General features: G+C 44.5%; 48 protein-coding genes (1 of these 48 running past the window's edge). 31 read left to right on the forward strand and 17 right to left on the reverse strand.

The window, feature by feature from the left end; translation table 11 throughout:
- The first annotated feature begins 465 nt into the window (after positions 1 to 465).
- The 13 genes from G496_RS0105570 to G496_RS20460 all read left to right on the forward strand — a co-directional run bounded on the left by G496_RS0105570 (position 466) and on the right by G496_RS20460 (position 17233).
- Positions 466 to 1614, forward strand: a complete 1149-nt coding sequence (locus G496_RS0105570) for an iron-containing alcohol dehydrogenase (protein WP_027178413.1) — start codon at positions 466 to 468, stop codon at positions 1612 to 1614.
- Positions 1614 to 2816 (forward strand): two-component system sensor histidine kinase NtrB, encoded by a 1203-nt coding sequence (locus tag G496_RS0105575; RefSeq protein WP_027178414.1) that lies wholly within the window; start codon positions 1614 to 1616, stop codon positions 2814 to 2816. The genes G496_RS0105570 and G496_RS0105575 overlap by 1 nt, the downstream gene beginning before the upstream one ends.
- Positions 2806 to 4146 carry a sigma-54-dependent transcriptional regulator gene (locus G496_RS0105580; RefSeq protein ID WP_027178415.1) on the forward strand — a complete coding sequence of 447 codons (1341 nt, stop codon included), beginning with the start codon at positions 2806 to 2808 and terminating at the stop codon, positions 4144 to 4146. Before G496_RS0105575 ends, G496_RS0105580 begins: the two co-directional genes overlap by 11 nt.
- A 1174-nt stretch (positions 4147 to 5320) precedes the next feature.
- Positions 5321 to 6502: an iron-containing alcohol dehydrogenase gene (locus G496_RS0105585; protein WP_027178416.1), complete on the forward strand. Its 1182-nt coding sequence runs from the start codon at positions 5321 to 5323 to the stop codon at positions 6500 to 6502.
- A gap of 263 nt (positions 6503 to 6765) precedes the next feature.
- Complete coding sequence (locus G496_RS0105590) at positions 6766 to 7326, forward strand: 4Fe-4S dicluster domain-containing protein (protein WP_027178417.1); 561 nt, start codon at positions 6766 to 6768, stop codon at positions 7324 to 7326.
- On the forward strand, positions 7323 to 8222 hold the full coding sequence (locus G496_RS0105595) for a CoB--CoM heterodisulfide reductase iron-sulfur subunit B family protein (protein WP_027178418.1): 900 nt from the start codon (positions 7323 to 7325) through the stop codon (positions 8220 to 8222). Before G496_RS0105590 ends, G496_RS0105595 begins: the two co-directional genes overlap by 4 nt.
- A gap of 18 nt (positions 8223 to 8240) precedes the next feature.
- Positions 8241 to 10199, forward strand: coding sequence for a CoB--CoM heterodisulfide reductase iron-sulfur subunit A family protein (locus tag G496_RS0105600; RefSeq protein ID WP_027178419.1), 1959 nt, complete (start codon positions 8241 to 8243; stop codon positions 10197 to 10199).
- Positions 10187 to 10651, forward strand: coding sequence for a hydrogenase iron-sulfur subunit (locus G496_RS0105605; protein ID WP_027178420.1), 465 nt, complete (start codon positions 10187 to 10189; stop codon positions 10649 to 10651). The genes G496_RS0105600 and G496_RS0105605 overlap by 13 nt, the downstream gene beginning before the upstream one ends.
- 28 nt (positions 10652 to 10679) lie before the next feature.
- Positions 10680 to 11639, forward strand: coding sequence for a 4Fe-4S dicluster domain-containing protein (locus G496_RS0105610; protein WP_027178421.1), 960 nt, complete (start codon positions 10680 to 10682; stop codon positions 11637 to 11639).
- 1 nt (position 11640) lies between these two features.
- Entirely contained in the window at positions 11641 to 12717 is a 1077-nt protein-coding gene (locus G496_RS0105615) for a 4Fe-4S dicluster domain-containing protein (RefSeq protein WP_027178422.1), read from the forward strand.
- Entirely contained in the window at positions 12707 to 13537 is an 831-nt protein-coding gene (locus G496_RS0105620) for an FAD/NAD(P)-binding protein (protein WP_027178423.1), read from the forward strand. Before G496_RS0105615 ends, G496_RS0105620 begins: the two co-directional genes overlap by 11 nt.
- A 224-nt stretch (positions 13538 to 13761) precedes the next feature.
- The gene (locus G496_RS0105625; RefSeq protein ID WP_156900599.1) at positions 13762 to 14655 is read left to right on the forward strand and encodes a hypothetical protein; all 894 of its coding nucleotides are present in this window, start codon (positions 13762 to 13764) and stop codon (positions 14653 to 14655) included.
- A 232-nt stretch (positions 14656 to 14887) separates the two neighbouring features.
- Positions 14888 to 17233, forward strand: coding sequence for a PAS domain-containing hybrid sensor histidine kinase/response regulator (locus G496_RS20460; RefSeq protein WP_051294853.1), 2346 nt, complete (start codon positions 14888 to 14890; stop codon positions 17231 to 17233).
- 4 nt (positions 17234 to 17237) lie between these two features.
- Here the strand turns inward: G496_RS20460 and G496_RS0105635 are convergent, their stop codons facing one another.
- A complete protein-coding gene (locus G496_RS0105635) occupies positions 17238 to 18422 on the reverse strand; it encodes a BaiN/RdsA family NAD(P)/FAD-dependent oxidoreductase (protein WP_027178425.1) in 1185 nt (394 codons plus the stop codon).
- Positions 18423 to 18658: 236 nt separating this feature from the next.
- On the opposite strand from G496_RS0105635, the gene ychF reads away from it, so the two are divergent.
- Entirely contained in the window at positions 18659 to 19759 is a 1101-nt protein-coding gene (ychF, locus tag G496_RS0105645; RefSeq protein WP_027178426.1) for a redox-regulated ATPase YchF, read from the forward strand.
- A 200-nt stretch (positions 19760 to 19959) separates the two neighbouring features.
- A complete protein-coding gene (locus tag G496_RS0105650) occupies positions 19960 to 20469 on the forward strand; it encodes a hypothetical protein (protein ID WP_027178427.1) in 510 nt (169 codons plus the stop codon).
- Positions 20470 to 20561: 92 nt separating this feature from the next.
- On the opposite strand, the gene G496_RS0105655 is transcribed toward G496_RS0105650, so the two are convergent.
- On the reverse strand, positions 20562 to 22124 hold the full coding sequence (locus G496_RS0105655; RefSeq protein ID WP_027178428.1) for a sigma 54-interacting transcriptional regulator: 1563 nt from the start codon (positions 22122 to 22124) through the stop codon (positions 20562 to 20564).
- A gap of 526 nt (positions 22125 to 22650) precedes the next feature.
- Between G496_RS0105655 and G496_RS18945 the strand changes: the two genes are divergently transcribed.
- Positions 22651 to 23787 (forward strand): DUF697 domain-containing protein, encoded by a 1137-nt coding sequence (locus G496_RS18945; RefSeq protein WP_051294855.1) that lies wholly within the window; start codon positions 22651 to 22653, stop codon positions 23785 to 23787.
- A 74-nt stretch (positions 23788 to 23861) separates the two neighbouring features.
- Here G496_RS18945 and G496_RS0105665 read toward each other — a convergent pair whose 3' ends face one another.
- Positions 23862 to 25226 (reverse strand): deoxyribodipyrimidine photo-lyase, encoded by a 1365-nt coding sequence (locus tag G496_RS0105665; protein WP_034632519.1) that lies wholly within the window; start codon positions 25224 to 25226, stop codon positions 23862 to 23864.
- 97 nt (positions 25227 to 25323) lie between these two features.
- On the reverse strand, positions 25324 to 25629 hold the full coding sequence (locus G496_RS0105670; RefSeq protein WP_027178430.1) for a c-type cytochrome: 306 nt from the start codon (positions 25627 to 25629) through the stop codon (positions 25324 to 25326).
- Positions 25630 to 26035: 406 nt separating this feature from the next.
- Here G496_RS0105670 and G496_RS0105675 point away from each other — a divergent pair, with 406 nt between their 5' ends.
- The 7 genes from G496_RS0105675 to G496_RS20465 are packed head-to-tail and all read left to right on the forward strand — an operon-like array spanning position 26036 to position 32899.
- A complete protein-coding gene (locus G496_RS0105675) occupies positions 26036 to 27214 on the forward strand; it encodes a radical SAM protein (RefSeq protein ID WP_027178431.1) in 1179 nt (392 codons plus the stop codon).
- Positions 27215 to 27233: 19 nt separating this feature from the next.
- Positions 27234 to 28061 carry a glycosyltransferase gene (locus G496_RS0105680; protein WP_027178432.1) on the forward strand — a complete coding sequence of 276 codons (828 nt, stop codon included), beginning with the start codon at positions 27234 to 27236 and terminating at the stop codon, positions 28059 to 28061.
- Between the two features lie 2 nt (positions 28062 to 28063).
- Positions 28064 to 29296 carry a nucleotide sugar dehydrogenase gene (locus G496_RS18950; protein ID WP_051294856.1) on the forward strand — a complete coding sequence of 411 codons (1233 nt, stop codon included), beginning with the start codon at positions 28064 to 28066 and terminating at the stop codon, positions 29294 to 29296.
- Between the two features lie 12 nt (positions 29297 to 29308).
- On the forward strand, positions 29309 to 30094 hold the full coding sequence (locus G496_RS18955) for a class I SAM-dependent methyltransferase (RefSeq protein ID WP_051294857.1): 786 nt from the start codon (positions 29309 to 29311) through the stop codon (positions 30092 to 30094).
- 13 nt (positions 30095 to 30107) lie between these two features.
- Positions 30108 to 31019: a hypothetical protein gene (locus G496_RS0105695; protein WP_027178433.1), complete on the forward strand. Its 912-nt coding sequence runs from the start codon at positions 30108 to 30110 to the stop codon at positions 31017 to 31019.
- On the forward strand, positions 31012 to 31725 hold the full coding sequence (locus G496_RS0105700; RefSeq protein ID WP_027178434.1) for a class I SAM-dependent methyltransferase: 714 nt from the start codon (positions 31012 to 31014) through the stop codon (positions 31723 to 31725). Before G496_RS0105695 ends, G496_RS0105700 begins: the two co-directional genes overlap by 8 nt.
- 10 nt (positions 31726 to 31735) lie before the next feature.
- Positions 31736 to 32899 carry a cytidylyltransferase domain-containing protein gene (locus G496_RS20465; RefSeq protein WP_051294858.1) on the forward strand — a complete coding sequence of 388 codons (1164 nt, stop codon included), beginning with the start codon at positions 31736 to 31738 and terminating at the stop codon, positions 32897 to 32899.
- A 115-nt stretch (positions 32900 to 33014) separates the two neighbouring features.
- Here G496_RS20465 and G496_RS21075 read toward each other — a convergent pair whose 3' ends face one another.
- From G496_RS21075 to G496_RS0105720, 3 genes are all read right to left on the reverse strand, one after another.
- Positions 33015 to 33170, reverse strand: a complete 156-nt coding sequence (locus G496_RS21075) for a hypothetical protein (RefSeq protein ID WP_156900601.1) — start codon at positions 33168 to 33170, stop codon at positions 33015 to 33017.
- Positions 33171 to 33254: 84 nt separating this feature from the next.
- On the reverse strand, positions 33255 to 33569 hold the full coding sequence (locus G496_RS0105715; RefSeq protein WP_051294859.1) for an SHOCT domain-containing protein: 315 nt from the start codon (positions 33567 to 33569) through the stop codon (positions 33255 to 33257).
- A gap of 73 nt (positions 33570 to 33642) precedes the next feature.
- A complete protein-coding gene (locus tag G496_RS0105720) occupies positions 33643 to 34098 on the reverse strand; it encodes a Spy/CpxP family protein refolding chaperone (RefSeq protein WP_027178436.1) in 456 nt (151 codons plus the stop codon).
- A 240-nt stretch (positions 34099 to 34338) separates the two neighbouring features.
- On the opposite strand from G496_RS0105720, the gene G496_RS0105725 reads away from it, so the two are divergent.
- Together G496_RS0105725 and G496_RS0105730 are read left to right on the forward strand one after the other, a co-directional pair.
- Positions 34339 to 36150, forward strand: a complete 1812-nt coding sequence (locus G496_RS0105725) for an ATP-binding protein (RefSeq protein ID WP_027178437.1) — start codon at positions 34339 to 34341, stop codon at positions 36148 to 36150.
- Between the two features lies 1 nt (position 36151).
- Positions 36152 to 37534 carry a sigma-54-dependent transcriptional regulator gene (locus G496_RS0105730; protein WP_027178438.1) on the forward strand — a complete coding sequence of 461 codons (1383 nt, stop codon included), beginning with the start codon at positions 36152 to 36154 and terminating at the stop codon, positions 37532 to 37534.
- A gap of 119 nt (positions 37535 to 37653) precedes the next feature.
- On the opposite strand, the gene G496_RS0105735 is transcribed toward G496_RS0105730, so the two are convergent.
- From G496_RS0105735 to G496_RS0105750, 4 genes are all read right to left on the reverse strand, one after another.
- Positions 37654 to 38229 carry a tetratricopeptide repeat protein gene (locus G496_RS0105735; protein WP_034632523.1) on the reverse strand — a complete coding sequence of 192 codons (576 nt, stop codon included), beginning with the start codon at positions 38227 to 38229 and terminating at the stop codon, positions 37654 to 37656.
- Positions 38230 to 38583: 354 nt separating this feature from the next.
- A complete protein-coding gene (locus tag G496_RS0105740) occupies positions 38584 to 40191 on the reverse strand; it encodes an efflux transporter outer membrane subunit (RefSeq protein ID WP_211233830.1) in 1608 nt (535 codons plus the stop codon).
- A gap of 28 nt (positions 40192 to 40219) precedes the next feature.
- The gene (locus G496_RS18965; RefSeq protein ID WP_034632525.1) at positions 40220 to 43336 is read right to left on the reverse strand and encodes an efflux RND transporter permease subunit; all 3117 of its coding nucleotides are present in this window, start codon (positions 43334 to 43336) and stop codon (positions 40220 to 40222) included.
- 6 nt (positions 43337 to 43342) lie between these two features.
- Positions 43343 to 44617, reverse strand: a complete 1275-nt coding sequence (locus G496_RS0105750; RefSeq protein WP_027178441.1) for an efflux RND transporter periplasmic adaptor subunit — start codon at positions 44615 to 44617, stop codon at positions 43343 to 43345.
- A gap of 117 nt (positions 44618 to 44734) precedes the next feature.
- Between G496_RS0105750 and G496_RS0105755 the strand changes: the two genes are divergently transcribed.
- Positions 44735 to 45382, forward strand: a complete 648-nt coding sequence (locus G496_RS0105755; protein WP_027178442.1) for a TetR/AcrR family transcriptional regulator — start codon at positions 44735 to 44737, stop codon at positions 45380 to 45382.
- Between the two features lie 554 nt (positions 45383 to 45936).
- Here the strand turns inward: G496_RS0105755 and G496_RS0105760 are convergent.
- The gene (locus G496_RS0105760; protein WP_027178443.1) at positions 45937 to 47361 is read right to left on the reverse strand and encodes a sigma-54-dependent transcriptional regulator; all 1425 of its coding nucleotides are present in this window, start codon (positions 47359 to 47361) and stop codon (positions 45937 to 45939) included.
- Positions 47354 to 49249: a PocR ligand-binding domain-containing protein gene (locus G496_RS0105765; RefSeq protein WP_027178444.1), complete on the reverse strand. Its 1896-nt coding sequence runs from the start codon at positions 49247 to 49249 to the stop codon at positions 47354 to 47356. Before G496_RS0105765 ends, G496_RS0105760 begins: the two co-directional genes overlap by 8 nt.
- 577 nt (positions 49250 to 49826) lie before the next feature.
- Between G496_RS0105765 and G496_RS0105775 the strand changes: the two genes are divergently transcribed.
- The 3 genes from G496_RS0105775 to G496_RS0105785 are packed head-to-tail and all read left to right on the forward strand — an operon-like array spanning position 49827 to position 53684.
- Positions 49827 to 50231, forward strand: coding sequence for a GlcG/HbpS family heme-binding protein (locus G496_RS0105775; RefSeq protein WP_027178445.1), 405 nt, complete (start codon positions 49827 to 49829; stop codon positions 50229 to 50231).
- Positions 50232 to 50275: 44 nt separating this feature from the next.
- A complete protein-coding gene (locus G496_RS0105780) occupies positions 50276 to 52666 on the forward strand; it encodes a glycyl radical protein (RefSeq protein WP_034632528.1) in 2391 nt (796 codons plus the stop codon).
- 52 nt (positions 52667 to 52718) lie between these two features.
- Entirely contained in the window at positions 52719 to 53684 is a 966-nt protein-coding gene (locus G496_RS0105785) for a glycyl-radical enzyme activating protein (RefSeq protein ID WP_027178447.1), read from the forward strand.
- Positions 53685 to 53825: 141 nt separating this feature from the next.
- Here G496_RS0105785 and G496_RS0105790 read toward each other — a convergent pair whose 3' ends face one another.
- From G496_RS0105790 to G496_RS21555, 3 genes are all read right to left on the reverse strand, one after another.
- Complete coding sequence (locus G496_RS0105790; protein WP_027178448.1) at positions 53826 to 55013, reverse strand: Bcr/CflA family efflux MFS transporter; 1188 nt, start codon at positions 55011 to 55013, stop codon at positions 53826 to 53828.
- Positions 55003 to 55521 carry a MarR family transcriptional regulator gene (locus G496_RS0105795; RefSeq protein ID WP_027178449.1) on the reverse strand — a complete coding sequence of 173 codons (519 nt, stop codon included), beginning with the start codon at positions 55519 to 55521 and terminating at the stop codon, positions 55003 to 55005. Before G496_RS0105795 ends, G496_RS0105790 begins: the two co-directional genes overlap by 11 nt.
- A gap of 118 nt (positions 55522 to 55639) precedes the next feature.
- On the reverse strand, positions 55640 to 55768 hold the full coding sequence (locus G496_RS21555) for a hypothetical protein (protein WP_281171256.1): 129 nt from the start codon (positions 55766 to 55768) through the stop codon (positions 55640 to 55642).
- 138 nt (positions 55769 to 55906) lie between these two features.
- Between G496_RS21555 and G496_RS0105805 the strand changes: the two genes are divergently transcribed.
- Positions 55907 to 56464: a C40 family peptidase gene (locus tag G496_RS0105805; protein WP_051294860.1), complete on the forward strand. Its 558-nt coding sequence runs from the start codon at positions 55907 to 55909 to the stop codon at positions 56462 to 56464.
- A 45-nt stretch (positions 56465 to 56509) separates the two neighbouring features.
- Here G496_RS0105805 and G496_RS0105810 read toward each other — a convergent pair whose 3' ends face one another.
- Complete coding sequence (locus tag G496_RS0105810) at positions 56510 to 56920, reverse strand: septal ring lytic transglycosylase RlpA family protein (RefSeq protein ID WP_027178451.1); 411 nt, start codon at positions 56918 to 56920, stop codon at positions 56510 to 56512.
- A gap of 225 nt (positions 56921 to 57145) precedes the next feature.
- Between G496_RS0105810 and G496_RS0105815 the strand changes: the two genes are divergently transcribed.
- On the forward strand, positions 57146 to 57671 hold the 5' portion of the coding sequence (locus G496_RS0105815; RefSeq protein WP_027178452.1) for an IclR family transcriptional regulator. Its footprint extends 233 nt past the window's final position; the window shows 526 of its 759 coding nt (coding positions 1–526); the start codon lies at positions 57146 to 57148; its stop codon lies beyond the right edge, outside the window.

Genomic DNA, 57671 nt, shown 5'->3' on the forward strand with positions numbered 1-57671 from the left:
CAGTCTGTTGGTGATAGCTTCAACATCAGCTGGAGTCGTCCAGCTCTCAACCATTCCATCTGCTCTAAGCAAGGCCACACTAAAACTACGTTTATGTACATCAATACCTACGAAAAAAAGTTGACTTTGAAAGCCTTCCACAAACCTACTAATTGATGATATTGTAAGTCTAGCCATGTCAGCCCTCCTTGTGAGTTTCGCTTTTACTGGTATTCTACCAGATTAAACCCGGGAGTGCTGGCATGGTATTTTTATTCAAGGGATAATGGGAAGTAGGTGTATAAAAATACATGATTATTTTTTAGAATTTCCGGCCTGATAGACTCTGGCCTGATATACCGCGACAGACCTACCACTCTCTAACGGATCAGCCTCCCTGAATATAAGGATTACGATTCGAAACAAGTGATACGCCGTCAACCTGAATGACATCATGATCAAACAAATTGATAAGGATATGCTGATATGGAAATAACCAAGTTCGCAATTCCCGAAATAATATTCGGCAGGGGAAGCATAAACTTTGTCGGGCAATGCGCCCTCAGACACGGGGCAAAAAAGGTTTTTCTGGTCAGCGACAACGGTCTTGAAGAGGCTGGATGGGTCCAGAGATTAATGGACATTTTAGAATCCGAGGGGATCAACTGGGTCTATTATATGGGAGTCACCCATAATCCCCGTGATTTTCAGGTCGAACAGGGTGCAGAATTCTATCTGAAAAACGGAGCGGATGTAATCGTTGCTCTAGGTGGCGGCAGTGTCATGGACACAGCAAAAGGAATTGCGGTTATTGCCAGCAATGGCGGAAAAGTCAGAGACTATGAAGGTGCAAATAAAATCGACCGTCCCCTTCCTCCGATGATCTTTATTCCTTCCACAGCCGGCAGCGGGTCGGATATTTCTCAATTCTGCATCATCTCAGACACCCAAAGACGGGTCAAAATGTCCATCATCAGCAGGACACTGGTACCTAATATATCCATTGTAGACCCTGATCTATTGCGCACAAAAAGTGAAAGGCTTATCATTCAATCATCCATTGATGCCTTGGCTCATGCGATAGAATCTTATGTTTCGCGCATCGCCTCGCCGTTCACAGAAACTCAGTCACTTAAAGCAATCGACCTAATTATGCGCAACCTGAAACCGGCTATAGAAACCCGCTCTCTGGAGTCACTGGAACAACTTTCCATTGCTTCCACTTCGGCTTCAATGGCCTTCAGCAACGCATCCCTCGGAATGGAACACGCCATAGCCCATTCACTTGGAGGAATGTTCGACATTGAACACGGAGTACTCCACCCCATTCTTCTCACCTCGGTGATGCGCACCAATCTGGATTATTGTGTTTCCAAAATGGCTGAAATTGGAAAAGTTATTTTAAACCGCAGGGAAAAAGATGATATGAGCACCGCTATCGCGGGGATTGAAAAACTTGAAGCATTTTTCGCATCACTCAATGTACCGGTTAAGTTAAGCCAGATTCTTGCTCCTGAAAGCAAGATGACACTCGGACAGGTCTGTAAAATGGCGGTTAATGACGCCTGCAACCTGACAAATCCTCTGGAAGCCACATGGCAGGATATGCTCAAAGCCTGTGAGGAGGCCTGGTAATGGCTCCTCTTACATCATTAAATGATCTTATCGGAATTAAACATTGCAAACTGGGTTTTTATCAGGATCTTCAGAGAAAGGTTGAAGAACTCAAATCCTCAAACGCCGAACTTGAAAACCAGCGTAAAGAGAATCAGGCAATACTCGATGCAATAACGGACCTTATGATTGTCCTATCAGAGGACCTCAAAATAAGATCAGTAAACCACGTTTTTAATGAATGGTACCCCGGGGTCAACCCCATAGGAAAACACTGTTATAAAATACTGCGCAACAGAGACTCCCAGTGCGAGGACTGCCCTGTTCTTGTAGCTATAGACAGAGATGAAATTGCCAAAGACACCTGCATATACAAGGTAGATGACAAATATCGCCATTTTGAACTTATTGCCTCGCCCTTAAAAACAGATGCCAGATTTAAACGGCATGTGCTGCTGTTCAAACGCGATGTCACCCTTGAAAAAGAATTTCAGGCCCAGTTCTATCAGGCCGAAAAAATGGCTACTGTCGGAACACTAGCAGCAGGAGTCGCCCACGAGATTAATAACCCGCTCACAGCTATAAACGGATTTGCCGAAGGTATAAAGCGCCGTCTTAAATATATTGAGGACAGCCTCGATGAAGAATTATACGACGACTTCTGCGAATACACAGACACGATAATAAGTGAATGTCTGCGCTGCCGGGATATAGTCAGAACACTGCTGACATTCAGTCGTCCGGTGTGCGCAAGCTTCACCAGACTGAATCTTAATAAATGTGTCAATGACACAATGATTATTTTAAAGCACCACATAAAAGACAGCTGCAAAATATCAGTCAAAGTAGTTCTGGATGAAGACCTCCCGGAAATTATGGGAGACGAGTCTCACCTGAAACAGGTTATAATAAATCTTCTGGTCAACGCGTTTGATGCCACAAAAGATGGTGGTTCCATATTAATCAGAACCTATTCTGACGAACACAATTGGGTCGGGCTGATTGTGGAAGATAACGGCTGCGGTATTCCAATTGAGTTGCAGGACAAACTGTTCGAACCCTTCTTCACAACGAAACCAGTAGGAAAAGGAATCGGAATCGGCCTTTCAACGTGTTATTCCATTGTAAAAAGCCACGGTGGTGAAATTGGAATGCATAGCGAAGAAGGTGCCGGATCCTCTTTCTGCGTGAGAATTCCCGGAGCTGATCAAGATGAAGAATGACAAATATCCCGTTCTGGTTGTAGACGATGAAGAGCCTATCAGGCGTCTTCTTAAAAAAGAGCTTGATTCACCTGAAAGAGAAATTTTTACCGCGGCCTCTGCTCAGCATGCCCGGGAAATGCTCAGGCAGAGATTATATGATGTAGTGGTTCTGGACTTAAGACTTCCGGATACTGAAAATCTGGATTTTCTTATTGAAGTGAGAGAAAGTCTTCCAAATACGGAAGTCGTAATGATCACCGGACAGGGAGATATCGACAGTGCTGTAGAAGCGATGAAGCTTGGAGCCTGCGATTTTATCCCCAAACCATTTAATCTTGACCGCATTGATCTGGTTGTGGAGAAAGCTCATCAGCGAGTCCGCCTTGCCAGAGAAAATCAGATTTTAAAGCACAGCTCAGGAAAAGAAAGCAGCCCGACTAAACTTGTCGGAAAATCCAAGGCCATAAAAAACATTCAGTTTCTTATTGATAAGGTAGCTCCCACCAATGTTCCGGTTCTCATTACTGGAGAATCAGGTGCCGGTAAGGATGTTGTGGCCCATGCAATACATGACCGCTCCACAAGATCCGGTAATCCCATAATCATCAAAAACTGCGCATCACTCCAGAAAGAACTCGCCCGCAGTGAGCTTTTCGGTCACGTCAAAGGTTCCTTCACAGGAGCAACCGAATCTCAGGAAGGACTTATGGCCTATGCCCATGAATCAACACTCTTCCTTGATGAAATTGGTGAACTCCCTCTGGAAGTTCAGGCTTCCCTGCTGAGAGTTCTTGAAACTCAGACTTACCGTAGAGTCGGTGAAAAGGATGAGCGCCGCGTTGATATCAGATTCTTATTTGCTACCAACCGTAATCTGGCGGAAGAAGTTGAAGCCGGACGATTCCATGAAGCACTCTATCATCGTATAAATGTTTTCAATATTTCTATCCCGGACTTGAGTGAACGCAAAGAAGACCTGCCTCTTCTGGTAGATTATTTTCTTGCAACACTCAGCCCTGAAGGACAGCCGCACAGAATTGTGGACAGTGCCATGAAATGCATCATGCGTTACGACTGGCCCGGTAACATTCGTGAACTGAGAAATGTTATCGAACGCAGCATGATATTAGCTGAAAACGGTATAATTACCGCTAACGCACTCCCCAGAGAGCTGGTGATGGCTTCAGAAAACTCAGAAGATGATATTTCTCTTGATTCCATAGAAAAGAAACATATTTTGAGAATGCTGGACTTCTTTGAAGGCAACAGGAGAAAAACTGCCGAGGCCTTAGGAATCAGCCGGAAAACATTATATCGTAAAATTAACAGATACGGCCTTGAGAGCTGACTAGAGCCGGTATAAAAAAAGATTAAATGCCATTATCCTCTGCATGGAGTGAATTTTGGCCTAGCCCCCATCAGAAAAGTCCATTCATCCACTGGATGGCAATTTCTTCTGATGGGGGCTTTTAATTTCTCTTCAAATGTTCACACTTAATCACATCATATTATCTTTAACGTAATATTTATTTTTTTTCAGTAGTACTAATTTTTTTACTCTTATTGAACTCAATTCAGCTACTTTCTAATATCCCTTTAACAGATTCAATAATTATTATCCTGAGCAGTATAACCCGTTAAATCTATGAAATAGTGTCATTAAAATAATATTCAATTTTTCCGTTAAACTTAATTTTTTTGTGCTGTTTTTCCGTTCTGCTTAATTTAAATCCTATTCATTTTTATCAATTATTCTGCTGAAAAATCTTTTTACTTATGATATCATTTTCATCATTTGCTTAAAATGATCTCCATTTTTCACTAAACTAATATAGGCTACTTTTTTTCTTCTGATCATAAGTTAATCATTTTAGCTCATTAGGCGGAAACCCTCTGTCACAGTACAAGTGAGCCTTCCCCAACGTAATAATTTTGTTATTAAAAATATTATTTTTAGGAATCTATTTTTAAATATTATTCAAAGTGTGTGAACTATTTATGATTAAATAACACAATTCCATTTAGTTCTATTTCGATATTGAGCCACAATGACAATAACGCCAAAGCACGACAGAAAAAAGAAGATTGTGACTTTATTCACAACACTCAACCCTGTAAACATGCGACTTTGTGAACATTTTAACAAACATATTTTAGCTCTCATTCTACATTTTTCTTCCCGAAATCACAGATTAAGGGGGCAAATTTTAGGGTCAAAATGTCCTTTTTAACAATTTTAGTGGGACATTTTATCCCATAACGCTTTTAACCCGCTATAGACATAAGTTTATATCTAAGATAGAAAAACTTCTGTGAACGTCTATACCAGCTCTTAAACCATGCAGAGACATAATGACTCCTATAGAACAATGTCTATACAAGGCTAAACCACTGGTATTATAAACTTTACACTTTTGGCCCGTAAATTGCCTATAGAAAAGTGTAAAACGCGGATTCTGGATTTACATTGTTAGGCAAAGGCAAGTCTTTTCAACTCTCAAAATTAAAGGATGGTTTTAAACATGGCAGTACAGGAACAAGTTTACGGCTATTTCATTCCTAGTGTTACTCTGATCGGAATTGGTGCACATAAAGAAATTCCTGCTAAAATCAGAGCTCTTGGTGGAACTAAGCCTCTGCTCGTTACTGATAAGGGTATCACCGGTGCCGGTCTTACCAAAATGATAACCGACCTGCTTGCTTCAGAAGGCATGGATGTTGTCGTATATGACGAGACCATCCCTAACCCTACTGATAAAAATGTTCACGCCGGTGTTGAAATTTATAAGAAAAACAACTGCGACAGCCTTATCACTCTCGGTGGCGGTAGCTCACATGACTGCGGTAAAGGTGTCGGCCTTGTTGTTGCAAACGGCGGAAAAATTCATGACTACGAAGGTGTAGACAAGTCTACTCAGCCTATGCCTCCTTACGTAGCTGTTAACACAACTGCAGGAACAGCATCTGAAATGACCCGTTTCTGCATCATCACCGATACCAGCCGTCACGTTAAAATGGCTATTGTTGACTGGCGCGTAACTCCCGGTATCGCACTTGATGACCCGTTGCTCATGGTTGGAATGCCTCCGGCACTTACCGCTGCAACCGGTATGGATGCTCTGACTCACTCTGTTGAAGCTTATGTATCTACAGCAGCTACTCCCATGACTGACTCTGCAGCTGAAAAATCAATCGAACTCATTGCCAAGTACCTGCGTCCCGCAGTTGCTAACGGAACAGATATCGAAGCTCGTGAAGCCATGTGTTTCGCACAGTACCTCGGTGGTATGGCATTCAACAACGCAAGCCTCGGTCATGTACACGCTATGGCTCACCAGCTTGGCGGTTTCTATGACCTGCCTCACGGCGAATGCAACGCTATTCTCCTGCCTCATGTAGAAAAAGTTAACCTTATCGCTAAGGTAGACCGTTTCGTAAAAATCGCTCAGCTCATGGGTGAAAATACTGAAGGTCTTTCTCCTATGGAAGCAGCCGAACTGGCTCTCACCGCTATCAAACGCCTCTCCGCAGACATCGGTATTCCTTCCGGTCTCGTAGAGCTTGGAAAACGTTATGGTAAGGAAGTTAAGGAAGAAGACATTCCTACCATGACCGCAAACGCTCAGAAAGATGCTTGTGCTCTTACCAACCCCAGACTCCTTAAAGATGCTGAAGTTGCTGCTATCTACAAGGGCGCTCTCTAAAAGAACTGCTCAGTTAATGAATGGAGCGTGGATTTATCCGCGCTCCATTTCACACCCCGCCGATTATATTTATAATAAATATCCCGTACTTGTGCATTTTGACATTAAGGTTGACACTGCCGTAAAGGCAGTTACAACAACATAGCAAAGGATGGGGCATTCCATTACTATTACCAACCATTGATGCAATTTGCCATTTTCTACACACCCGCAGTATCACCGGCATGGTGCATCCAATAAGCTGAAAGGCGGCTAACCAAAATATGGAAACAGTCAACATCACCACATCATGCGACCAGCAGTTTGTTGATCTGGTCGAGGAGGAAAGCGGTCAGACGCTTAACCTCTGTTATCAATGCGGTAACTGTACCGCCGGGTGTCCATACTCATTTGCGTATGACATTCCCGTAAGCCAAATCATGCGATTACTACAGCTAGGCCAGAAAGAAACAGTCCTTAAATCAAAATCTATCTGGCTTTGCGCTACATGCGAATCCTGTACGACACGCTGCCCTAACAACATTGACGTTGCACACATCATGGATGTCCTCAGGCACATTGCCCGCCGTGAAGGTTATGCTTCTGTCAAGACGGTTAAATCTTTCTGGGATTCTTTCCTTGATTCAGTTGAAAAACATGGAAGAGCCTTTGAGATGGGACTTCTGGTCAACTACATTCTTCGCACAGGCCGGGTCTGGACCGATCTCGATCTAGGACCGAAAATTCTGCCCAAGGGCAAACTTCATTTCAACCCGAATGATGTCCAGGGCAAAGAAGAGATTGCTAAAATCTTTGAACGTTTCAAGGAGGGTTCCGGCAAATGAGCGGCACCTTAAACTATGCATACTACCCCGGATGCTCCGGAACCGGAACTTCAATGGAATATGATATGTCCACAAGGGCTGTCTGTTCTGTTCTGGGAATCAAATTAAGCGATGTTCCCGACTGGAGTTGCTGCGGCTCCACTCCGGCTCACACCGTTGATCACACTCTGTCCTCAGCCCTTTCCGCCCGCAACCTATCACTGGTTGAGGATATGGGGATGGAAACTACCATCACACCTTGCCCCAGCTGTCTTACAAATCTTAAGACATCCGGCAAAAGGATGGAAAAAGAAGATTTCCGCGAGAAAGTAAACAAGCTTCTGGACAAACCGTATAATGGAACGGTTGCAACCAAGTCCGTGCTTCAGATTCTTGTGGAAGATCTAGGTGTTGAAGCCATCAGGGAAAAAGTTGTCAAACCTCTGGAAGGTCTGAAAGTAGCCGCATACTACGGCTGCATCATGAACCGTCCACCGGAAGTCATGGAATTTGACGATCCTGAACACCCAATGTCCATGGATAATATTATGGAAGCCCTCGGAGCGGATGTTGTCCCATTCCCGCTGAAGGTTGAATGTTGTGGTGCTTCTTTCGGTATTCCGCGCAAAGATCTCGTTATGAAACTTTCCGGTAAACTTCTGGATGCAGCTGAAGACATCGGTGCACAGGCAATAGTAACCGCATGTCCTCTGTGCCAGATGAACCTTGACCTGCGTCAGGGGCAGATAAACATGGCTACCGGATCACATCATAAGATACCGGTATTTTATTATACCCAGCTTATGGGCCTGGCCCTTGGCCTTACCGAAAAAGAAGTCGGTATGGGCAAACTCTGTGTCAGCCCCAAGGCTGTGCTCAAAGCCATCGGCAGGAAAGAAAAAACTTCCGCCAAATAAGCCAAGGAGAAGACTAAAGTGAGAATAGGAGTCTTTGTCTGTCACTGCGGAAGTAATATTGAAGGAACTGTCGACACAGCTAAAGTCGCCGAAACTTCAAAAGACTTTCCCGGAGTGGCATTCGCTACAGACACGATGTACGCCTGCTCCGAACCCGGGCAGGAAGGCATAATAAACGCTATCAAGGAACATGATCTTGACGGAGTTGTTGTAGCATCCTGTACGCCCAGAATGCACGAACCGACCTTCCGCAGGACTCTCGAAAGAGCAGGCCTGAACCGCTATCTTTTTGAGATGGCCAACATCAGAGAACATGTTTCATGGATCGGCCGTGACCGTGAGGCCAATACCAACAAGGCGATAGACCTTGTTCGTATGGCTGCGGCAAAACTTTTGAATGACCAGCCTCTGGAATCCAAACAGTTCAGCATCAACAAAAGGGTAATGATCATCGGTGGCGGAGTTGCCGGTATTCAGGCTGCCCTCGACTGTGCTGACGGAGGACTTGAGGTTGTTCTGGTTGAAAAAACAACCACAATCGGCGGAAAAATGGCCAAGCTGGATAAAACCTTCCCGACGGTTGACTGTTCCAGCTGTATCCTCGGGCCACGCATGGTTGATATAGCCCAGCATCCGAACATAACCCTTTACGCTGCTTCCGAAGTTGAAGAAGTCGGCGGATATGTCGGAAACTTCGATGTAAAGATCAAGAAGAAAGCTACTTATGTTAACTGGGATGCCTGCACAGGCTGCGGTCTCTGCACTGAAAAATGCCCCAGTAAAAAAGCTGATGATCCTTTCAACGAAGAGCTTGGCAAGACCACGGCCATCAACATTCCCTTCCCGCAGGCTATTCCTAAAAAAGCCGCAATCAATCCTGATTTCTGTATGAAAATACAGAAAGGCAAATGCGGAGTCTGTGCTAAAATCTGTCCTAGCAATGCGATAGATTATGAGCAGAAGGATGAATTTGTAACCGAAAGTGTCGGTGCTATCGTTGCTGCAACCGGTTTCGATCTTTTCGACTGGACAGTATACGGAGAATACGGCGGCGGTAAATACCCCGACGTTATCACCTCACTCCAATATGAAAGAATGCTTTCAGCTTCCGGACCTACCGGAGGACATGTTAAACGTCCTTCTGATGGTAAGGAACCTAAAAATGTGGTCTTCATCCAGTGTGTCGGTTCCAGAGATAAATCTGTAGGCCGCCCCTACTGTTCAGGTTTCTGCTGCATGTATACTGCAAAGCAGGCTATCCTGACCAAGGATCATATCCCCGATTCACAATCATACGTCTTTTACATGGATATCCGTTCACCGGGAAAAATGTACGACGAATTCACCCGCCGCGCGCAGGAAGAATACGGAGCACGTTATGTCCGCGGAAGGGTCTCCATGGTCTACCCTAAAGGCGAGAACCTCATGGTCCGCGGCGCAGACACCCTTATGGGCGGTCAGGTCGAAGTTGAAGCGGATCTGGTTGTTCTTGCTGTCGGAGCCGAAGCAGCCAAAGGCGCTTCAGGTCTGGCTGAAAAACTGCGTATCTCCTACGATTCATACGGTTTCTACATGGAAGGGCACCCCAAACTCAAACCGGTTGAAACAAACACCGCAGGTGTTTATCTGGCCGGTTCATGTCAGGGTCCCAAGGATATCCCTTCATCTGTTGCTCAGGGCAGTGCCGCAGCAGCAAAAGTTCTCGGATTGTTTTCCAAGGACCAGCTTGCAAGTGACCCGCAGATTTCTCAGGTCAACATCAAGCGCTGCATCGGTTGCGGAAAGTGTATATCCACCTGTCCCTTCGGAGCCATCAAGGAAATTGACTTCCGCGGCATGAAGAAGGCTGAAGTAATTGAAACAGTTTGTCAGGGCTGTGGAATCTGTACCTCCACCTGTCCTCAGGGAGCCATTCAGCTCCAGCACTTTACTGACAACCAGATTCTCGCGGAGGTTAACGCAGTATGCCGGTTCTAGAGGGTAAAGAACTCAGAATTGTCGGATTTCTATGCAACTGGTGCTCATACGGCGGAGCCGACACCGCCGGAGTGGGACGTTTTACTCAGCCCACTGACCTGCGCATTGTCAGGGTTCCATGTTCCGGCCGTATAGACCCCATGTTTATTGTAAAGGCTCTGCTTAACGGAGCTGACGGGGTTCTGGTTTCCGGCTGTCACCCCAGAGACTGCCACTATGCCGAGGGCAACTTTTACGCCCGCCGCAGACTGGAAGTCCTCAAACGTTTCCTGCCTTTCATCGGTATTGAGCCGGGACGTTTTGAGTATACCTGGGTTTCGGCTTCTGAAGGCCAGCGCTGGCAACAGGTTGTAACCGGCTTTACCGAGCAGATTCACAAGCTCGGACCGGCTCCTAAAATTGAAGGTGCCGATGCCGAAGCAACCCTCAAACTTCTGGAAGCCGCTCTTTAATTAAAGGGCAGTATATAAGGAGGAACGGGTGAAAAACCTTGAAGAATTAAAATCAGCTATTAAAAAAGCACTGCCTGATCTTGATCTGGTCATGGGCTGGACCGACAGTTACGATCCACTCCATGCCACACCTCATTTCATGCGCAGTGATGAAGATATTGATAAACTGAGAGTTGACGCTTTAAGCGTTAACAACCTTGCGACTTACCTGCCTTCACTTAAAGGCAAAAAGGTCGGAATAATAGTTAAAGGATGTGACAGCCGTTCAGTTGTGGAACTGCTGCAGGAAAACCTGATCAACCGTGATGAAGTTAAAATCTTCGGCTTCGGTTGCGAAGGTGTAGTTGATCAGACCAAAATCCGCAGAGCCGCAGGAGATGTCAGAAATGTTGAATCCTGTGAAATCTCAGGATCTGAAGTCACTCTGAAAACCGGAGGCAGTGAACACAAGCTGGCTCTGAAAGATGTGCTGGCTGATAAATGTCTCACCTGCCGCTATCCCAATGCAGTTTTAAGCGATGAGTTCATCGGCCCCGAACTGGAAGCCAAAGCTGAATTCTCGGAAGGTTATACAGACATAGAGGAATTCGAAAAACTTTCCACTAACGAAAAGTTTACCTTCTGGCTTGGCGAAATGGACCGCTGCATACGCTGCTACGCCTGCAGAAACGCATGCCCCATGTGCGTCTGTCGCGACCACTGTGTTGCACAGAGCCGCGAACCGCACTGGCTGACTCAGGAAGACCATGTGCGTGAAAAGCTGATGTTCCAGATAGTTCACGCATACCACCTCGCCGGACGCTGCACCGAATGCGGAGAGTGTCAGCGGGCCTGCCCTGTGGATATCCCCATCCTTATGCTCAAGAAAAAACTTAATAAGGAAATCAAGGCTGTCTTCGACTACGAGGCCGGAGTAGACTCGGAAGCCACTCCGCCCCTGCTCACCTTTAAAGGGGAAGAGCAGAAGATAAAAGAGAAGGACTGGTAATATGGCTCAGATCAAGTTTATAAAAGCTGACGATGTTTCGGCATGGCTGGATGAACTGGCTGCCGAGCATAAGGTTCTGGCCCCCCGCTACGAAGGTGATGCCCTTGTTTTCCGTTCCTTTGATAAGGAGAAGGAAATCTGTCTGGACCGTCAGGCCACAGCTTCCCCTAAAAAATCTGTCTTCCCTCAGAGTGAAGAACTGGTAAAATTCACTTACACCAAAGACCCTGAAGACCCTTCAAAAGTTCTTGTGGAAGCACAGGAAATGATACCGGAAGGAACTACGGTTGTTTTTGGTGGACGACCCTGCGACGCCCGCGGATTCACCATGTTCGACAGGGTTTACCTCGAAGGTAAAAAGAAAGACATCTATTATAAAACCAGAAGAGAGAACACATGCTTCATAACTCTTGCCTGTGAAAAGGCAGAGGGAACATGTTTCTGTAACTGGGTCGGAAGCGGCCCGGCCGATACAACCGGATCAGATGTGCTGATGACTCCTGTTTCCGGCGGCTATCTTCTGCAGAGTGTTTCTGAAAAAGGTGAAAAACTGCTTTCTTCAGCTCTGCTTTCAGACGGAGCAGGAAAAGAGAAAGAAGCCGAGAAATTCCATGAAGAGGCTGAAAAGACTCTGAGTGAAGCACCGGACCTGACTATTGCACCGGAAAAACTCCTTGAAGTCTTCAATAATATGGACTTCTGGGACGAGGTCTCTTCCAAGTGTCTAAGCTGTGGAGCTTGTACCTATCTCTGCCCGACCTGTTACTGCTTCAACATTACAGATGAAGAATACGGTAATCAGGGCGCACGCATAAGGAGCTGGGACAACTGCATGTCAGCCATGTTCACCATGGAGGCCAGCGGTCACAATCCGCGTCCGACAAAAGCACACCGGCTGAAAAACCGTGTCGGTCATAAGTTCAGCTATTATCCGGACCTCCATGACGGAGTCATCTCCTGCTGCGGTTGCGGCCGTTGCATCAAGAGTTGTCCGGCATGCGTTGATATCCGTGAAATAGTCATGAAGGCTGTCAACTATGAGCCTGCCGCAGTCAAGGAGGGCGCAGATGACAAATAATCCGTATCTTCCGGAAATGGCCACCATTCAGGAAGTCATTGAAGAAACGCCCAACATCAAGACTTTCAGGGTTACCTTAAACAATCCTGAAGCCATGAAAAACTTTACTTTCGAACCGGGACAGGTCGGTCAGCTTTCCTCTTTCGGAACAGGTGAAGCGACATTTGTTATCAACTCTACCCCGACAAGAATGGAGTATCTCCAGTTCAGTGTCATGCGCACCGGTGAAGTTACCGGAAAGCTGCACAGACTTCGTCAGGGAGACCAGATCGGAGTAAGAGCTCCTCTTGGAAACCATTTTGATTATGAGTCCATGAAAGGCAAAGACATCGTCTTTGTCGGTGGCGGAATCGGAATGGCTCCTCTGCGCACCCTGCTTCTGTTCATGCTGGACAACCGCAAAGACTATGGAAAGATCACCCTGCTTTACGGAGCAAGATCTCCCAAAGATATGGCTTTCAGCTATGAACTTCCTGACTGGCTTGAACGTGATGATCTCGATACCTACCTGACAATCGACTCGGAATATGAAGGATGGGAACACACTGTAGGTTTAATACCTAATGTGTTACTTGATATAGCTCCTTCTCCGAAAAACTGTGTGGCCATAACTTGCGGACCTCCGATAATGATCAAGTTCACTCTTCAGGCTCTTGATAAGCTCGGATTCAGCGACGAACAGATAGTGACCACTCTTGAAAAAAGAATGAAATGCGGCGTAGGCATCTGCGGACGCTGCAACATTGGAACAAGTTACGTCTGCATGGACGGACCTGTATATACTTATGCGCAGCTTAAAAAGCTGCCCAACGAACTGTAGGCAACCCCTTAGCCCTTTTTCTATGCTGTCGGCACCGATCCTGCTGGCAGCATAGAAAAAGAGAAACCTCAACCCTTCCGAAAGACGTCATCGGAAGTTGTGATCAAGGATGTAATGTGAATAGAGCCAGCTTTTTAGCAAGGCTGCATCATCGTTTTCACCCTAAATAGACTGAATTACCCCAAGCATCTTTCTACTTTGCACTGGGAGCAGTCCACTTCAGGATGAATTCAACCCGAAAGCCAGCAAGAGAGATGATTATGTTTCACGCCGCCAATTCTTTTCAGGACGACTTTGATCCCCTAAGCGGATCAGGTTCATCGTATTTCAGCAGTCCTGCCTACGGTTCTTCCGGGGCGGTTTCTCCTGACAAAATCAGTACACCGGCTATTCTGCTGTGTTCAGACCTTTTTCCTGCTTATCTGGCACGCCGTAGACAGCGGGTGGAAAATGTCTCTGTGGAAATCCCTGTAAGCTCCAAAAAAATATATTTTTCAGGTGAGAAATTTGACCAGCGCGATCTGGATATTCTGCTTTTCTGCATATCCAGTGCTCTTGGCGGGACATCAAAGTCCGATATCGGAACAATAATAGATTTAAATCTTGCACTTGCCGCCATAGGCAAACAACCGAGCTACGCCGCCAGAGGGCGCATAAAAAGCAGCCTCTACAGACTTGAACAGGGTTTGATACGCATAAGCGATGACCGGTGCTCATGCACCATGCGACTGATCAACAGCATTTTTGAAGACACCCAGACAAGACGTTGTCATGTTGAAATAAATGAAGATATTTTAGCATCATTTCGTTCCTGCATCGGACCGCTGCCATTTATTAAAGAGCGACTCGGTCTTGGGGATCAGGCTCTTGCCAAATGGATGCACGGCATGTCCTGGCTTAACGGCGGGTATTACCTCATCAGCATCAGAACTCTTTTTAAGCTCTGCGGATCAAGAGCACGCAGCATCAGATCATTTTATCAGGAAGCAACAGAAGCACTCAGTCTCTTAAAGGAGATGGGGGTTATATGCGGATGGGAGCGCAACCCAGATGGCAGAATAATCGTCCGGGGCAGGGATAGCTGCAAAAATGACAAACAGTGCCGGATATACGTTTAAAAAAATACACATTACAAATAGATATCCATTTTTGCCCCTCAAGTTTCTAAGTTGAGCTTTATGGTATTTTAAATCCACCTTTGTTATTCAGAGGTGGATTTTATTTTGATAAGGAGTTGATCATTCTTTAAAATCTTATTTTTACAAAATAATATTTTATTTTTTGAAATAAAAATAAATTTGATATAACATAGTGAATACATACTACCCATTTTTATCATCGTGAGATCAAATGGCTGAGAATAAAATAGAAAATAAAATGGATTCGCCTTCCGCACTGTCTGAAAATATTTTTGAAAATATTTTCAAAAGAAATAGTACTGCCCTGGCAGTAACTGACAACTTCGGAAAAATTCTTTCAGTCAGCAACAAATTCAAAAAAATATTTCCTGATATTTCTGTCGGACACAATATTGCGGAAAAAATATCTGCAATAAGATTCAACAAGCAGAGCTTGGAGCAAACATTTATAGCTGTTAATGGTAACAGTCCTGACACTATAACAAAACTGAAAACAGCTACAGATGAAATTGTATCGGTCAGAGTCGGCTATGCTGCCCCGCATGCTGTCCAAGAAGAGACAGAGTACCTGATTTTTTCTTTTCAGCCTCTGGACAACAGCCTGCATGATCTCCACAAAAAACTAAAACATACAAAGTCCATACTTGAAATAACTCAGCAGGCAGCTCTGGTTGGATATTGGGAGATAGACGCTGTCAGGAATGAAGTAACACTGTCAAAAGGACTTTTCGATCTTACAGGACTCCCCGAAGATAAAAGAGTGACCTTACGCAACGCTCTTAAAATATTCGATTTTGAATCAAGGACCGCACTGATTAACTCTTTCCGGCTGGCCTTTGAGCATCAAAAATATTTTTTCAAGCTCGACATGAGTTTAAAACCCGTAAATGGACAGAAAAGATGGGGAACCATCAACTGTTATTCTGAAAAAACCAACTCACTTAAGACATCAATATACGGTACTTTTCAGGATATAACAGAAACCAAATCAAACGAACGCAGCCTTAAACATTCCTACCAGCTTCTTGATACTATTCTGAACAGTATTGATGCCAACATATTTGTTTTTGACCTTGAGACACACGATGTCCTTTTTTCCAATAAGCTGAAAGGACATAATTCTTATACCCCGCACAAAAAAGAAAAATGCTGGAAAGCCATACACGGCAGAGACGGCCGCTGCCCGACCTGTCCTGAACCTGAGCTGCTGGATTCCAAGGGCAATCCTTCGGGACTTTTTATAAGAGAATATACGGACAAAAAAACAGGGCGTACCTATCTTTGCCATGACCGGGCTGTAAAATGGATTTCAGATAAAATGGCCCATTTAATTGTGGCTCTTGATATTACTGACAGAAAAAAACTTGAAGAAGATATCAATATGGCCATGGCCGAATCAGAAGCTGCCAACCGTTCCAAAGGTGAATTTCTTGCCAATATGAGCCACGAAATAAGAACACCTTTAAACGGTATTTTTGGAATGCTTGAGCTTCTGAAAACAACCAGATTGAACAGTGAACAGGAAGAATACATTGCCACGGCGAATGAATCAGGTAAGAGCCTGCTCACTGTTATTAACGACATTCTCGATTTTTCCAAAATGGAAGCCGGGAAAATGAGTCTTATAGAACATGAATTCAATCTGGAGCAGTGCATCAGCTCACTTCTTAAAAGTTTTACGATGCAGGTACGGAATAAAAAGATTCAGCTGGATTATGAATTTGATAAAGAAACACCGATCTGTCTCATAGGTGATGAGTCCCGAATAAGGCAGATTCTATTCAACCTTGTCGGCAATGCTGTTAAATTCACCAGTGAAGGCCGGGTTCATGTAAAAATACATCATGAAATTATTCCGGATAGACCTGAAATATTCCGCTTTATCTTTGCTATTTCAGATACCGGAATAGGTATTGCGCCAGATAAACAAAAAATAATTTTCCAATCATTTACCCAGATTGACGGTTCACATACTCGAAAATTTAAAGGGACAGGGCTTGGTCTTGCAATAGTTCAAAGACTTACAGCTCTTCTTGGCGGCAATGTCTCTGTTGAAAGCGAAGAAGGGACAGGCTCAACATTCACCTTTTCCATCGTCTCAAAAGTACAGAGTGACCATTTCGCCTGCAGATCGCAAAATGAGGAAAAGCCTGAACTCCTACCGGACCTTGGCCAGCTTTCAGTGCTGCTGGTTGAGGATGAACGCATAAACAGTCTTTCAACTAAAAAGATACTCGAAAAACGAGGTCATAGCGTGACAACTGCGGAAAACGGGGCAATTGCTTTAGAGCTTCTTGAAAAATCAACATTTGACTGCATCCTTATGGATGTACAGATGCCGGTCATGGATGGTCTTGAAGCGACACGAAGGATCAGGTCACTGCCGGAGTACAAAATGAGCAGCAACACCCCCATTATTGCCATGACAGCCCATACCATGCGCGGTGACAAGGAAAAATTCTTGAAATCAGGTATGGACGGCTACGTTGCCAAGCCCATAGATTTTGAAAAACTGATCACCGAAATTTCAATAAATCTGAAAAAAGACAAAGACTGACAAACTAGACAAAATTTGAGGCCGCAAAACCGGATGACCATGCCCATTGCAGATTGTAACCGCCCAGCCACCCGGTAACGTCAAGAACCTCACCAATAAAGTAGAGTCCGGGGACCAGCTTTGATTCCATTGTCTTTGATGACACCTGATCAGTATCAACCCCGCCAAGAGTAACCTCAGCTTTTGAAAATCCTTCACTGCCTTCAGGTTTCAGCTTCCAGTGATGAATCTGCTCACTGATTTCCTGCTCTTTCTTTATTCCTAGCCTGTTAACCTGTTCCATCTGGCAATCTGCAAATAAATTTTCAGCCAGCTTTTTGGGAATATAACGCCCAAGATAATTTTTAAGGGCAACTTTGAGCGAGCGGTCTTTTTCAAACAGCGAATTCAGGTCCACACCCGGCATTAAATCCACTTCCAGCTCATCACCCCTGTTCCAGTAATTTGAAATCTGTAAAACAGCCGGCCCGGAAATACCTTTATGGGTAAAAAGCATATCGGATTTAAAACTTCTAGCACCGCAGCTTATAATTACAGGCATGGAATTGCCACTAAGTTCTCGGCATATCTTGCCGTTTCTTCCACCTATGCGCAGTGGGACAAGACCGGGACGCGTTTTAATAAGCCGGTGCCCGAATTGGCCGGCAATCTCATACCCCAGAGAACCGGCCCCGACCTGAGGATAGGCCGGTGACCCGAGAGCCACGACCAGCGACCGGCAGTGGTACTCAATATCTGAAAACACCACAGAGAATTTATTATCCTCAATATGTTCCACATTCTGTATTTTACCGTTCATAAGAATTTCAGCCCCGGCCCGGCCGCTGCGCTCCAGTAAAAGCCCGGCAACTCTTCCGGCTCCGGCTACAGTGAAAAGCTGTCCATCATCGCGCTCTTCATATTCTATTCCGGCAGATGAAACAAAATCTATAAAATCCCATTGCCCGTGTCGGGCCAGAGCAGACTTGCAGAAATGGGGATTTGAACAAATATAATTTTCATGGCTGACCTCTAAGTTGGTAAAGTTACATTTACCTCCCCCGGCAATGCGCACTTTCCGTGCGGCTTTCGGGCCATGATCAAGCACCAGTACACTGCGCCCTCTCAAGGCTGCATGCATTGCACAATATAATCCTGAAGCTCCGGCTCCCAGAATTATTACATCATAAAAATTGTTACTGTTGTTCATCCGCGGTTTGTAAGCGTATGAGCCATTGTAGTAAAGCTTTTTGCTTAAGGTGCAAAACTGGAGTAATCTGGACTTGCCTGCCGGTGAAATCACAGTTATTGATCATCTCGCTGACAGTGGTTCGTTAAATTTTCCGGTATTTTTCTTTCAGGTTTATTCAGCAGCAGCAAAAAATCGTAAGAAATCCGGCACAGTCTCATAAATATAAAGATATAATTCCTTCAGGAGTTTCCAATATGTCTCTCAGTATAGGTATAGTGGGTCTGCCCAACGTGGGTAAATCCACCCTTTTCAATGCCCTGACCAAGGCCCAGAATGCAGAAAGCGCCAACTATGCCTTCTGCACAATTGAACCGAACAAAGCCGTTGTCCCGGTTCCTGACAAACGCATAGAAAAACTTGCCGAGCTGGTTAACCCTGAGAAAATTCAGCATGCTACCGTTGACTTTATCGATATAGCCGGACTCGTAGCCGGAGCAAGCAAGGGTGAAGGACTGGGTAACAAATTTCTCGGCAATATCCGTGAAACTCAAGCAATTCTTCATGTTGTCCGTTGTTTTGATAACGATGATGTCATCCATGTTGCCAACTCGGTTGACCCTCTGCGTGACATAGAAATTATTGAAACCGAACTGCTTCTGGCTGACGTTCAGTCACTGGACACCCGTATTGAAAGAATGGGCAAACAGCTTAAGGGTGATAAAACCCTCGGCCCTAAACTTGAAATAGGTAAAAAGCTACTTGATCACCTCAACGAAGGTCATCCGGCCAACACATTTCCTGAAAAAGACCGTGATGAAGCCGTTGAACTTTTCAGGGAACTCCGTCTCATCACTGCAAAAAACATTATCTACTGCGCCAATGTTGATGAAAACGGTCTCGGTGAAGACAATGACTATGTGAAGCAGGTCAAAGCCCTCGCTGCTGAGCGCGGAGCTGAATTTGTTAAAATTTCAGCAAGAATGGAAGAAGACCTTATCGGTCTTGAAGATGAAGAGTATCAGGAATTTCTGGAATCATACGGTGTTAGTGAATCAGGTCTGGATCAGATTATCCGTACCGGTTTTCATACACTCGGTCTCATGAGCTACTTTACTGCTGGAGTGAAAGAGGTTCGCGCCTGGACTATTCACAAAGGAGACAAAGCGCCACAGGCCGCCGGGGTTATCCATACCGACTTTGAAAAAGGTTTTATCCGTGCAGAGATCGTCAGCTACGATAATTACGTGGAACATAAATCTGAAGCTGCCTGCCGCAGCGCCGGGGTTATGCGCTCCGAAGGCAAGGAATATGTTATGAATGACGGAGATGTCGTTCATTTCCTTTTTAATGTATAATCGGCACCTTTTTCAACACCATACACAATTTATGAGGCCGGAGTGGAATACGCTCCGGCCTTTTTATTTTCACACTCATAAGTTCAGTTGCATTTTTCTTTAATTATCCCCTTTACAGAGGTTCGCAAAAGAGACAAGTCTATCTTACGGACCCCGGTCAGAATGCCGGAGTTACTTCTTATGTTCATGGAGTTTTTGTAATGATTTACCTTGTAGGTGTTGATCCTGTATTTCAGTATGTCAATGAAGACAGCGAGGAGCATCCTGAAGAGCTGAGAGGATTGCTTATCAGCTTTTTGGGTGACAATGAAATCGACCTTATTGCCGAAGATTTCGATCAGGCTGATAAAGAAGATCTCGACTATACTGAGATAGTGGGTCAAACGGTTGCACTTGATCACAGCATTTCCCATCGTTTTATTTCACCTGATTCTTCGGAATGTGAAGAATACGATATTCAGGACTATGCAGATTTACTGAAAATCAAACAAATGTCAGGCTGGACAGAGCGGGAATTTGAAGATGCTGTTACCGACAGTAACGGCAGACGTGAAGAATTTCTTTTAGAAGCTCTGGAGCATGACTTGAATGAGGACAGCAGTGTTCTCATAATCTGCCAGAACATAAATGTTGAAGGACTGTGCGACCTTCTGGAAGATGAATCTTATGAATATGAAGTTATTGATGAAATGATGGCTGAAAGCCTCTAAATATAAAAGCCCGTCTGGTGGGAGATTCAGACGGGCTTTTTTTAAGTGCAAGGATATGCAGGGGGTAGCTGCAAACCTCACCTAAAATTTTATCAGGTCTTGCGTAATGACGACCTGCCCTCACTGACCATATGCTCCAGATTGAATTTTCTAATTCGATACCCGACCTGTCTTGCCGTCAGCCCAAGGTCTTTTGCCGCTTTATACTGAACCCATCCATTTCTTTCCAATGCTGAGACAACTTCATTACGTTCAATCTCGCTTAGTGAAGAACCATTTTCCAGACGCCCGGCACCGTTACTTTGAATCTCCGATCCGAAACCGCCTGAAAGAAAAGGTGTCAAAAATTCAAGCGAGACTCCATCTTCTTCAGCCATCAGGGCCAGACGCTTAATCAGCTCTTCCATTTCCTGAACATTACCCGGCCAGTCATAGCGCATAAGAGCTTCCAGAGCGGGAGGAGAAAAATGGATATTCCGTCCGGAGTGAATGGATATTTCCCGGATAAAATGGTTAAGCAGCCCGGTTATATCGTCCCTGCGACTGCGTAACGGCACAATCTTGATAGGATAAACATTAAGCAGGTAATATAACTCCAGCCTGAATTTTCCGTCTTCAACCATTGCACCAAGATCAGCTGATGAAGTTGCGACTATTCTTATATCCGATGTTCTGAACTTTGTTTCACCACCGTTGCGGACAAAACTTCTGTCCTGTATGAACTGCTGAAGTCTCATCTGTATGTTAAGTGGCAGGGCTTCAACATTTTCAAGAAGCAGGGTTCCGCCATCTGCCTCTTCAAGTGCTCCGGAACTGGGATTGAAAGCTCCGGGGAATGCACCCTTTTCAAAACCGAATATTTCGTGCTCAAGATCCTGACCTAAAAACTCGGCACAATTAACAACCACAAAAGGGCCGCCGCTCCGGTCAGAATAATCGTGGACTGTCCTTGCGGTCAGTTTTTTGCCAACACCTCTTTCTCCGATGACCAGAACCGTAGCATTAGTAGTGGCAACTTTCTCAACCCTGCGTTGAACATCAACCATTACCGAACTTCTGCCAAGGAGATGTTCAAAACGGCCCTCACCAGTCAAACGATTGCGCAGGGCCAGATTTTCGCGCATCAGAAAACTTCTTGATTCACCGGATCTGCATCCGAGGCTGACCGCAAGCTGAACCATCTCGGCATATTCTACCAGCACATCAACATCTTTTGATGTCGGAACTGAATCATTAAAAATTCTATCTACCGCGATAATTCCGGCGTAGTGGCTTTCAACAAAGAAAGGAACTGCAAAAAAACGAATTTCATCGCGGGCCAAAGCAGCTCCACCGCCATTCCAGAGAACCGCACCTGAACTTCTGCCGGTAAGACAGAAAGGACCGGGGGTCTGGAGAACGCGGCGAACCTCTTCCTCACCCATTTTACCCGTACCGAGAGAAAGTTCCTCAGGATTAAAGCCACTGAACACATTATAAGTTGAAATAATTGAGTCCAGATCATAAAGAGAAACAAATCCTTTGGAAGTCTCAAGCTCTCTGCGGAGAACTCCAAGCAACCCGGAAAGCGTTGACTCCAGCTCAAAGAGTCCGTCCAGCTCAATCATGGCCGCCTTCAATACGGAATATTTTTTCTCACACAGATCGTTTTGCATGCTTCATCATTAGCAATGAACATGCCACTGTACGTCTTTTAGATTTTTATTTAATAAATTAAAACAGTTATTAGGAAGACAAAAATATTCTTACATTAACTATTTTAACAATTTTGTATCACTTCAAAAGTGTTGCATTGTATTTTATGTCTTCTTTTACATTATTGTAATTTCTATACAAAAAATAATTCTTTTTGAGCGCACTAAATAAATAGCAAACAAAACTAACCAGTTAAGTTATAAATTATCAGCTATCATACCCAAAAATATGCTTAACTCCCAAAATCAGCATGACTCTTTACTTCATTGTGATTCAGAAGAGTTCAATCAATCTACAAATATGACAAATAAGACACTTAAAACAATCTATTCCGATATAGTAACATTAATACAAAACAGTAAGTTATCATAAAAATATTCAGAAATCAGAATCCACGGGACAGAATTGTACTGCCAGCATGTCAGCCATACAGGTTTACACGATCACAGCGGAAATGTATGTTTCAATTTTCCATAGGAGACTGTCATGAGTAGAGTCCTTTTCCGGGTAGCTGTGGCACTTTGCATATTCTTCCTTTTTGTTTTCAGCATCTTCATGTTCAACCAGTTTACCGGGCTTGCCGATCTTGCCGGTAATTTTTATCCGCAAAGCCGTAACTTTGTTTTATACGGGCTGAGCGGGCTATACCTGTTATTCTGTGTAACCCCGGTAGTAATTTTTTTCATCCGCCCTGCCCCGCTGAGGCTTCCCGAAAATCATACTCCGGCAGAACAGCGTGCATTTTATAAGAAATTAAAAAAGAGGCTCCGCCGAAATAAAATTTTAAAAGCTGAAAAAATCAAAATACGCAACGCTGACGATATGGAAGCAGCTTTCGCTCTGCTTGATGAAAAAGCTTCCAGAAAAACCCGCAAAACAGCCTCAAAAATTTTTATAACCACTGCCCTGTCGCAAAACGGCAAACTTGATTCCATAATTGTTTTCGCAATTCTTGGTAAACTGGTCTGGGATATTTCAAAAATATACAATCAGCGCAGCAGTGCTTCCGACATGATAGCTTTATACAGCAATGTAGCCGCCACGACCTTTTTTGCCGGGGCAATAGAAGAAATGGATATTCAGGCCCAGATAGATTCAATTATGTCTCCGGTTCTGGCAAGCTCGGCTCTCGGTATGATTCCCGGAGCAAGTGGAATAACATCCATAATCACAAGCTCTCTGCTTGATGGTTCGGCGAACGCTTTTCTGGCCCTCAGAATAGGCATTATGACCAGAGACTACTTCAATTATGAAATAAAGCAGAGGGATGCGGCATACCGCAGAAAAGTAATGGCTGAGGCAGGAAAAAATCTGCTGGGCATTGCGGTTGAAGCAACCAGAAAAATTACCGGAGGTTACCTCAAGACAGTGACGAAAACTGCCGGACATACAGCATCAAGTGCGGCAAAATCTGTTTTTCATTCAGGAGCGCAGGCGGTGAAGTTTTCCGCTGAACACGCTGAACGATTTACCAGATACGCCAAAAGAGGACATTCCTGTTCAGAACCGGCCGGGACTGAACCGCCATGTTCTGAACTTAAAGATCAAAGTGAACCTCGCACCAAAAAATTTCTGGAGAAGGTCACTGTTGTAGGCTGGAGAGAAAGATTTTTCAAAAAATAATTAAAATTAGCCACTTCAATTCCAGAAACGAACGGCATCAAGACCGCTAAAAAGTCTCTGCCATAAGAAATCGGCTACCCGAGCTTCATGCCGAGCCAGGTCATTATATATTTGTCGACACTGAATTTACGGCGACAACCGCGCTCATTCATATATCTGATTTTTCCGTATATTTCCCGCTCGGTCCAGCCACGGTCATGCAGGCCGCCCAAAGACCAGAGAATCCCGACATATCCATTGGGATCGCGTCCATCAAGACTATAGCGGTCATTGAGGTAAACAGCTGTTTCAAGGGCTTTCTCGGGGCTTTCGGACCATTCGAGTATTTTTTTTGCCCAGTACATTCGCATATAACCGTGCATTTTTCCGGTTTTCAACAGCTCAGTCTGGGCGGCATTCCACAGTTCGGAATGAGTTGAAGCGTTTTCAAAAGCCTCTGTGTCATAAACATAAACTCTTTTGTCCTGACGATGATCATCAAGGGTTTTACGGGCCCACTCCGCAACACCTTCAAAACTGTCATACCACGAATTATAAAAACAAAAATTATCAGTAAGCTCCCTTCTAACTACGAGTTCTTCAATAAAAGCTTCCACATTCCCTTCACCGGGATTTTTGCATCTTGCGGCTTCATAAGCCACTCGCTGGGACGAAATCTGACCAAAATGAAGATATGGAGAAAGACCGGATTGAGCGTCTTCATTGGGATCATTGCGTCCCTTGTCATAAATTTTAATCCCGGAAGACAAAAATTTTTCAAGTCTCTCACAAGCAGCATCACAACCGGGCTGAATCAAATCAATGGATGGTTCGGTCCCGTAAATACCGGCATAACGGTAAATTTCATCCCAATCATTTTTCGCTGCTTCTTCCGGCGGGTACGGATAATGTTCAAGCTTGGGATAATCTTCTAAAAATTCCGGAAGCCTCTTATGTATTTTCGGCCGGATGGTTCTGGCGGCATATTCCTGCTTAGGTGAAGCAACCCTGCAAGGCACAATATTATGGGCATCAACCTCATAGATACTGCCGTTAAATTCACTGCATAGAGATTTCACCCAGTTATTGAAAATTCGTAGAGGGAAAAAATCAACAATCAGGGTTGAACACGATTGTTCAAGGCAGTAGTCAGCTATCTTTTTATCCGGTTCGCCACAAAGAACCCTGAATCCGATATTCAGATTACGCGCTTTTTCTTCAAGCTCTTTCAGTCCGCTGAGCATAAAATGATATTGTCTGGCTCCGGCGGAAAGAAAGCGTGGAGCGAGGCAGAAAACTATTTCAAGTGGAACCCTTTTTTTAAGAGCCTCTTCCCTTGCATATAAAAGAGCCCAGTTATCTTCCAGACGCTGATCACGACACATCCAGTAAACAACCGGACCGTTACCTTCAGGCCCGAATCCCAGCTGACAGACTCTTTCACTATTCACTTTTTCCACAAGGAAAACCCCGCATTAACACCGACACATCCCAAAGGATAAAAATCCCCTGCAAAGTTTAGCCAATGCAGGGGAAAACATACGTTACGAGCCGGACTTATTTAAAAGTTCCGATATGTTCAGCAAGACCGGGAATTTCGCTTGCGTCAAGTTTTTTCAGAATTCTGGTCATCATACCTTTAGCTTTTCCGCCGTATGAACCATCAAGATAGCCGTTCATCTTTTCCAGAGCACTGGAAGAATCTAGTCCGGCAAGAGCAATGCCACCGGTATGTTTGGTGCCGTCTATGCCGTGGCATCCGGAACATTTAGTTTTATAGAGTGTTGCAGAATCAGCACTGAATGCGACGGAAACTGAAGCTGCAAGCAGTATACAGAAGAAGAGAGCAATAACTTTTTTCATCGAAAAGACTCCTTTAATAAAACAGTTTTTGACAACGCCGATTTGTTTCCAATTTAGCACTTTATTCCGAGAATTGACAACCGTACAATACCAGCGGAAGCACGCCCGGAAAGATTTTCCAACGGTCTTTTTTTTGCATGTTTTATTCTAGCGGAAAATTTATCCGGTTCATTTCCTGAAAAATATCAGCTGACATGGATGAGACTCAGCAAGGCAGCCATGGTTAAGCTGGATAAGATTCAAAGCGGCCGGAAGACTTGACCTGAGCCGGAATTCAGACAATAACCTGTTTGTATCATTTGAATATCAACATCTGGTTTTCCAACTTGGAAACCTGTAAACAAATATAATCAATGCTCGGCAAAAACATCATAAAGACCGGTAACTTCATGGCAGCAGAGAGGTTGTGAAATTGGAAAACTCCAACCAGATACATGAATGGTCCGCAGACAGAAAGTGGAACCCCTTCAACAGTTATAAACTTCTCTCACAGGTCTACCGCTGGAGACTTATAAAGCGCGGGCAGCCTATACCACAGCCGGCTCTGGTTACTGTTGACCCTATAAACAGCTGCAACCTGTCCTGCACGTGGTGCAACGCCGAACATATTCTGCAAAACAGGCGCAACAGAATTTCAGAGAGAGGACTGCTGGAGCTTTCCGAAGGCATGGCAAAATGGAAGGGACATCCAGAATGGCCGGGCGGGGTTGAAGCTGTCTGCATTGCCGGTGGAGGAGAACCCCTGCTGCACCCTGCAACAGGCAGATTCATCAAATCCCTTGTTAAAAATGGTATAGAAGTCGGTATTGTCACCAACGGAACCCGTATCCACGAATTTCTGGAAGAACTGGCCCTGTGTACATGGGTGGGAGTTTCAGTAGATGCCGGAACACCGGAAACCTTTGAGCGTCTAAAAGGCAAAAACCGCTTTGAAAAAGTGGTCGAAAATCTGAAACTGCTCAACAGCTATATTTCAAAACATGACTGCACGCTGGGCATGAACCGTCCGGGATACGGGGTCAGCTACAAGTATCTGCTGCACAGCGGCAACATTGCCGACGTCTACAAGGGAGCCAAGGCCGCACGGGCAACAGGATGTAAAAACTTTCATCTCCGTCCGGCAGGACTCTCATGGGATAAACTGCAAAGCAGCAGTGAAAACATGTTTAATTCCGAAACCCGTGCAACACTGGCTCAGCAGTTGAATTGCGCAAGGGAACTTGAAACCTCCAAATTCAATGTTTTCGGAATAACCCATAAGTTCGACAGCAATCTCAACAAATCAAACATATTCTCTTCCTGCCACGCAATTTTCATGACTGCTGTTTTTATGCCTCCGGCAGAAAATAAGGATGAGCTTTTCCGCACCGGACTATGCTGTGACAGGCGCGGAGACGAACGGCTTGAGTTTCCGCAGGAAATGAAGTCTTTCACTGATGTTGAAAAGGCATGGGGATCGACAGGACATTGGGATATTTACGACAGGATTAAACTTTCGGACTGCCCTCGCTGCACCTATCAGCCGCACAACCAGATATTTGAGCATGTCATTGAAAATGACAGCATGACGTATAAATTTATTTAGGCCGCACAGGAGCCTCAATTTGACAAAACCTCTGGTAAGCATTGTTGTCCCATCATACAATCAGGCCCGCTATCTTCCAACTGCGCTTGATAGCGTGATGTTTCAGGAATACCCGAATATAGAGCTCATTATCTGCAATCACGGTTCAACCGATAACACATCCCGAATAATCGCAGATTTTATAAATTCAATTGAATCCGAAAAGGTCAGTTACCTTGAACGGATGAGTGACGACGGCAGCAAAACCCTGCTCCGAAAGCATGAACTCCGCTACCCCGCAACACGAACGGTAAAAGTAATTGAAAGTCAGGAGAATATTGGCGGAACAGCCTCATACAATGAAGGATTCAAGGCCGCCGAGGGTGAATTCTGCATGTATCTTGTGGGCGATGATTATTTCTTTCCCCATGCGATTTCCGCGATGGTGGATGTTTTTGAAAAGAATTCCGGGCTTGATGTTGTTTATGCCGACACCTTTGTTGTTGATGACGCTGGAAGAATTCTTCAACGCCTTTCAAAACCGGAATACTCATTTGAAAAATGCCTTGCAGACTGGTTTCACCTTGGAGTCTGCCGACTTTACCGCAGAGATCTTCATCTTAAGTGTGGTTATTACGATACTGATTATAGAAATGCCAATGACTACGATATGTTCCTGCGTTTTGCCATGAGTGGAGCAAAATTTCAGCATCTCAACCGGGTTCTGTACGGCCTTAGAAAGCATGATCCTGACAATCCTGACGAACCGGCATCATGGCGTGACAACGGGCACCGCAATCTTATGCGGGAGAGCATAATCTGTGCGGAAAGAGCCAGAGAATGGCTGAAAAGTAAAAGGGAAGCATAAACATGAAAATTTCAGTAATCGGCCTTGGAAAACTCGGTCTCTGCACAGCTGTCTGCTGCGCCCGTGCTGGTTTTGAAACATGGGGCATGGATTTAAAAAAAGATTATGTCGCCCTTATTAAAAATGGCGAAATTCCTTTTTACGAATCAGAGCTTGAAGAAAATCTCTTAAAATACAGAGAGAATCTGCACCTGACAACAGACATCAGCGAGGCTGTTGCCAAAAGTGATATCTCACTGCTGATAGTCCCGACTCCGTCACAGGAAGACGGAGCTTTCAGCAACGAATATCTGATCAATGCTCTCAAATCCATGGGACCAACCCTTGCGGCTAAAAAAACATTTCACGTTGTTGATATCGTTTCTACAGTTATGCCCGGATCATGTGACAATATTTTCAAACCTCTGCTTGAGAAAATTACCGGGAAAAAAGTAGCTGAAGAGATCGGGCTGGCCTACAATCCTGAATTTATAGCTATCGGCAGTGTCTTAAAGAATTTTCTTAACCCTGATCTGCTGCTTATCGGAGAATCAGATCCACAGACCGGTCAGGCTCTTGAAGAAATGTATTCCGCTGTCTGCGACAATAGCCCTCATGTTGGCCGCACCTCTCTCATCAATGCGGAAATAGCAAAACTTTCCATCAACTGTTACTGCACCATGAAAATAAGTTTTGCCAATAATCTCGCCTCAATCTGTGAAAAAGTTGCAGGGGCTGATGCCGGCGACATAACCGAAATTATAGGCCACGACTCCCGAATCGGCGGCAAATATATTCTACCCGGTCTGGGATTCGGCGGACCATGCTTTCCAAGAGATAATGAAGCTTTTATAAATTTCACCAGACAGGCCGGAGGATTTTCCGGACTCCAGCAGGCCGTGGTTGACATCAACAATGCCCAGCCGGGAATTGTGACGGATAAAATCATCAGCCTGTCACCTGAAAACGGAACCGTAGCCCTGCTTGGACAGGCTTATAAACCGCAAACCTATTTAACAGAAAGATCACAGGCTCTGGAGATAGCTTTAAAGCTCTCAGAACACCGCGGTTTAAAAGTTAAGGTTTATGATCCGCTCGCAAAAGAACACGGTCCGTGGGAAACCTGTCAGAGCCTTGCAGAATGCGTTACCGGAGCTGATGTAGCGGCGATACTTACCCCGTGGCCCGAATTCTTCGATACATCATGGCACAGGCTGCTTTGTAAGGGAGCCACAGTTCTGAATCTGTGGAAATAAGGGACTTTTCGGATGAACATTGATCTGAAATACCATCGCAACGGATACGATTACTGGAATAAAACCGTATGCTGTTCCAAAGAAGCCGGGGGTGAACCACTCACTTCCGAATATTTTGCTGCAATGGAAGAGTACAAATACTCACAGGAGCCGGAAATTCAGGCCTTTGCCCAGTTCAGCCGTTATCATGGTAAAAAAGTACTTGAAGCCGGAGTAGGAGCGGGAACGGATTTTCTGCAATGGGTTCGCTGCGGGGCCAGAGCATACGGAATAGACCTGACAGAATCAGCCATAATCCAGACCTCTGAGCGTCTTAAAATATATGGACTACAAGCCGAAGAGCTGCAACAGGCGGATTGTGAGAACCTGCCCTACCCCGATAACAGTTTTGACCTTGTTTATTCCTGGGGGGTCATCCATCACACACCCTCACCGAAAAAAGCCCTTTCAGAACTGGTTAGAGTCACAAAACCGGGCGGGGAATTAAAAGTCATGGTCTACAACCGCCACTCTCTGGTCGCTTTTTATCGCTGGTGGCAGATGGCCCTGCTCAAATTAAGGCCTTGGATGAGCCTCAAAAATGTTCTGGCCAACCACATGGAAAACAAAGGGACACAGGCTTTTACGGAAAAAGAAATCAAAGAACTTTTCCAAAGCTTTCCTCTTGAAATACAAAATATACAAAAATTTCTTACCTGTTACGACCGCAAAGTTCCTTTTTCAGGGTTCTGGACCAGAATTGCAGGAGCTGACAACGCGGGATGGTTTATGGGCGTTAAGGCCGTAAAAAACAAATAAAGGAGCTTTAAATATGAAAGTCAGCCCCGGAAACAGAGATATTACTGTTTATGTCGGTTTTCGCCCTTTTGAAGGCGAATGGATTGAAAAAAATACGGCTGTGTTGAACGGACTTAAATGGCAGGGAGTCGAAGGACTCAAAATAAAATTTGTCTGCTGGCCTTCAGAAGTTTCCACAGCAAGCTACGCTTCCCGGCACGGATATGAAACCGTGGTTGTACCCTGGGTGCGGCATTATCTTTTCTCCGGCCCGCAGCGCAGCTTCAAGGCAATGTTTGAAACCTGCCTGATGGACTGTGATACTGAAATTTTTGTTTATATAAACGGAGATATTGTTCTCGGACCCGGAATTCTGGAATGGATTCAAAATAATGTTGACCACTCCACCTTATTCAGTCTGCCGCGTCATAACTGGGAATTCAGCAGACAGCTTGAATCTGCAAAAGACTTTGAAACGGCCTTTTCCGAGTCTGTCCCGGAAGAGTGGACCGCCCTTGATATTTTTGCAATGCGCGCCACTGAAGCCCGTAAAAATTTCATTCCCTTTCCGCCGTTCCTGCTTACTGCCGGATCAATGGATTCGTTCATTCTTGTAAATGCCGCACACATGGGCTGGAAAAGGGTGCTGATTCCGCCCGACATCTATCACATGCTGCACATTGAGCATGAGTTCAGCCATCCGCTTAAGCCTGGAGCTTCACCTGACAAATATGCCAAATGGGCTTTCAACTGCGGCGTTTACGAAATGGCCACCCAGAAAATAGCCCCTGAACATCTACAGAACGCAACTCTCAGCAGTTTCAGCGGTGCTGAAAGATATAAATTCAAATATCAGTTACCAACCCGTGATTACCAGACTCCTGATGAATGTTTAAACAGTGACGGACAGACTGAGAAGCCTGAAAATGGAAAATCTGATGAGTAATGACATCCTGAAACATAATCTTGAGAAATGGAAAACACTCCCTGCCGGTGAATGGCGCAGAAATGTTTCCGATCTCTACGCGCTTGAAGACGATGAACTTGCAACGGCCTACAATTCATTCCGTACTTTATGGGACAGAGAAAGAGGCTGGGAGCATGAACGCTACGGCAAAATGTTTTCAGGGCGTGAGGTGCTGGAGGTAGGCAGCGGTCTTGGCTATGATGCACTGACAATGTCTAAAAAAGCAGCATCATGGACCTGTGCGGATATACTTCAGGTGAACATTGATTTTGTTGCCCGTATGGCCGCACTCACAGGCTCAGAAAACATTTCGACCCAACTCCTTGAAGATATCGATTCCCATGATTTCAAAAAATCTTTCAACGGATTTTATGCTCATGGAGTTCTCCACCACATACCTTTTGATATCGCATCCAGACAGATGGCTAATATATCAAAATATCTTGAGCCGGGGGCCAAAGCTGTTTTTCTGATGTACCCGAAAGCAAGATGGGAGCATGCCGGAAAACCTGCTTTTGAAAATTTCGGAATAAGCACAGACGGGGAAGGAACACCGTGGGCCGAGTGGTATGATGAAGAAAAAATTTTGAAACTGGTCGGAGATGATTTTACTCTGGATAAGAGTATCCCCTGGGGCTGGAACAATATTGAATTTATAAATTTCGAACTGACTAAAAAACAATAGGGACCAGACCATGAAATTAGGCGCGCTTATTCCGGCCAGAATAGGGTCCAAACGTCTGCGCAAAAAAAATATCCTAAACCTCGGCGGTAAACCCCTGCTCTGCTGGAGCATAGACCCGCTGCTGGAAGCGGATATTTTTGATGACATCACCGTCTCAACCGAATCAGAAGAAGTGGCAGATGTTGTACGCAATATTTATTCGGAGAAAGAAGTCAAAATACTGATGCGCCCGGAAGAGCTGGCCGGTGATGACTCCAGTCTTGACGCGGTTCAGGCTCACTACCTTGAAAATAGACTTGATATTGAATGGTTCGGACTTTTCATGCCGACATACCCTTTCAGAAAAAAAGAAAAAATCCATGATGCGGTAAGAGCCTTGTATTCCGGTTATGCCTGGCGGGTTATCTCAGTAAGGGCAGATGAAAACTGTTCTATGGATTATTACTACCCCAAGGATGACGGAGTGGGACTGTTTTTTCAGATGCAGCCTTTTTTTGCTGCAAATAACATTTCCACATATATGTTTTACCAGCGCAATATGATTGGTGAACTCTGGGCCAAAGCAGGCATGACCAACACTGAAAGGGTCAGAAAAATATATGCAGATGTTGAAGAATGTATTGATATCGATACTGCTGCCGACTTTAAAATAGCTGAAAAAGTAGTGTCCGGTTACAAACCTTTTTTCCGTAAACCAGTTTTTTCTGAGCTTGGAGACTGGACTCTGATCATGCCGGAAGGAACGGACATTGAAGGTTACAAAAAATATCTGGCCGGGTATGATATGACTGATATGAGCACACCTATGCTCTTTCTTCAGGAAGCCCGCCTTCCGGTCTCAACCTTCAGATGTTTTGACGGCATCAGGCGTTCATACTGGATGAGCGAAAAAGCCGTAAATTACATGAACTACAGCAGGGCCAAAAAAACGGGCAACAATGCCTACATCCCTATTCACTACACCAACTCGAAGCATTACAGACTGCTTAGGAATATGCATCCTCAAAACCCTTATGACCCTCCGACCGATTGCGATAAAGACGGGATCATGTTCGGCAGCAATTCCGCAGTGCCGAAAGCCGTTCCACAGGACCGGATCATCTTTCAGGAAAAAGTGGAAACAGAACCGTGGTATGTCGACCCTCTGGACTTCGTAAAATCAGCAGCTGATTAAGGCTGGCCTTAATTAAGTTGTTTTAAATTTAAGGGCAGCACAGCAGGCTGTAAATAAAATCAATACTGAACCAAAAGCCCCTGCCATCAAGTAACTTGAAGGCAGGGGTAGATACTTATTTCTGTTTTTTATGAGAATATTTTCCCTTACTTAATTCAGTAAACCATTTTGCATAGAGCTTGGGAACATAGAGATAATTTTCCTGTAGATCAGTCTTTATATAATTTTCAAAAGACTTACGAGTTGCTTTGGAAAGATCAATATTGCTCATGATAACCCCCGGTTCAATGGCTAGATCCGGATCGGTTCAATTTTACTGCAAAAGGCTTTCATATTTTTAGTCTGATAATTTGTTTCAATTTCCGAGAATATCCTTTTTCCTGAGGTATTCTTCTTCACTGATATCACCTCTGGCAAACCTCTCTCTCAAAATCTCGCCTGTATCAACACGATTGCTGCGGCTTGTTCCTTCATTGCGCTGCACATTGTTATTATTCAGATTCTGAACCAGCTTAAAAATCAGATAAGCTACCAGAGCGATAATTAGAATATTAAAAATCAAGCCCACAAAACCTCCTCCACCCATGAGTCCACCGCCCATAAAACCGCCATGCATATAACCTCCCTGAAAACCGTTAGGACAAAATCCATTCCATCCGCCTGTAAACATATCTTCTCCGGATTTTATAATTTTGTGATTCAAATTCTACTCAGGGAGGGCTGCCCCTCCCTGAGTAAGATACTTACCTGCGCGGTCCGTAACCGGGGCAATTAAAGCCTGCACCGCGACCCATCGGCATAACTGGGAGGTTACTGCTTTCTGCCTTGTCAGCGAGCTGGGCTTCCTTTCTGCTGATATCTTCTGCAAGAGCTCTTACACGCTTGGAGTCAGGATTGGTTCCTGCCATGATAGCTCTCATTTCTGCCCGGTCACCGCGAAGCGAGGTGCGGAGATCACGAGTCTCCTTCATAAACTTCTTATACTCAGGGCTATTGTACATTGCCGCGTTAGAACCATTCATCATATATCCGCGACCATTACCATTCATCATATTTCCATGACCGTTGCCATTCATCATGTAGCCGTTGTGCATTCCCTGTCCGTGTCCCTGACCATGTCCCCATGCAAGAGCACTGTTTGAGTTAAAAGCAAAACCGGCTGCCAGAACCAATGCGAGTGCGATAAAGATCTTCTTCATTTTTTATCTCCATATTTTTTTAAGTTTGAACGCCTTTTGCATGGTATAAGGCAAGAGTGATGCCAAGCACTGTCTACACTATTTAATATACTGGAATAACATACTTTAATACAAGGAATAGCCTTTTAAACGATAAAGGAAAGCTTGCTTAAAAATTAAGCAGATGTTTAAAAAATAGACACACGTAAAAGACAATTGTCTAAAAATTAGACAACAGCTCTTTTGACTACCGAGAAAAAAATGAAGCAAAAAATAAAGTCATATCTGGGAAATGTTTCACCGTGGATAATTATCGGTGCCAGCGCGATACTGGTCGTGGTTATCCTTACTCTGGCTGTTATGAATTACAGCCACGGCAAAAAATACACGGTGAAAATATTAAGTGAAAAAGGAACCGCACTAATCAGATCTTTTGAAGCGGCAACAAGAACAGGAATGATGGGCTGGATGGGGCAGGAAGCAGACATTCAACGTCTCATTGACGAAACTTCCGAACTTCCAGACATTCTTTACATTACCATTGTGGACGAGAAAGGAATTGTGCTGGCCTCAAGCCATAAAAATCTTATCGGCAAAAAGCTTCTACCAGCTCTGGCGCTGAAAAGACTGAAAGCTTCAAATACTACCAAATGGCGGATAATCAGACCGGATAAAAGTGGAGCATTTGAAGTCTACAAAAATTTTACCCCTGTTAAATCAAATACTGTAAGCCACAACCAGAGAGAATCAATGCATCATATGGGCATGATGCGAGGACGCGGCAGGTGGGACCGAAACGGTTTTTTCCCCGGTCACAGATGGCAGTCAAACAAAAGCAATATTTCCTCTTCCCAAAATAAAAATATAATTTTCATCGGGATGGACCTCCAGCCTTTTAAAAAAGCTGTGAGTGAAGATATTTCAATGACCATGACAATGTCCGGGACTCTACTGCTGCTCGGGCTGGGTGGATTTGTGTCACTTTTCTGGATGAACAGCCACCTGCGATCCCGTAAACTTTTGCAGGACAGCAGAGCCATCACTGAGGAAATTGTTGAGAATCTCCCGGAAGCAATCATTGCCTGCTCACAACAGGGTGAAGTCATCTTTATCAACCCAGCGGCAAGACAAATGCTTGCCAGAGATGTTTTCAGGCCCGGCAGAACTGCAGCCGAAATTCTCCCTCAAAAGATTGTTGAACTTGGTGAAAAGGTCATGGGCGAAGGAACTCCCATAATAAACAGAGAGATGAACCTTAAGGCCCTTTCAAATCGGGAATTCCCGGTATCTATCAATATCAGCAGCATAGTAACTTCGGAGAATGAATCCATAGGGATGATGTACATGATCCGTGATATGACCGAAGTTCGCAGACTGCAAAACCGTATCCGCAAAGCCGATAAACTGGCAACTATCGGTCAGCTTGCAGCAGGAGTTGCCCACGAAGTCCGCAATCCGCTTAGTTCAATTAAAGGTTATGCAACTTACTTCGGTTCGCTTTTCCCTGAAGGCAGTGAAAACCGCAAAGCTTCCGAAGTGATGACTTCCGAGGTGGACAGGCTCAACAGAGTAATTTCCGAACTATTGGAAATGGCCAGACCAGCAGACCTGAAAATAAAAGAAACAGAGGTAGCCGCATTAATAGAATCCTCCCTGCGGCTTGTGAGACAGGAAGCCCAGTCAGCCTCGGTCAAAATTGAAACGCATCAGGACGGCAATGTATCAAAGGTAAAAGTCGATCCCGACCGTCTGGCACAGACCCTGATCAACCTCTATGTTAACGCAATTCAGGCTATGCCCGATGGTGGAACACTGAGTGTCTCCACAGAACAGAAGGACGATCAGCTTTTCATTGCGGTCAGTGATACAGGTCAGGGATTGCCGGAAGGCGATCTCGGCAGGATTTTCAACCCCTACTATACAACTAAACCATCCGGGACTGGCTTGGGGCTGGCAATCGTGCAAAAAATAGTTGAAGCACACGATGGCCGCATTGAAATTGAAAAAACAGGACCCGAGGGGACCACATTTAAAATAACCATTCCATTAACCACTGATAACAGGGAAAAATAAAATGGGTGCTGATATTCTTGTTGTTGACGATGACAAAGCTCATCTTTCCATGCTCTGCACAATCATCTCAGGATGGGGCCACAAACCATTCGGAGTTGAGGATGGTTCAGATGCAATACAAAGCGTCGCCGAAAATCCTTATGACGCAATCTTAATGGATGTCCGCATGGCTAAAGTCGGCGGAATAGAAGCTTTGAGCAGAATTAAAGAAATCAATCCTTCCATACCGGTAATTATTATGACGGCCTACTCTTCTGTAGATACCGCTGTGGAGGCTATGAAGATCGGTGCTTACGATTACCTGACTAAACCGCTAAATTTTGATGAATTAAAACTTACTCTTGAGCGCGCCCTTGAGCACATGAACCTGATTGAAGAAAATAAAAATCTTAAAGAAAGAATCTCCAAAGAAGGCGCTTCCGGTATTATAGGTCGGAGTGAGCCGGTAAAAAAACTGCTGGAAATGGTCAAAACAGTTGCCGAAACCGAGGCCACAGTGCTCATACTTGGAGAAAGTGGAACAGGAAAAGAACTCTTCGCCAAAGCCATACATTCCGAAAGCAACCGCAAAAACGCAAAACTGGTCACCGTCAACTGTGCAGCCCTGACGGATACACTGCTGGAGTCAGAACTTTTCGGTCACGAAAAAGGTTCTTTCACCGGGGCGGATAAAAAACGTGACGGCAGATTTGTTCAGGCCGATCACGGAACTCTTTTTCTCGATGAAGTCGGGGAGATTCCCATGCCGATGCAGTCCAAACTGCTCAGAGCATTGCAGGAAGGAGAAATTCAGCGGGTTGGAAGTGACGAAATTCTAAAGGTGGATGTGCGTATAATTGCAGCGACCAACAGGGATTTGCAGGAAGAAGCCCGCAAAGGAAATTTCAGGGAGGACCTCTACTACCGTTTGAATGTTGTCAGTTTAAAAATACCGGCACTGGCTGATCGCCCGGAGGATATTCCACTGCTGGCAAGTTTCTTTCTATCAAAATTTGCAGAACGCAACCGCAAGAAAATAAAAGGCTTTACTCCGGGAGCAATGGACAAACTCAACCACTATAAATGGCCCGGAAATGTCCGTGAACTTGAAAATGCTGTTGAACGTGCCGTTATCCTGACTGCCGGAGAATATATCTCTGAAAAAGACCTTCCACCGACAATAGTTGATGGTCTTGAAGATAATGAAAAACCGGCTGTAGAAGCTGGTAGTGAAGCTTCAAGCCATGTTGGAGGCAAACCCCTTTATGAGATAGAAAAAATAGCTATCCGCGAAACTCTTGCAGAAACGGGCTGGAATAAAAGTGAAGCCGCGAGGATACTAAATATTACCCGCACCACCCTTGATAACAAAATCAAAAAATACGGCATTGAATCTAAAAACTGACTATATTTTATTCAATTACGATTATTATGCATGATCAATAAAAAACGGCTCCCAAGTTAGCTTGAGAGCCGTTTTTCCCCACTTTAATTCAACGTCAAAGGGGACCTATATATTTATATTCAGGAGAGTTCCTGAATCATTTGTCTTAAAGGCTTACCGCTGGGAGTTCTGGCATCTGGATTCCGGTCCAGAAGCTGCTGCCAGCTTTTAATTGCGGCATCCTTATCATGGAGATCATAATAAAGAACAATACCTTTATTAAAATATGGAGTGTAGTTGTCTGCCGAAGCTTCTATTGCTTTATCAAAGCATTCTACGGCCAGCTTCGGGCGATCTGTACGGCGATACATAACGCCCAAATCAGTCAGCACATGCGAGTTTTCAGGTTCAATGGCCAGTGAAGCCTTATAGGCATCAATTGCTTCATAATGCTGTCCGCTATCAAAATAGAGGTCTCCAAGCTTTGCCCACAAGGCTGCTGATCCGGGTTCCTGCTCAACCCTTGCTTTAGCTTCGGAAATCCTGCCTGACATGTCATTACCTTTGCGACTTACTCTTTCTTCAGTGGAGCTGTCCTTTACCGCCGGAATAACCGCCACGCCAAAATAAAGGCCCACAACAAGGGCAATAACCACCGCCGAAACTATGGTAACAGTATTATTCTTACCTTTTACAGCTTTCCTGTTTTTCGCCACTCAACACTCCTGTAAAACTCATAATTTTTTGCACGATGCTGCACATTCTGCACAAATATGACTGCATGTTTTTGCACAAATATATCCCTACAAACTCAACTTATGGAACTAGATTAAGTTTTTATTACATTTCAGGACAAATTTAAAAGTGATCTTTAAAGTAGCAACACTCATGCCATACTAAAACGGAAGGATATTTCTTTTTAAATCATAACAAACTTAGCATAAGCTCAGATAATTTTACACGAGCACAACGACCTTTTTAAGTTCAGCATCCGCAATATCAATAAAAAACGGCCCGAATAAAACTCGGGCCGTTCTTACATTTTCTATTAGAAACAGTCTGATTCAGATTTATTTTTTCTTTTCAACACTGGCTTTTTCAGCTGAAACTTTTTTCAGCACGCCTTTCTCGTCAAACTCAAGAGGCTTGCCTGAATCCAGAGCTTTATCCCAGCCGCCGCCAAGAGCTTTTGCCAGCGAGATATAACTTTCGGTTATAGCTATTTTGCTCAACACGAAGTTATCCTCTGCTGAATACAATGACCGTTCGGAGTCAAGAACATCAAGAATTGCGATTGCACCGTTGCGGTAAAGCAGTCTTGAAAGCTTTGTTGCTTCACGGTAATTGCGTGCAGCTTTAGAAAGGCTTTTCAATTTTCTTTTGGCTCTGGACATTGCAATTGTATAATTTTCCACATCTTCAAGAGCTGAAAGGACTACGGCCTTGTATGCGTAATAAGACTGATCTCTTTGTGCAACAGCAATATCAACTCCGGCTTTAAGCTGTCCGCCATTGAAAATGGGGATGGTCAGCGTAGGTCCGATAGCCCAGCCTATGGTTGAAGAATCAAACACATTATCAAATTTGGTAGTTGAAGTGTTTATGCTGCCTGTCAATGAAATCGAAGGATAACGAAGAGCTTCCGCAGCCCCGATATTGGCAGTATATTCAGCGAGCTGACGTTCAGCCATACGAACATCAGGACGGTTCAAAAGTATATTGGCCGGAACACCTACGGGAAGTTCCCTTTTAGGAACAGGAATTGGTGCCGGTTCGTGCATTACTTTCAAAAGCGTTGCCGGTGGCTGGCCCAGCAAAATTCCCAACCTGTGAACAGCCTGATAATATGAGGTTTCAAAATCAGGTATATCCGCTTCAGTCGTGTTGACGTCAGCTTCCGCTCTATCCATATCAACAGCTGAGGAAGAACCGACGAGGAATTTCTCACGGGTCAATCTAGCTGTTTCACGCTGTGACGATGCTGTATTTCTAGCAAGAGCAATTCTGGTCTGATATCCTCTGGCTCGCACATAATTGATAGCAATATCACCTATAAGAGTGAGCAGAGTTGATCTCAGATCTTCATTTGCCGCATCAAGGCCGTATTTGGCACTTTCCAGTATACGTCTATTTTTACCAAAGAAATCCAGTTCCCAGCTGGCATCAAAGCCGGCCTGAAAAGTGGTAAAGTAGTTACTTTTACCATTCATAGACTGAGAAGATTTCTTACCGTACCCAGTCCTTATAGCTGAAGCCCCGCCATCAACCTGAGGCAGCAGCGAACCGCCAGCCTGACGGTATGTGCCTCTGGCTTCACGGACTCTGGCCTGAGCTGAAGCAACATCAAGATTGCCTTTAACGGCATCATCAATCAGCTTATCAAGGATGGGGTCTCCAAGTGAAGTCCACCATTTTTTGAGGTCTTCAAGCCGTGGTGACTCAACCGGTTCCGTAGCATTTTCAACTTCCGGATCAGTGGCATTGTCCAGCGACGTCTGAGTCGCATTCCACTGCCCGGGAAGATCCAGATGAGGTTGATGATAATCAGGTCCGACAGCACATCCGGACAGCATCAGAGCCATTACGGCACTGATCAGCAGAACTCCCGCAAATGAACGGGAAGAAGATTCCGATGAACTTTTTTTCATAACTGCTGAGCTTTTACCTTTAACTGACATTTTTTGTATTAACTCCGGTCTGCTACGACTAACCCGCATCAGGATGCTGAGGTTTGAATTTGAAAACTTTTCGCAGGGCAACATATAGCAATGGAATAAAAAATATACCAATGATAGTTGCCGAAATCATACCACCCATAACGCCGATACCGACGGAGTTCTGGGCTCCCGAGCCTGCACCGGATGCAACCGCAAGCGGCAGAACACCGAGTATGAAAGCAAACGAGGTCATAAGAATCGGACGCAGCCTCTGCTTTGCAGCCAGCAGGGTCGCTTCGAGAACACCCAGCCCGGCCTCCTGCTCGGCAACAGCAAATTCGATAATAAGAATAGCATTCTTTGCTGTCAGACCGATAGTAGTCAGCAACCCGACCTTAAAATAAACGTCGTTAGTCTGTCCAAAAAGAGTTGCCGCTGCAAGTGCTCCGAAAATACCGATCGGAACAGCTAGGATAACCGCAAACGGGATAGACCAGCTTTCATACAGTGCAGCCAGACACAGGAACACAACCAGCAGTGACAGGGCATACAATGGTCCTGACTGACTTCCTGATAATTTTTCCTGAGCTGATAGACCGGCCCACTGCAGGTTAAAGCCTCTGGGCAACTGGGAAACAATACTCTCCATTTTATTCATTGCGTCACCGGAACTTACTCCCGGAGCGGCTTCACCCTGAATTTCAACAGCGGATGCACCGTTGAACCTTTCAAGACGCGGAGAGTTATAGGCCCAGCGACCGGAAGCAAAAGAAGTAAACGGTACCATTGTTCCTGCGTTGTTACGCACATACCAGCGACCTACATCACTGGGCTGCATGCGGAACATGCTGTCTCCCTGAAGGTAAACGGGTTTTACGCGTCCCCTGTCAATGAAGTCGTTTACATAGTCACTACCCCATGCAGTGGAGAGTGTGGTATTGATATCCGAGAAATCAAGACCGAGCGCACTGGCTTTGGCCTCATTTACGTCAATATGATACTGTGGTTCATCTTCCTGCCCGTTAGGACGGGTATTCATCAGCAGAGGACTCTGTGCGGCCATGCCAAGCATCTGGTTTCTGACCTGCATGAGCTTTTCATGCCCTGCCCCATTGATATCCTGCAGATAAAAGTCAAAACCGTTTGAGTTACCGATACCATGAATAGCCGGAGGAGCAAGAGTAAAAATCATGGCTTCTTTCATCTGGGAAAATGCAGCCATTGATCTTCCGGCAACCGCCTGAGCAGACAGTCCGGGAGACTGACGCTCCTCAAAGGGTTTCAGGCGGATAAAAGCGATACCGACATTCTGTCCGGCTCCACTGAAACTGAAACCTACAGTGGTGAAGACACCTTCAACAGCATCTTTTTCTTTTGTTCTGAAATAATTACTGATGTTATCAAGAACTTCTATGGTCCGTTCCTGCGGAGCACCAACAGGAAGCTGTACCATTGAGAACAGAATACCCTGATCTTCCATAGGCAGGAAGGAACTGGGCAGTTTAACGAAAAGCCAGACCATGACACTGGCAAGAATCAGAAAGATAACCATGAAACGTCCGACTCTGCGGACAATCCACTCCGTACCGTTTCTGTATGCCAGAGTTCCGCGGTCGAAGACTCTGTTGAACCAGTTGAAAAATCTGTTTTTAGCCCCTGATTCAGCCGGGGTTTTAAGCAGTGTGGCACAAAGTGCAGGTGTCAGGATAAGTGCAACAAGCACGGAAAGAATCATCGCCGAAACAATGGTTACCGAAAACTGCCGGTAAATAACACCTACAGACCCACCGAAGAATGCCATAGGAATAAAAACTGCCGAAAGTACCGTCGCAATACCGACAAGAGCACCGGAAATTTCTTTCATTGACTTCCGCGTGGCCTCTTTCGGCGACAGTCCGTCTTCTTCCATAACACGCTCAACGTTTTCAACAACGACAATGGCGTCATCAACCAGCAGACCGATGGCCAGAACCATCGCGAACATGGTCAGAGTATTGAGCGAATATCCGGCTATTGACAGCACGGCGAAAGTTCCCAGCAAAACAACCGGAACAGCAATGGTCGGAATAAAAGTCGCCCTGATGTTCTGCAAAAAGAGCAGCATAACAATGAAGACCAGAATAATGGCTTCAATCAGGGTTTCAATAACATCATGGATAGAAAGTTTTACAAACGGGGTTGTGTCGTAAGGATATACAACGTCAACACCTTCTGGGAAAATCGGCTGGAGTTTCTGAAGAGCAGCTTCAACGGACTCAGCGGTCTTAATGGCGTTTGCCCCGGTTGCCAGCTGAATGGCAAGACCAGCAGCGGGTTTCCCGTTATATGTACCACTTGTAGTATAACTTTCAGCACCAAGCTCTACCCGGGCGACGTCTTTTATGCGCACCAGAGAACCGTCTTTAGCACTTTTAATAATTACATTACGAAACTGCTCAGGAGTCTGAAGTCTGCTTCTGGCGGTAATAGTAGCCTGAAACTGCTGTCCTTTATGGGCAGGCAGACCGCCGAGCTGTCCAGCTGAAATCTGGGTGTTCTGAGCTTCAACAGCTCTGGCAACGTCACCGGGCATAAGTGAATACTTGGCAAGCATATCAGGATTGAGCCAGACACGCATGGCATAAGCCGAAGCAAAAAGCCTTGTATCACCAACACCTTCAACACGTTTCAAAGTATCGTTCAATGAACTGTCTACAAAGTCAGCGATGTCAACAGATGACATTCTTCCGTCAGTTGAAACAAAACCTATAACCATCAGAAAGCTGGTTGAAGACTTGGTAACACTGAGTCCGTTTGTCTGAACAATATCAGGCAACTGGGCTGTAACCTGCTGCAGTTTATTCTGAACCTGCATCTGGGCTACATCGGAGTTTGCAGCGTTGGTGAAAGTAATTGATATTTCAGAACGACCTGTGGACTCTGATGTCGAGGTCATATAGTCAAGATTATCAAGTCCGGTCATGCCCTGTTCAATAACTTTGGTGACCGAGTTTTCAACAGTTTTCGCATCAGCACCGGGATAGGTACTGGTAATTCTGACCGTTGTCGGAGCAATGTCAGGATACTGCGATATAGATAGAGTATTCAGCGCCAGAAGTCCGGCAAGCATGATTACTATTGCTATGACCCATGCAAAGATGGGGCGATTAATAAAAAATTCGGACATGGGAGCCTATCCTTTATTTACTTGGGCTTTTACAGAGCCTTTAGCCGAAGAATCCATGTTTCCGGCCTGTTCCTTTGGTCTGATCTGTCCGGTTTCATCAATGACAACCATTTCTTTGGTTCTGACAGGTGCTCCGGCACTGATGAACTGCAATCCTTTAACGATTACCATGTCACCTTCATTCACACCGGATTCGACAAGCCAGTTATTGCCGAGGTCTCTGCGAACAGTAAGAGTTCTCTGTTCTACTTTACCTTCTTTATTAACGAACATGGCAATAGGCTCACCTCTGGTATTTCTGCTCACAGCCATCTGCGGAACAAGGAAAGCATCGGTAACAACACCTTCGGTGATAATAGCCCGCACATACATGCCGGGAAGAAGCAGACGATCCGGATTAGGGAATTCTGCCCTCATTATATATGTTCCGGTGTCTTCATCTACGTTAGCTTCCGCAAATTTAAGAATACCTTCAATGGGATACAGACTTCCGTTTTCAAGACGAAGTTTTACCTTTATAGCAGATCCTGATATCTGGATACGCCCGGAAGCGATTTCCTGTCTCAGGTTCAGAAAACTCGTGCTGGACTGGGTGAGGTCAACATTTATGGGATCGAGACAACGAATAGTTGTAAGTGGCGTCGCCTGATTAGCAGTCACAAGGGCACCCTGAGTAAGGGACGATTTTGCGATTCTGCCGCTTATAGGAGCCTTAATGTCAGTGTGATCAAGATTGATGCGGGCAGTCTGCCTTCTTGCCTTTGCAGAAGACACCGCTGCCTTGGCTGCTTCGTATGCGGCTTTAGCATCTTCATAGTCCTGTGAGCTGACCGCTTTGTGCTTTATGAGCTTTGCGTCACGCATAGCCTTGCTGCGGGCGCTTGGCAGTTCAGCCTCAGCCTGACGAAGCGCAGCCACGGCACTGTCATATTCGGCCTTGTATGTTGAGGGATCTATTTTATATAGAACGTCACCGGCCTTGACTTCACTTCCTTCGCGGAAGAGACGCTCCAGAATAATGCCGTCAACCTGCGGTCTAACGTCAGCAATGACTGATGCCGTTGTTCTGCCCGGCAGTTCAGCGGTGAGGTTTACAGGCTGCTTATGCAGTTTTATAACGCCCACTTCAACAGGCGGACGTTCAGTTTTTTTGTCTTCTTTTTTTTCGTCGCAACCTGCGAGGCCGCCTAAAACCATCAGGAATAACAAAGCTATAATTCCTGTCGTTACGGCCTTCCGCGACGACTTAGATCCATTCTTATAAATTTTGGTGATCTTCAATGTGATCCTCCTTGACCCTCGCAAGAGCATTAATTACGGTACTTGGCAGTACTCTTATTTGCCTCAAGCTTTGGTGTCAATACGGGCAATTGTAAAAAAATGTGAAAAGGAGTTAACATGAGCGACACAACTAAACATGCCAGACGCGGCCGTACCAAGGTGATGTCGGATGAAAAAAGACGGGCCGATATTGTTGCCAAAGCAGAAGAATTATTCATTCACAACGGGTATGGAAAGACTTCTACCGACGAAATTGCCGCACAATGCAAAATATCCAAGCAGACGCTATACAGACTCTTTCCGGGTAAAATAGACCTCTTCGCAGCGGTAGTGGAATCACACAGAATGCGCATGATTGACCTGAGCAGCGACTGCGATGAACTCCCCATAGAAGAAGCTCTGGCTAAAATTTTTATGATTGAACTTGATCAGCAGGCATATGAAATAAGGGCCTCCTTCATTCGCACGGCAAATACTGAATCCCTGCAGCACCCCAATCTGCGCGAAATTCTCAAAACACACGGCGGTATTAAAAACAGGATTCAATTAACTGAGTGGCTGGACCGGCAATGTGAACAAGGTAAACTGTCAATTGAGAATACTGCCAGCGCAGCACAAATGCTGATGGATATGCTTACAGGAGCAGTTATCTTTGACGCCATAGGTGGATTCAGCTGGGATAAAACTGAAAACCGTATTGCCCACTTCCGGCAGTGTATCTCACTTTTTCTTAGCGGTGCCCTTCCCGGCAGGGATCAGGACTAAAATCCAGTCACTCTGAGATTCTTTGCATCATTAAAAAACATATCAATTTTAGAAGGACTTACAGCAACAACTGTACACAAAGAACCAATTCTTTATTCATTTAGAATATAAATAAAATTTAATTTTATCAAGGCGATATTTTTTAGCACAAGAATAAATTCAGTGCAGATTTTAACGTATTTTAACATTTTCTTAATAAATGAATATCAACAACATTTTTCTACACAGCACATCTGTTTGATAAAATTCCATTTTTACAAAAACAGCAGACAACTTATGGCATATTCAGCACATACTGTTTCCAGTGTTATTTTATAATTATGGTTTACAACTTTAACATTATCAATTTTTAGCTGACATATTAACGATTTTAAAAGGGATATGTTATATATAAAAATAACAGTACTTATTTAATATACTAAATTTAAAAGAAATATAGACCTTCACCATTAATTAGCGCACATACTGTTACGATTGATTGATATCCTTTTTACATGCTCCCTATTCTGCAATCGTAAATTCAAGCTGCCACTAAACATTCATATAATGGATGTTTATCCCTGCTCCACATTTTTTTTCTTACAGTATTTGCTGACGGCCTGTCTGCTGACACCTATCAGCTGAGCAGCAGAAGATTGATTGCCATCTGTCCTTCTAAGTGCTTCATCAAAAAGTTCCGAGCGGACTTCCTGCAATGTCGGCAGCCTGTTCCCAAAAGTTATATTTTCCACAGACGAGGACTGACCAAAAGCATTTCCGTTACTTTCAGTAACTCCGAGCAGATTTTTAAAGTGCTCCGGTTTAAGTATACCATCCCCGCACAGACTTGCCGCATCATGCACCATGTGCTGCAATTCCCGAATATTTCCGGGGAAAGAGTAATCGCTTAAAAAAGATGCAATATCATGTACATAAGCCTTGAAGTCCATTCCTGTATCAGCCCTAGTCTCTTCCACGAAATATGAAATCAGAAGCGGCAGATCCTCCATTCTGTTTCTTAACGGCGGAATCTGGATGATATGCCCGCGCAGCCTGAAAAAAAGATCTTTCCTGAATTTACCACTCTCCTGCATCTCACTTATGGGCTTGTGGGTAGCAGCAACAATTCTTGCACTTGAACGTTTAGCCATATCCGAGCCTATGGGCATGAACTCTTTTTCCTGCAAAAGCCGCAAAAGCTTCGTCTGGGAAACCTGGCTCATATCGCCGATTTCATCCAGAAAAAGGGTTCCGTTGCTGGCTTTCTCCACCAGCCCGATTCGCGATTCACTTGCTCCGGTAAAAGCCCCTTTTTTATGACCGAACATAGTATCTGAAAGAATATTATCATCCAGACCGGCAACATTAACAGGCACAAATCGTCCCTTGCGTCCACTGGCTTTGTGGACAGCCCGGGCGATAAGCTCCTTGCCAACCCCTGATTCCCCGGTAATAAGGACAGCTCTTGAGGTTTCTGATATTGCTTCAATATATTTGAATATAGATATCATATCCTTATGAGAGCTGATTATTTCACTGAAAAGCTCGGGCCTGTCCGGACCATCCTTGAAAAATCTCTGCCGTAATGAAGTATTTTCCTGCCGCAGTTCAAAAATTTCTATGGCATGCCTGATCCCGGCAATCAGGGTATTTCTGTCCTCGGTTTTCACAATAAAATCAAATGCGCCCTTACGGATACAGTTGACCACCGACTTAATTTCATTAAGCCCGGAAATAACCAGCACAGGTAATTCAGGAAACTCTTCCACTATCCGGGGGATGAGGTCTTCGCCGGAGACATTAGGCATCATAAGGTCTATGGCAACGGCACAGAACATGCGGGAGCCAAGAGTTTCCATGACTTTTGTTCCATCATTTAAAAGAACAACATTATCTATGCCCTGAGATTTTAAGGTTGCTCTGAAGCTGTGCAGCCATGAATCTTCATCATCAACCAGCAGCAAAGGATATCTTGGTGTCAGTCCTGATGATTTATGCATCCTTTTCCCCTTCCCCTGTTACAGGAATTGAAAATCTTGCCACTGTTCCACCGCCCGGATTTGCCGTAAATACCAGCTCTCCACCATGTTCCTGAACAATTGATGAAGATACAGACAATCCAAGTCCCGTCCCACCGCAGTTCCGTTTAGTAGTAAAAAAAGGATCCATTATTTTTTTCAAATGCTCTTCTTTTATCCCTATCCCTTCATCACAGACAATTATGTCAATTTTATTTTCTTCTTCAACATAACGGGAGGAGAGATAGATTCCCTGACTGCGGTCAGTTAGAGCTTCACAGGAATTAACAAGCAGATTTATCAGCACCTGTGAAAGTCGCTGCGAGTTTCCGCGCACTGGAGGCAGGTTGTCAGCAAGATCAATTTTAAATTTCTGCGTGGTTTTGCTGATCATATTTTCTAAAAGCCGCAACGAATTTTTAATAACACTGTCGAGATCAACATCCCACATAAGTTCACCGGGCTGGAGTCTGGAATAATCCTTGAGACTGTTGACTATGCCGCTTATGCGCGTAGCCCCCTCACGCATTCTGGACAGCAGATCGGGCATGAAACTCCTTAGTTCCGAGTACTCAAGCCCTCCGGCAAGGAATTCTCCATTCTCATGATAATAATCTTCAAGCACAGGTGAAATATCCGCCCAGATTTCATCCATTAACGGGAGGTTAAGGGTCATAAAACTGTTCGGGTTATTAATTTCATGCGCCATACCGGAGACAAGAATTCCCAGTGAAACCATTTTATCAGCCTGAATCAGCTGTTGCTCTTTTTCTTTGGCCTGTCGCTCGGATTCAACTCTTTCAGTAATATCGCGAATAGCGCAGACACTTACCTTTTCTCCCTGAAATATAATTTCACGCTGCTGAATTTCGCAAATCAGTTCTTTACCGTCACGGTTGCGAAAGTTGGCGTCAAAGCGGGATTTACGATTTTCAGAAGTGTATTCACGAACCAGATTCCTGTAATCAGGAGTGGCCAGATCTTCAATTCTAAGCCCTGAAAAATCCTCCTGATTATAGCCGAAAACCCTCTGCCCGGCTTTATTGGAAGTAAGGATTTCTCCTTCATGATGGAAAAAAATTGCTTCAAAAGTAGACTGTGCAAGCTGGCGGAATCTTTCCTCACTCTCTCTTAGAGCCGCTTCCGCAACGTGCCTTCTTTCAATAGCCTGAGCCTGAAGAAAATTTTTACGGGCCAGAATAGAAAGCTGATTAGCAATAAGACATAATGCGTTGCAGACGTTTAAAAACTGCTCGCGGGACATCACCGGGACTTCACTCAAAGCATCCATAAACACATCTTCATCCACGCCGATTTCACGGGCGTAGGATTTGATCCGCTCATCGTCCTGCGGCGGACAGCGAACCTGTCCCACTATCCAGTTGGCAATGTGGCGGTCACCAACATAAAAACTGGTACCTCCGTCCCATAATCCACCACTTAGACAGGGCCGAGTTATCGGCTCCAGAGGACTTTTGGTTCCGAAAGAAGCATCAGAGCGCATACAATTTTTCAAGCCCTTGGGAGTCCTGCGGATAAGGTCCCGGCATAACCGGCAGAACCTGCTGGGTTTTGTAATAGGACGGCCGTCAAGATCGGTTATGATTGACGCGACGTTGGTTGCTTCTGAAAATGCGTCCTGAATTTTCTGCAAGGCCTCAACATCAAAGTAATCCTCAAAGCGGTACTCTTCTTCACTTTTACTAAGTCCGTCCCAACTGTTTTTTACCGAACATCTGCCGCCCAGATTTCCACAAAGTGACTGTGAAGCCTCAAGTTCCTCTATCCTTCCACGCAGCAGATTAATCTCTTCAAGAAAATCTTCCGGCAACTGCGCCGTGTTATTTGAAAAAACTTTTTCTGAATCCATTTTTAGCTTTATACTCTAAACATGTTTTTAATGTTGAAATATGCGAAATAACAATTGTGCGGTACAAAAAATGCCCAACAAATATCTTTACCGGTTATTAAAGCACAAAAAATATCTTTTTATTATTTTAGCACAACACAATGAATTGAACTACATTCTTATAGCAATACATATTTTTTAGACAAAGCACTAAGATTATAGCCCCATAATGACACACATCACATTTCTTAAAGTCTATAAAGCATAGAGCTGACAACTTTAGCATGAAAGATGTCAACTAAAGTAACATCCTGTAAAAATCCTTACACTGTCTGTGATTTGCAGCCGAACACCTGATTTTAATGTCTCACCTTGTCAACCAGGGGTGACAAATCAAAATTAAGGAACAATAAAAAAATCTCTCTTTACTATTTAACATATTAAAATATCAAATATTATTATCTCTGGCACAATTTTCTCTTAATGTATTGAGCAAGGGGAATTCCTGTTTATCTGAGTCTGCCCGGACCAGAGCAAGACTGTCGACATGGACCCAGAATAACCACGGATATTCCTTGAAAAATTCAGGAGGACCCAAATGCCGGTGAATACTAAAACTGCACTGCATATGATTGCCGCAGCTGAAAAAAAAGCAAAAGAAATCGGAGTTCCCATGGTCATCGCGGTAGTTGATCAGGGAGCTAATCTAGTAGCCCATGTACGCCAGAATGACGCTCTGCTGGCCAGCATTGATCTGTCACTCAACAAGGCTTTTACCGCTGTGGCGGTAAAAATGCCCACCGCAACTCTGGGTTCAATTTCACAGCCGGGTGAACAGCTTTATGGAATCCAGCATTCAAACAATGGAAGGATTGTAATTTTCGGAGGAGGTCTGCCTATTGAAGAAGATGGTAAAATAATAGGTGCAATAGGTGTCAGCGGAGGAAGTGTGGAAGAGGACACGGCTTGTGCCGAAGCCGGCCTTGCAGCTTATTACAAATAAAAGAACAGGATTTAAATAAACCATTAAGAATAAGGAATGGAACAATGACCAAAAACAAACCAGGTGTTGAAATCCCGAAGAGTGTTGGAGCGTCTGAACGTATCAAAAAAATTCTGGACCGTTTTCTTAATACCTCTCCGGCTATATGCGCTGAGCGCGCTGTTCTCATTACTGAAGCCTATAAGGAAACTGAAGGACAGCCCATGCCCGTGCGCAGAGCCAAAGCTCTGGAAAAGATCCTGTCCAACATGTCAATTTTTATTCAGGATGATGAGGTTATTGTCGGAAACCAATGTTCCATGCCCAGATCAGCTCCAATATTTCCTGAATTTTCCTGCAAATGGGTTGAAGCTGAACTTGACCGTCTTGAAAAACGTACAGCTGACGTGTTCCTTATCTCCGAAGATGTAAAAACAAAACTGCGTGACGCATTTTCTTACTGGGATGGTAAAACAGTAAACGAGATTGCCTCTAATCTCATGCCTCCAGAATCTCTTGAAGCTCATAATGAGGTTGTCTACACGGTTGGAAACTATTTTTATAATGGTGTGGGACACATCTCAGCCAACTACGAAAAAGTCCTGACCAAAGGTCTTAATTCCATAATTGCTCAAGCTGAAGAGCGGCTTGCTGAAATAGATTTTTCAGATTCATCACAGCTTAATAAAATGCATTTCCTGAAGTCTGTCATCATCTCCAACAAAGCGGTTATCGCCTTTGCTGAAAGATTCGCAGTTCTTGCTGAAAAGATGGCTACAGCAAGTGAAGACTCGGAACGCAAAGCCGAGCTTATGGAAATAGCCCGCATCTGCCGCAAGGTTCCTGCTGAACCTGCTGAAACATTTCAGGAAGCTCTTCAGTCATTCTGGTTTATCCATCTTGTCATCCAGATTGAATCCAACGGACATTCAATTTCACCAATGCGTTTCGACCAGTACATGAATCCATTCCTTAAAATGGACAACATTACCGTTGAAAAAGCGCAGGAACTTCTTGATATGCTCTGGATCAAGTTCTCTGAACTGAACAAGGTCCGTGACGAAGATTCGACCATGGCTTTTGCCGGATACCCCATGTTTATGAACCTGATAGTGGGAGGACAGAAACGTGACGGATCCGATGCAACCAACGCTATGTCCTATCTTATCCTTCAGGCCAGTGCCAACACCAAGCTTTACGCTCCATCTCTTTCCATACGCATCCATGAAGGCACTCCTGATCCGCTCTACCACAAAGCAGCCGAACTGAGCCGTATGGGTCTTGGATACCCGGCATACTACAATGACAGAGTCATTGTTCCGGCTCTGCTTGCACGCGGTCTGGAACGTGAAGATGCCCGCGATTACGGCATCATCGGCTGTGTTGAACCACAGGTTGGCGGAAAGACAGAAGGCTGGCACGATGCAGCATTCTACAATATGGCTAAAATCATTGAACTAAGCCTCAATGACGGAGTGGATCAGAGAACCGGAAAGCAGCTCGGACCTAAGACAGGTAATATAGATTCATTCAAATCATTTGACGATGTGATGGAAGCATACAAAACGCAGACTGCATACTTTGTAAAACTCATGGCAGCAGCAGACAACGCTGTTGATATGTCACATGCAAAACACTGCCCGCTGCCTTTCCTGTCGTCACTTGTTGATGACTGCATCTCAGAAGGTCTTTCACTTCAGGAAGGTGGAGCACATTACAACTTTACCGGCCCGCAGGGAGTTGGAGTTGCCAACGCAGGTGATTCACTGAGTGCTATCAAAAAGCTTGTATTTGAAGATAAAGCTATAACTCTGGAACAACTTCATGATGCACTGGCCAAGAACTTTGAAGGAATGGAAGATCTGCGCCAGATGCTTATCAACCGTGCGCCCAAATATGGTAATGATGATGATTTCGCAGATGAGATCGCAAGGGAAGCAGCTCTTGCATACTGCAATGAAGTCAACAAATATACCAATCCCCGTGGCGGCAAGTTCCAGCCGGGACTCTATCCGGCATCAGCCAATGTGCCTTTAGGCTCTGTTGTAATGGCAACCCCTGACGGCAGAAAAGCATGGACTCCGCTTGCAGACGGCGTTTCACCTATCTCCGGATATGATTCCTGCGGTCCTACGGCATCAGTTCTTTCTGTCGCCAAGCTGGATCACGAAATTGCATCCAACGGAACACTGCTTAACCAGAAATTCCATCCCTCTGCTCTTGAAGGTGAAAAAGGACTGGATAACCTTAAAGCGGTTACTGAGACTTACTTCCAGAACGGTGGATTCCATGTCCAGTATAACGTCATCAGCCGTGATACATTGCTGGATGCTCAGGCAAACCCTGAAAAATACAAAGGTCTTGTAGTTCGCGTTGCCGGCTACAGCGCATTTTATACAGCCCTTGATAAATCACTCCAGGATGACATTCTGGCCCGTACTGAACAAACATTCTAAGACTTCAGGCCCCGGTCGCGCAGACCGGGGCCGTTCATAACAGGACCAAATAATGAGATGGAAAGAACGCCAGCACAGATTCAGCCTAGAGGATAAAAACAAAGCCCCGCTTACAGGTCTTGTTTTCGATATTCAACGTTTTGCAGTTCATGACGGTGGAGGTATCCGCACTCTTGTTTTTCTCAAAGGATGCCCCTTGAGATGCCAATGGTGTCAAAACCCTGAGTCCATGAGTCTAAAACCTGAAATAATGCGCGTTCCCCATCACTGTATAGGATGCGTAAAATGTGCGACTCTCTGCCCGGAAAATGCGATAACTATCCATGAAGATTTCAAAGTTGAAATAGACAGGGATAAATGCACATACTGTGGTGAATGCATTGAAAAATGTTACGCTGGCTCCATGACCATTGTCGGCCGTTACATGACTGTTGCCGAAGTGATGGAAGAAGTCGAGAGAGACCGCCTTTTTTACCAAAACTCCAATGGCGGGATAACATTCTCCGGCGGAGAACCCACCATGCAACCCGAATTTTTGATCGAAGCTCTGAAAGAGGCCCGTAAACGCGGACTTCATACAGCTATTGAAAGTTGCGCTATGTGCCCCGAGGAAACTTTTTCCAAAGTACTCGATCATGTGGATCTTCTGCTGACGGACATCAAGCATATGGATTCGGCAAGTCACGAGAAGCTGACCGGAGCCCCGAACAGGCAGATTCTCAACAATATCAGCATGGCAGCTCAAAAGGGCATAGACATCAGAATAAGAATCCCGCTTATTCCGGGCAAAAATGACTCGGAGGAGAACATTAAAGCTACAGCTGAGTTTGTCGAATCTCTGGGAAACAGTGTGCAGGGACTTGATATTCTTCCGTATCACAGGCTGGGAGAACCAAAATGGGAGCAACTTGACCGGGATTACCCTCTAAAGGGAGTCAACCCTCCTGACAGAGAACACGTGCTCTACCTGAAAGATCTGGTCAAACCCCATTGCCCTAATGTATCGGTGGGAGGATAAAGGAAAAATAAAGATAAAATCTTCATAATTCCTTTATGTTAAAAGCCTTCGTGATTTAAAATTACGAAGGCTTTTTTAAATTAAAAAAGGCCCTGTAGTTTATCACTGTGGGGCCTGATCTTAATACAAAATAATAAATACCTATTTTCTTACAAATGACCTGTTCCGCAGCAGGAGCCACGAAATACAGCAGGCCGCACCGATAAAGATCATCATAATCCCAAGCACGGGTATTGGATTTTCAGTTGCCAGTGAAATCAGATACATTCCGATACTTCCCAGAAACAGCGCAGTAAAATTTATGAGAGATGCAGCAGAGCCGGTATCCCCATCCTGCTGAGATAATAGGATGTTCGCAGATGGAGGGCGCATCATGCTTACACCTATGGTGCAGACAAACATTATCGCAGCAAAAAAAATCGGCGATTTTGGCCCGAACAACTCCAGAAGAATCCCGCAGATCAGCATCATACTCAGGCTGACGGTGATAATTGTTCTGCTGTTAACAAATTTTGATAAGCGCATGAAAAGCAACGGGCCTATTAATGAACCCACGGCGTTGAATCCAAAATACAATCCGTATTCCTGTTCATTCATACCGAAACCGTTGATGTAAATAAAAGCGGATGAAGCAATAAAAGCAAGCAGCGGCAGATGAACAATGGAAAAATTCAACAGGAGCGATGAAAAACCGGGGTTTTTAAGAACTATTCCCAACCTGCCGAGTGAATGCAGGACAGACCCTTCATAACGTGTGGCAAGTGTTTCATCCAGAAAGGATGACATCAGGGCTGCCACGCAGGCAAAAAAAGTCAGAAACCAGAAAATAGAACGCCATGAAAGGAATTTAAAAATAAATGCACCCAGAACAGGAGCAATCACCGGGGCAACAACAACCATTGCCATGACAACAGCAAGAACCCGCTCACGTTTCCTGCCACTGTACAAATCTTTAACCATGGCCGTCGCAACGGCTTCTGCTGCTCCACCTCCAAACGCCTGAAAAATTCTTGAAACAATCAACATCTCGACGTTTACAGCCATAGCGCAGCCGGCACTTCCTGCAATATACAGCAACAACCCACTCATCAGTATAGGCTTACGCCCGTACTTTTCACTGACAGGTCCCCAGAAAAGTATTCCGAACGAGAAAAAAATTAAAAAGAGGCTTAAGCTGAGATTTACGGCACTCTGGCTGGCATTAAGAGCACCCATCATGTGTGGCAGAGCAGGAAGATAGAGATCTGTGGATAATGGTGGAAAAGCTCCAAGTACGGCGAGCATGAAGACGATTGTCCGGTCACTGAAAAAATGCTGCTTACCGTTCATTACAGACTCCGTACTTTCCCTCAGGTTCGTAAGAATCGCCATTTTTAAGTCTGTCTGTGAGCACGGAACGTAAAGAATTCATTACTTCATACCACTTTTCAACAGTTTCAACGCCCATCTCCTCTGTTATAGAACCGAACCATTTTATCAACTCAGCATGCACGTATGAAATATGCTGCTCAAGAGCAGGACTGACTTTAACCAGAATTTCACGCCTGTTATCAGGATTCATTTCACGTTCTACCGTACCGGCCTGAACCATTCGCTCCACCAGAGCTGAAGCCGAAGCTTTTGACAGACGCATGGCTGTTGCAAATTCTTTGAGGGAACATGGTTCAATGTTGCGTAGCAGTAATGCAGCGCGTATATGATATGGAGTGACATTATCGAATATATCGGCAGCCATTCCAGATTTGATTTTCTTTAAAACAACTGACTCTATATAATCTTTGAGCAACCCGTCTGTTTTGACGATGAGATCTATCTTATGATTTAAATTTTCTTCCACACTGACACCTTATTAATTGTATAAAAGCGGCTTGGACAGAATTATTCTCGTGCGGATAAATTGTCAATATAGTATACAGTTAATGATATTGACTTTTATAAAGAAGAAAATTGAAATATTAAGAACAGCCCCTTACACAACCGGGAAGAAATTTTTTAAAGTCAGGACCTGAAATTTCCATGAAGCAGCCCATAACTATATAATCGACCATAATCACCGTCAGCAGGACGGATATATTGTAATCCATTTGCCGGACAGACAATCCCCGCTTTTTACTGTAGTTTAAAGCTCAAATATCCACAAAGAGCCATAAGTCAGCCCGGTTATAGAGATAAAAAAGACAGCGTAGTCATAGTTGGTAACACATTTACTTTTGAGGGAGTCCATGACTGATCAGAGTTCAATTGAAAAGGTCGCAACAGCAAATAGCTGGTCTCAGTTCTGCTTTTTGACGCTGACTATTCTTATACTCATGTCTTCCAGCGGGTGCGCATCTAAATCTGTACGCCCTGAACTGCCAATAAAAGGTACTGGAAAAACTGAAAGCTTCAGTTCAGGCCAGCTTCACCATAAAAAAGCAGCTGCAATAGTTTCAACAGCGCGCTCTCTGATAGGCATCCCTTACAAATGGGGAGGTAATTCACCAAAGACAGGTTTCGATTGCTCCGGATTCGCATGGTACGTTTACAATAAAAATGGAATCAATCTACCCAGAATGACTTCTGCTCAGATAAGCACCGGAAAACGAGTCAAAGGTGCTATTAATGCAGGCGACCTTATCTTTTACAAAGTAACCAAAAAAGGAAAATCTTTACATGTTGGCATAGCCACAGGAGAAAAAACATTTGTGCATTCTCCAAGTTCCGGGAAATCAGTCAGAGAATCTTCAATGAACAATCCATATTGGGTAAAACATTTTATCAGTGCCAGAAGGATATTTTAAGCTTTTGGCAGTTCAAAAGTTTAAAGCACCATAATCCTGCAAGGGTTACGGCCCAACCTTTTCTATACGAACATTAATTATACCGGATCTGGTATTACCTATCGCAGCAAAAGCTGATTTTGATAAATCTATTAAAATCCTTTTAGAGTATGGTCCACGATCATTTACTCTTACGATTACACTTTTATTATTTTTAATATTTGTAATCTTTAATCTTGTTCCGAATGGTAAACTTCTATGTGCAGCAGTTTTTTTATTTTGATCAAAAACTTCTCCACTTGCTGTTTTTCTACCCTGAAATTTATCTGCATAATAAGATGCTTTTCCTGATGCATATATATCACTATGATATTCTATATACTCATCTATATTCACATTATCACTTTGATTATTCGCTGTTGAACATCCAGAAAAGATCATAAGAATACAAATATAAAATAAAAATATAATTTTCAAAGCATACTCCTTTTGTTTTGTAGACAATTCCGGTTTACGCGATACCTATAATAATATCAACGCATTTAATAGTTATATAAAATATTGATTTAGAAGAATATTTTAAAATGTAATTTCTTTTATGACTTTTTTTTCACAAATTGGGATTGACAGCTTTTTGTTCTGGCGGTATCGCTATATTATTAAAAACGTCGTTCGACAATGTCGAACAAAAAGAGGGGCTAAATGTCAGAAGGTAGAATAATTCAATCCGTTGCGAGAGCACTAAACATTCTGGAGCTGTTCGAAAGATCATCTTCAGATCTCAGTGTAACTGAAATCGCAAATAAATTGGATTTAAGCAAAAGCACTGCCTACGGACTGATTAGCACTCTGGCTCATAAAGGATACCTTGAGCAGAACCCCAGAGACTCCAGATATTCGCTTGGCCTGAAACTTTTAAGACTTGGTGGAGCTGTTCAGCGCCACAGCCTTATTGTACGAAAGGCCCAGCGCTATATGGAAAAACTGGTTCAGGAGTTTTCAGAAACAGTTCATTTGACTGTGGAAAGAAACGGCATGGTCGTCTACATAGCTAAAATTCATGGCGAAAAGGCAATATTCATGCAATCTGCTGTTGGAGCTGAAAATCCCATGTATTGCACCGCTGTCGGCAAGTGCCTGCTGGCCTTTATGGATGAATCCAAACGTGAACGCATCCTCAGGCAGATGGGTCCCCTTGAAAGACGAGGTCCTAATACGATCACTGATA

The organism is Maridesulfovibrio bastinii DSM 16055 (genome assembly GCF_000429985.1).
Classification (GTDB): domain Bacteria; phylum Desulfobacterota; class Desulfovibrionia; order Desulfovibrionales; family Desulfovibrionaceae; genus Maridesulfovibrio; species Maridesulfovibrio bastinii.

What these genes read in the sequence shown, in the direction of transcription:
- G496_RS0105625 (WP_156900599.1), top strand. Translation starts at nt 13,762, where the DNA reads ATGAATTCAACCCGAAAGCCAGCAAGAGAGATGATTATGTTTCACGCC.
- G496_RS18965 (WP_034632525.1), bottom strand. Translation starts at nt 43,336, where the DNA reads ATGTCCGAATTTTTTATTAATCGCCCCATCTTTGCATGGGTCATAGCA.
- G496_RS0105635 (WP_027178425.1), bottom strand. Translation starts at nt 18,422, where the DNA reads ATGAACAACAGTAACAATTTTTATGATGTAATAATTCTGGGAGCCGGA.
- G496_RS0105790 (WP_027178448.1), bottom strand. Translation starts at nt 55,013, where the DNA reads ATGAACGGTAAGCAGCATTTTTTCAGTGACCGGACAATCGTCTTCATG.
- G496_RS0105780 (WP_034632528.1), top strand. Translation starts at nt 50,276, where the DNA reads ATGACCAAAAACAAACCAGGTGTTGAAATCCCGAAGAGTGTTGGAGCG.
- G496_RS0105585 (WP_027178416.1), top strand. Translation starts at nt 5,321, where the DNA reads ATGGCAGTACAGGAACAAGTTTACGGCTATTTCATTCCTAGTGTTACT.
- G496_RS0105655 (WP_027178428.1), bottom strand. Translation starts at nt 22,124, where the DNA reads ATGCAAAACGATCTGTGTGAGAAAAAATATTCCGTATTGAAGGCGGCC.
- ychF (WP_027178426.1), top strand. Translation starts at nt 18,659, where the DNA reads ATGTCTCTCAGTATAGGTATAGTGGGTCTGCCCAACGTGGGTAAATCC.
- G496_RS0105760 (WP_027178443.1), bottom strand. Translation starts at nt 47,361, where the DNA reads ATGCATAAATCATCAGGACTGACACCAAGATATCCTTTGCTGCTGGTT.
- G496_RS0105730 (WP_027178438.1), top strand. Translation starts at nt 36,152, where the DNA reads ATGGGTGCTGATATTCTTGTTGTTGACGATGACAAAGCTCATCTTTCC.
- G496_RS0105650 (WP_027178427.1), top strand. Translation starts at nt 19,960, where the DNA reads ATGATTTACCTTGTAGGTGTTGATCCTGTATTTCAGTATGTCAATGAA.
- G496_RS0105695 (WP_027178433.1), top strand. Translation starts at nt 30,108, where the DNA reads ATGAAAGTCAGCCCCGGAAACAGAGATATTACTGTTTATGTCGGTTTT.
- G496_RS20465 (WP_051294858.1), top strand. Translation starts at nt 31,736, where the DNA reads ATGAAATTAGGCGCGCTTATTCCGGCCAGAATAGGGTCCAAACGTCTG.
- G496_RS0105570 (WP_027178413.1), top strand. Translation starts at nt 466, where the DNA reads ATGGAAATAACCAAGTTCGCAATTCCCGAAATAATATTCGGCAGGGGA.
- G496_RS0105805 (WP_051294860.1), top strand. Translation starts at nt 55,907, where the DNA reads ATGACTGATCAGAGTTCAATTGAAAAGGTCGCAACAGCAAATAGCTGG.
- G496_RS21075 (WP_156900601.1), bottom strand. Translation starts at nt 33,170, where the DNA reads ATGAGCAATATTGATCTTTCCAAAGCAACTCGTAAGTCTTTTGAAAAT.
- G496_RS18950 (WP_051294856.1), top strand. Translation starts at nt 28,064, where the DNA reads ATGAAAATTTCAGTAATCGGCCTTGGAAAACTCGGTCTCTGCACAGCT.
- G496_RS21555 (WP_281171256.1), bottom strand. Translation starts at nt 55,768, where the DNA reads ATGGATTACAATATATCCGTCCTGCTGACGGTGATTATGGTCGATTAT.
- G496_RS0105755 (WP_027178442.1), top strand. Translation starts at nt 44,735, where the DNA reads ATGAGCGACACAACTAAACATGCCAGACGCGGCCGTACCAAGGTGATG.
- G496_RS18955 (WP_051294857.1), top strand. Translation starts at nt 29,309, where the DNA reads ATGAACATTGATCTGAAATACCATCGCAACGGATACGATTACTGGAAT.
- G496_RS0105670 (WP_027178430.1), bottom strand. Translation starts at nt 25,629, where the DNA reads ATGAAAAAAGTTATTGCTCTCTTCTTCTGTATACTGCTTGCAGCTTCA.
- G496_RS0105785 (WP_027178447.1), top strand. Translation starts at nt 52,719, where the DNA reads ATGAGATGGAAAGAACGCCAGCACAGATTCAGCCTAGAGGATAAAAAC.
- G496_RS0105740 (WP_211233830.1), bottom strand. Translation starts at nt 40,191, where the DNA reads ATGTCAGTTAAAGGTAAAAGCTCAGCAGTTATGAAAAAAAGTTCATCG.
- G496_RS0105700 (WP_027178434.1), top strand. Translation starts at nt 31,012, where the DNA reads ATGAGTAATGACATCCTGAAACATAATCTTGAGAAATGGAAAACACTC.
- G496_RS18945 (WP_051294855.1), top strand. Translation starts at nt 22,651, where the DNA reads ATGAGTAGAGTCCTTTTCCGGGTAGCTGTGGCACTTTGCATATTCTTC.
- G496_RS0105775 (WP_027178445.1), top strand. Translation starts at nt 49,827, where the DNA reads ATGCCGGTGAATACTAAAACTGCACTGCATATGATTGCCGCAGCTGAA.
- G496_RS0105605 (WP_027178420.1), top strand. Translation starts at nt 10,187, where the DNA reads ATGCCGGTTCTAGAGGGTAAAGAACTCAGAATTGTCGGATTTCTATGC.
- G496_RS0105590 (WP_027178417.1), top strand. Translation starts at nt 6,766, where the DNA reads ATGGAAACAGTCAACATCACCACATCATGCGACCAGCAGTTTGTTGAT.
- G496_RS0105720 (WP_027178436.1), bottom strand. Translation starts at nt 34,098, where the DNA reads ATGAAGAAGATCTTTATCGCACTCGCATTGGTTCTGGCAGCCGGTTTT.
- G496_RS0105575 (WP_027178414.1), top strand. Translation starts at nt 1,614, where the DNA reads ATGGCTCCTCTTACATCATTAAATGATCTTATCGGAATTAAACATTGC.
- G496_RS0105765 (WP_027178444.1), bottom strand. Translation starts at nt 49,249, where the DNA reads ATGGATTCAGAAAAAGTTTTTTCAAATAACACGGCGCAGTTGCCGGAA.
- G496_RS0105595 (WP_027178418.1), top strand. Translation starts at nt 7,323, where the DNA reads ATGAGCGGCACCTTAAACTATGCATACTACCCCGGATGCTCCGGAACC.
- G496_RS0105615 (WP_027178422.1), top strand. Translation starts at nt 11,641, where the DNA reads ATGGCTCAGATCAAGTTTATAAAAGCTGACGATGTTTCGGCATGGCTG.
- G496_RS20460 (WP_051294853.1), top strand. Translation starts at nt 14,888, where the DNA reads ATGGCTGAGAATAAAATAGAAAATAAAATGGATTCGCCTTCCGCACTG.
- G496_RS0105725 (WP_027178437.1), top strand. Translation starts at nt 34,339, where the DNA reads ATGAAGCAAAAAATAAAGTCATATCTGGGAAATGTTTCACCGTGGATA.
- G496_RS0105620 (WP_027178423.1), top strand. Translation starts at nt 12,707, where the DNA reads ATGACAAATAATCCGTATCTTCCGGAAATGGCCACCATTCAGGAAGTC.
- G496_RS0105580 (WP_027178415.1), top strand. Translation starts at nt 2,806, where the DNA reads ATGAAGAATGACAAATATCCCGTTCTGGTTGTAGACGATGAAGAGCCT.
- G496_RS0105715 (WP_051294859.1), bottom strand. Translation starts at nt 33,569, where the DNA reads ATGTTTACAGGCGGATGGAATGGATTTTGTCCTAACGGTTTTCAGGGA.